This window comes from Marinomonas sp. (assembly GCF_039940335.1).
Taxonomy (GTDB): Bacteria; Pseudomonadota; Gammaproteobacteria; order Pseudomonadales; family Marinomonadaceae; genus Marinomonas.
On sequence record NZ_JBDVGW010000005.1, the window covers coordinates 172,720 to 229,172 of the forward strand.

General features: G+C 44.9%; 61 protein-coding genes and 1 tRNA gene (1 of these 62 running past the window's edge). 17 read left to right on the plus strand and 45 right to left on the minus strand.

All coding sequences use genetic code 11. The features are described from left to right. The 7 genes from ABJF92_RS02835 to ABJF92_RS02865 form a co-directional block, all read right to left on the minus strand. Positions 1–206: the 5' portion of an ABC transporter permease gene (locus tag ABJF92_RS02835; protein ID WP_446814338.1), read on the minus strand. Its footprint begins 892 nt before the window's first position; 206 of the gene's 1,098 nt are visible here — the first part of the coding sequence; it begins with the start codon at positions 204–206; the stop codon falls past the left edge of the window. After that, the gene (locus ABJF92_RS02840) at positions 203–1,756 is read right to left on the minus strand and encodes an ABC transporter ATP-binding protein (protein WP_446814339.1); all 1,554 of its coding nucleotides are present in this window, start codon (positions 1,754–1,756) and stop codon (positions 203–205) included. The genes ABJF92_RS02835 and ABJF92_RS02840 overlap by 4 nt, the downstream gene beginning before the upstream one ends. 202 nt (positions 1,757–1,958) lie before the next feature. Continuing rightward, complete coding sequence (locus ABJF92_RS02845; protein WP_446814340.1) at positions 1,959–2,954, minus strand: BMP family lipoprotein; 996 nt, start codon at positions 2,952–2,954, stop codon at positions 1,959–1,961. Between the two features lie 228 nt (positions 2,955–3,182). Beyond that, a complete protein-coding gene (mutM, locus tag ABJF92_RS02850; RefSeq protein WP_446814341.1) occupies positions 3,183–4,001 on the minus strand; it encodes a bifunctional DNA-formamidopyrimidine glycosylase/DNA-(apurinic or apyrimidinic site) lyase in 819 nt (272 codons plus the stop codon). A gap of 133 nt (positions 4,002–4,134) precedes the next feature. Then, entirely contained in the window at positions 4,135–4,305 is a 171-nt protein-coding gene (gene rpmG / locus ABJF92_RS02855; protein WP_011978459.1) for a 50S ribosomal protein L33, read from the minus strand. 11 nt (positions 4,306–4,316) lie between these two features. Beyond that, positions 4,317–4,553 (minus strand): 50S ribosomal protein L28, encoded by a 237-nt coding sequence (gene rpmB, locus ABJF92_RS02860; protein ID WP_063332439.1) that lies wholly within the window; start codon positions 4,551–4,553, stop codon positions 4,317–4,319. Positions 4,554–4,726: 173 nt separating this feature from the next. Then, the gene (locus ABJF92_RS02865) at positions 4,727–5,662 is read right to left on the minus strand and encodes a DMT family transporter (protein ID WP_446814679.1); all 936 of its coding nucleotides are present in this window, start codon (positions 5,660–5,662) and stop codon (positions 4,727–4,729) included. Between the two features lie 130 nt (positions 5,663–5,792). Between ABJF92_RS02865 and ABJF92_RS02870 the strand changes: the two genes are divergently transcribed. After that, positions 5,793–6,248 (plus strand): Lrp/AsnC family transcriptional regulator, encoded by a 456-nt coding sequence (locus tag ABJF92_RS02870; protein WP_446814342.1) that lies wholly within the window; start codon positions 5,793–5,795, stop codon positions 6,246–6,248. A gap of 76 nt (positions 6,249–6,324) precedes the next feature. Here ABJF92_RS02870 and ABJF92_RS02875 read toward each other — a convergent pair whose 3' ends face one another. Together ABJF92_RS02875 and radC are read right to left on the minus strand one after the other, a co-directional pair. Further along, positions 6,325–6,471 carry a hypothetical protein gene (locus ABJF92_RS02875; protein WP_446814343.1) on the minus strand — a complete coding sequence of 49 codons (147 nt, stop codon included), beginning with the start codon at positions 6,469–6,471 and terminating at the stop codon, positions 6,325–6,327. Positions 6,472–6,718: 247 nt separating this feature from the next. After that, positions 6,719–7,393, minus strand: a complete 675-nt coding sequence (radC, locus tag ABJF92_RS02880) for a RadC family protein (protein ID WP_446814344.1) — start codon at positions 7,391–7,393, stop codon at positions 6,719–6,721. Positions 7,394–7,502: 109 nt separating this feature from the next. On the opposite strand from radC, the gene coaBC reads away from it, so the two are divergent. The 4 genes from coaBC to slmA all read left to right on the plus strand — a co-directional run bounded on the left by coaBC (position 7,503) and on the right by slmA (position 11,062). After that, on the plus strand, positions 7,503–8,723 hold the full coding sequence (coaBC, locus tag ABJF92_RS02885) for a bifunctional phosphopantothenoylcysteine decarboxylase/phosphopantothenate--cysteine ligase CoaBC (RefSeq protein ID WP_446814345.1): 1,221 nt from the start codon (positions 7,503–7,505) through the stop codon (positions 8,721–8,723). 24 nt (positions 8,724–8,747) lie between these two features. Continuing rightward, the gene (dut, locus tag ABJF92_RS02890; protein WP_446814346.1) at positions 8,748–9,206 is read left to right on the plus strand and encodes a dUTP diphosphatase; all 459 of its coding nucleotides are present in this window, start codon (positions 8,748–8,750) and stop codon (positions 9,204–9,206) included. A 306-nt stretch (positions 9,207–9,512) separates the two neighbouring features. Further along, positions 9,513–10,418, plus strand: coding sequence for an acetylglutamate kinase (gene argB / locus ABJF92_RS02895; protein WP_446814347.1), 906 nt, complete (start codon positions 9,513–9,515; stop codon positions 10,416–10,418). Between the two features lie 50 nt (positions 10,419–10,468). Further along, complete coding sequence (slmA, locus tag ABJF92_RS02900) at positions 10,469–11,062, plus strand: nucleoid occlusion factor SlmA (RefSeq protein WP_445976658.1); 594 nt, start codon at positions 10,469–10,471, stop codon at positions 11,060–11,062. 36 nt (positions 11,063–11,098) lie between these two features. Here slmA and pyrE read toward each other — a convergent pair whose 3' ends face one another. Next, positions 11,099–11,746: an orotate phosphoribosyltransferase gene (pyrE, locus tag ABJF92_RS02905; protein WP_446814348.1), complete on the minus strand. Its 648-nt coding sequence runs from the start codon at positions 11,744–11,746 to the stop codon at positions 11,099–11,101. 118 nt (positions 11,747–11,864) lie between these two features. Here pyrE and ABJF92_RS02910 point away from each other — a divergent pair, with 118 nt between their 5' ends. After that, positions 11,865–12,641 (plus strand): exodeoxyribonuclease III, encoded by a 777-nt coding sequence (locus ABJF92_RS02910; RefSeq protein ID WP_446814349.1) that lies wholly within the window; start codon positions 11,865–11,867, stop codon positions 12,639–12,641. Between the two features lie 71 nt (positions 12,642–12,712). Here ABJF92_RS02910 and ABJF92_RS02915 read toward each other — a convergent pair whose 3' ends face one another. Then, positions 12,713–13,633, minus strand: a complete 921-nt coding sequence (locus ABJF92_RS02915) for a D-hexose-6-phosphate mutarotase (protein ID WP_446814350.1) — start codon at positions 13,631–13,633, stop codon at positions 12,713–12,715. A 225-nt stretch (positions 13,634–13,858) separates the two neighbouring features. On the opposite strand from ABJF92_RS02915, the gene ABJF92_RS02920 reads away from it, so the two are divergent. Then, complete coding sequence (locus tag ABJF92_RS02920; protein WP_446814351.1) at positions 13,859–14,326, plus strand: ATP-dependent zinc protease family protein; 468 nt, start codon at positions 13,859–13,861, stop codon at positions 14,324–14,326. A gap of 23 nt (positions 14,327–14,349) precedes the next feature. Here ABJF92_RS02920 and ABJF92_RS02925 read toward each other — a convergent pair whose 3' ends face one another. From ABJF92_RS02925 to ABJF92_RS02990, 14 genes are all read right to left on the minus strand, one after another. Then, entirely contained in the window at positions 14,350–14,814 is a 465-nt protein-coding gene (locus ABJF92_RS02925; RefSeq protein WP_446814352.1) for a hypothetical protein, read from the minus strand. Continuing rightward, positions 14,811–15,830: a response regulator gene (locus ABJF92_RS02930; protein WP_446814353.1), complete on the minus strand. Its 1,020-nt coding sequence runs from the start codon at positions 15,828–15,830 to the stop codon at positions 14,811–14,813. The genes ABJF92_RS02925 and ABJF92_RS02930 overlap by 4 nt, the downstream gene beginning before the upstream one ends. Before the next feature lie 116 nt (positions 15,831–15,946). Next, on the minus strand, positions 15,947–17,134 hold the full coding sequence (locus tag ABJF92_RS02935) for a GAK system CofD-like protein (RefSeq protein WP_446814354.1): 1,188 nt from the start codon (positions 17,132–17,134) through the stop codon (positions 15,947–15,949). Between the two features lie 48 nt (positions 17,135–17,182). Next, on the minus strand, positions 17,183–19,126 hold the full coding sequence (locus ABJF92_RS02940; protein WP_446814355.1) for a diguanylate cyclase: 1,944 nt from the start codon (positions 19,124–19,126) through the stop codon (positions 17,183–17,185). Next, positions 19,123–20,580: a bifunctional metallophosphatase/5'-nucleotidase gene (locus tag ABJF92_RS02945; protein WP_446814356.1), complete on the minus strand. Its 1,458-nt coding sequence runs from the start codon at positions 20,578–20,580 to the stop codon at positions 19,123–19,125. Before ABJF92_RS02945 ends, ABJF92_RS02940 begins: the two co-directional genes overlap by 4 nt. A 241-nt stretch (positions 20,581–20,821) precedes the next feature. Beyond that, positions 20,822–21,622, minus strand: coding sequence for an HAD-IIB family hydrolase (locus ABJF92_RS02950; RefSeq protein WP_446814357.1), 801 nt, complete (start codon positions 21,620–21,622; stop codon positions 20,822–20,824). 8 nt (positions 21,623–21,630) lie between these two features. Continuing rightward, positions 21,631–22,446: a DeoR/GlpR family DNA-binding transcription regulator gene (locus ABJF92_RS02955; protein ID WP_446814358.1), complete on the minus strand. Its 816-nt coding sequence runs from the start codon at positions 22,444–22,446 to the stop codon at positions 21,631–21,633. Further along, positions 22,415–23,143 (minus strand): glycerophosphoryl diester phosphodiesterase, encoded by a 729-nt coding sequence (locus ABJF92_RS02960; protein ID WP_446814359.1) that lies wholly within the window; start codon positions 23,141–23,143, stop codon positions 22,415–22,417. The genes ABJF92_RS02955 and ABJF92_RS02960 overlap by 32 nt, the downstream gene beginning before the upstream one ends. Positions 23,144–23,163: 20 nt before the next feature. Continuing rightward, entirely contained in the window at positions 23,164–24,174 is a 1,011-nt protein-coding gene (locus tag ABJF92_RS02965) for an ATP-binding cassette domain-containing protein (RefSeq protein ID WP_446814360.1), read from the minus strand. A gap of 2 nt (positions 24,175–24,176) precedes the next feature. After that, positions 24,177–25,025: a sn-glycerol-3-phosphate ABC transporter permease UgpE gene (gene ugpE, locus ABJF92_RS02970; RefSeq protein WP_446814361.1), complete on the minus strand. Its 849-nt coding sequence runs from the start codon at positions 25,023–25,025 to the stop codon at positions 24,177–24,179. Next, positions 25,022–25,900, minus strand: coding sequence for a sn-glycerol-3-phosphate ABC transporter permease UgpA (gene ugpA / locus ABJF92_RS02975; protein WP_446814362.1), 879 nt, complete (start codon positions 25,898–25,900; stop codon positions 25,022–25,024). Before ugpA ends, ugpE begins: the two co-directional genes overlap by 4 nt. 77 nt (positions 25,901–25,977) lie before the next feature. Beyond that, positions 25,978–27,279: a sn-glycerol-3-phosphate ABC transporter substrate-binding protein UgpB gene (gene ugpB / locus ABJF92_RS02980; protein ID WP_446814363.1), complete on the minus strand. Its 1,302-nt coding sequence runs from the start codon at positions 27,277–27,279 to the stop codon at positions 25,978–25,980. Between the two features lie 619 nt (positions 27,280–27,898). Beyond that, complete coding sequence (locus ABJF92_RS02985) at positions 27,899–28,576, minus strand: ion transporter (RefSeq protein ID WP_446814364.1); 678 nt, start codon at positions 28,574–28,576, stop codon at positions 27,899–27,901. A gap of 384 nt (positions 28,577–28,960) precedes the next feature. Further along, positions 28,961–29,036: transfer RNA gene (locus tag ABJF92_RS02990), tRNA-Phe, on the minus strand. A 121-nt stretch (positions 29,037–29,157) separates the two neighbouring features. Between ABJF92_RS02990 and trmL the strand changes: the two genes are divergently transcribed. Both trmL and ABJF92_RS03000 read left to right on the plus strand, forming a co-directional pair. Beyond that, positions 29,158–29,634: a tRNA (uridine(34)/cytosine(34)/5-carboxymethylaminomethyluridine(34)-2'-O)-methyltransferase TrmL gene (gene trmL, locus ABJF92_RS02995; protein ID WP_446814365.1), complete on the plus strand. Its 477-nt coding sequence runs from the start codon at positions 29,158–29,160 to the stop codon at positions 29,632–29,634. 11 nt (positions 29,635–29,645) lie between these two features. Beyond that, the gene (locus ABJF92_RS03000; protein ID WP_446814366.1) at positions 29,646–30,746 is read left to right on the plus strand and encodes an ion channel; all 1,101 of its coding nucleotides are present in this window, start codon (positions 29,646–29,648) and stop codon (positions 30,744–30,746) included. Between the two features lie 72 nt (positions 30,747–30,818). Here ABJF92_RS03000 and ABJF92_RS03005 read toward each other — a convergent pair whose 3' ends face one another. The 11 genes from ABJF92_RS03005 to ABJF92_RS03055 form a co-directional block, all read right to left on the minus strand. Then, on the minus strand, positions 30,819–31,070 hold the full coding sequence (locus tag ABJF92_RS03005) for a YfhL family 4Fe-4S dicluster ferredoxin (protein WP_445976638.1): 252 nt from the start codon (positions 31,068–31,070) through the stop codon (positions 30,819–30,821). Between the two features lie 49 nt (positions 31,071–31,119). Beyond that, a complete protein-coding gene (gene coaD, locus ABJF92_RS03010; protein WP_445976637.1) occupies positions 31,120–31,605 on the minus strand; it encodes a pantetheine-phosphate adenylyltransferase in 486 nt (161 codons plus the stop codon). Positions 31,606–31,773: 168 nt separating this feature from the next. Further along, complete coding sequence (locus ABJF92_RS03015; RefSeq protein WP_446814367.1) at positions 31,774–32,316, minus strand: YggT family protein; 543 nt, start codon at positions 32,314–32,316, stop codon at positions 31,774–31,776. Positions 32,317–32,328: 12 nt separating this feature from the next. Further along, entirely contained in the window at positions 32,329–33,150 is an 822-nt protein-coding gene (proC, locus tag ABJF92_RS03020) for a pyrroline-5-carboxylate reductase (RefSeq protein ID WP_446814368.1), read from the minus strand. Between the two features lie 61 nt (positions 33,151–33,211). Next, positions 33,212–33,922, minus strand: coding sequence for a YggS family pyridoxal phosphate-dependent enzyme (locus ABJF92_RS03025; protein ID WP_446814369.1), 711 nt, complete (start codon positions 33,920–33,922; stop codon positions 33,212–33,214). Between the two features lie 88 nt (positions 33,923–34,010). Next, positions 34,011–35,138, minus strand: coding sequence for a diguanylate cyclase domain-containing protein (locus tag ABJF92_RS03030; RefSeq protein ID WP_446814370.1), 1,128 nt, complete (start codon positions 35,136–35,138; stop codon positions 34,011–34,013). A 100-nt stretch (positions 35,139–35,238) separates the two neighbouring features. Further along, positions 35,239–36,513, minus strand: coding sequence for a dihydroorotase (locus ABJF92_RS03035; RefSeq protein ID WP_446814371.1), 1,275 nt, complete (start codon positions 36,511–36,513; stop codon positions 35,239–35,241). After that, positions 36,514–37,521, minus strand: coding sequence for an aspartate carbamoyltransferase catalytic subunit (locus tag ABJF92_RS03040; protein WP_446814372.1), 1,008 nt, complete (start codon positions 37,519–37,521; stop codon positions 36,514–36,516). Positions 37,522–37,638: 117 nt separating this feature from the next. Continuing rightward, complete coding sequence (gene pyrR, locus ABJF92_RS03045; RefSeq protein ID WP_446814373.1) at positions 37,639–38,148, minus strand: bifunctional pyr operon transcriptional regulator/uracil phosphoribosyltransferase PyrR; 510 nt, start codon at positions 38,146–38,148, stop codon at positions 37,639–37,641. Positions 38,149–38,233: 85 nt separating this feature from the next. Then, positions 38,234–38,692, minus strand: a complete 459-nt coding sequence (gene ruvX / locus ABJF92_RS03050; protein ID WP_446814374.1) for a Holliday junction resolvase RuvX — start codon at positions 38,690–38,692, stop codon at positions 38,234–38,236. Next, on the minus strand, positions 38,692–39,258 hold the full coding sequence (locus ABJF92_RS03055; protein WP_446814375.1) for a YqgE/AlgH family protein: 567 nt from the start codon (positions 39,256–39,258) through the stop codon (positions 38,692–38,694). Before ABJF92_RS03055 ends, ruvX begins: the two co-directional genes overlap by 1 nt. A 413-nt stretch (positions 39,259–39,671) precedes the next feature. On the opposite strand from ABJF92_RS03055, the gene ABJF92_RS03060 reads away from it, so the two are divergent. After that, the gene (locus tag ABJF92_RS03060; RefSeq protein WP_446814376.1) at positions 39,672–40,511 is read left to right on the plus strand and encodes a 2OG-Fe(II) oxygenase family protein; all 840 of its coding nucleotides are present in this window, start codon (positions 39,672–39,674) and stop codon (positions 40,509–40,511) included. Between the two features lie 65 nt (positions 40,512–40,576). Here the strand turns inward: ABJF92_RS03060 and ABJF92_RS03065 are convergent, their stop codons facing one another. After that, positions 40,577–41,788, minus strand: coding sequence for a Gfo/Idh/MocA family protein (locus ABJF92_RS03065; protein WP_446814377.1), 1,212 nt, complete (start codon positions 41,786–41,788; stop codon positions 40,577–40,579). Positions 41,789–41,897: 109 nt separating this feature from the next. On the opposite strand from ABJF92_RS03065, the gene ABJF92_RS03070 reads away from it, so the two are divergent. After that, on the plus strand, positions 41,898–42,794 hold the full coding sequence (locus ABJF92_RS03070) for a LysR family transcriptional regulator (protein WP_446814378.1): 897 nt from the start codon (positions 41,898–41,900) through the stop codon (positions 42,792–42,794). A gap of 82 nt (positions 42,795–42,876) precedes the next feature. On the opposite strand, the gene ABJF92_RS03075 is transcribed toward ABJF92_RS03070, so the two are convergent. Next, positions 42,877–43,947 (minus strand): TRAP transporter substrate-binding protein, encoded by a 1,071-nt coding sequence (locus tag ABJF92_RS03075; RefSeq protein ID WP_446814379.1) that lies wholly within the window; start codon positions 43,945–43,947, stop codon positions 42,877–42,879. Between the two features lie 210 nt (positions 43,948–44,157). Between ABJF92_RS03075 and ABJF92_RS03080 the strand changes: the two genes are divergently transcribed. Beyond that, positions 44,158–44,895, plus strand: coding sequence for a GntR family transcriptional regulator (locus ABJF92_RS03080; RefSeq protein ID WP_446814380.1), 738 nt, complete (start codon positions 44,158–44,160; stop codon positions 44,893–44,895). A 17-nt stretch (positions 44,896–44,912) separates the two neighbouring features. On the opposite strand, the gene ABJF92_RS03085 is transcribed toward ABJF92_RS03080, so the two are convergent. From ABJF92_RS03085 to araD, 5 genes are all read right to left on the minus strand, one after another. Continuing rightward, positions 44,913–45,665 (minus strand): TSUP family transporter, encoded by a 753-nt coding sequence (locus ABJF92_RS03085; protein ID WP_446814381.1) that lies wholly within the window; start codon positions 45,663–45,665, stop codon positions 44,913–44,915. Between the two features lie 61 nt (positions 45,666–45,726). Further along, on the minus strand, positions 45,727–47,013 hold the full coding sequence (locus ABJF92_RS03090; protein ID WP_446814382.1) for a TRAP transporter large permease: 1,287 nt from the start codon (positions 47,011–47,013) through the stop codon (positions 45,727–45,729). A 4-nt stretch (positions 47,014–47,017) separates the two neighbouring features. Beyond that, positions 47,018–47,566 carry a TRAP transporter small permease gene (locus ABJF92_RS03095; RefSeq protein WP_446814383.1) on the minus strand — a complete coding sequence of 183 codons (549 nt, stop codon included), beginning with the start codon at positions 47,564–47,566 and terminating at the stop codon, positions 47,018–47,020. Positions 47,567–47,577: 11 nt separating this feature from the next. Beyond that, positions 47,578–48,345, minus strand: a complete 768-nt coding sequence (locus ABJF92_RS03100; protein WP_446814384.1) for an HpcH/HpaI aldolase family protein — start codon at positions 48,343–48,345, stop codon at positions 47,578–47,580. After that, on the minus strand, positions 48,346–50,067 hold the full coding sequence (gene araD / locus ABJF92_RS03105; protein WP_446814385.1) for an L-arabinonate dehydratase: 1,722 nt from the start codon (positions 50,065–50,067) through the stop codon (positions 48,346–48,348). Positions 50,068–50,339: 272 nt separating this feature from the next. Here araD and ABJF92_RS03110 point away from each other — a divergent pair, with 272 nt between their 5' ends. The 3 genes from ABJF92_RS03110 (at position 50,340) to ABJF92_RS03120 (ending at position 53,469) form a co-directional block, all read left to right on the plus strand. Beyond that, positions 50,340–51,800 carry an NAD-dependent succinate-semialdehyde dehydrogenase gene (locus ABJF92_RS03110; RefSeq protein ID WP_446814386.1) on the plus strand — a complete coding sequence of 487 codons (1,461 nt, stop codon included), beginning with the start codon at positions 50,340–50,342 and terminating at the stop codon, positions 51,798–51,800. Between the two features lie 74 nt (positions 51,801–51,874). Then, the gene (locus tag ABJF92_RS03115) at positions 51,875–52,639 is read left to right on the plus strand and encodes an SDR family NAD(P)-dependent oxidoreductase (protein ID WP_446814387.1); all 765 of its coding nucleotides are present in this window, start codon (positions 51,875–51,877) and stop codon (positions 52,637–52,639) included. 170 nt (positions 52,640–52,809) lie between these two features. Further along, positions 52,810–53,469 carry a DsbA family oxidoreductase gene (locus ABJF92_RS03120; RefSeq protein ID WP_446814388.1) on the plus strand — a complete coding sequence of 220 codons (660 nt, stop codon included), beginning with the start codon at positions 52,810–52,812 and terminating at the stop codon, positions 53,467–53,469. A gap of 81 nt (positions 53,470–53,550) precedes the next feature. On the opposite strand, the gene ABJF92_RS03125 is transcribed toward ABJF92_RS03120, so the two are convergent. Together ABJF92_RS03125 and ABJF92_RS03130 are read right to left on the minus strand one after the other, a co-directional pair. Next, positions 53,551–54,189 (minus strand): RpiB/LacA/LacB family sugar-phosphate isomerase, encoded by a 639-nt coding sequence (locus ABJF92_RS03125; RefSeq protein WP_445976609.1) that lies wholly within the window; start codon positions 54,187–54,189, stop codon positions 53,551–53,553. A 75-nt stretch (positions 54,190–54,264) separates the two neighbouring features. Next, the gene (locus ABJF92_RS03130) at positions 54,265–54,612 is read right to left on the minus strand and encodes a cupin domain-containing protein (protein WP_445976608.1); all 348 of its coding nucleotides are present in this window, start codon (positions 54,610–54,612) and stop codon (positions 54,265–54,267) included. Between the two features lie 726 nt (positions 54,613–55,338). On the opposite strand from ABJF92_RS03130, the gene ABJF92_RS03135 reads away from it, so the two are divergent. Continuing rightward, positions 55,339–55,932: a helix-turn-helix transcriptional regulator gene (locus tag ABJF92_RS03135; RefSeq protein WP_446814389.1), complete on the plus strand. Its 594-nt coding sequence runs from the start codon at positions 55,339–55,341 to the stop codon at positions 55,930–55,932. After that, the gene (locus tag ABJF92_RS03140; protein ID WP_446814390.1) at positions 55,932–56,234 is read left to right on the plus strand and encodes a putative quinol monooxygenase; all 303 of its coding nucleotides are present in this window, start codon (positions 55,932–55,934) and stop codon (positions 56,232–56,234) included. Before ABJF92_RS03135 ends, ABJF92_RS03140 begins: the two co-directional genes overlap by 1 nt. Positions 56,235–56,453 lie beyond the last annotated feature (219 nt).

Below are 56,453 nucleotides of genomic sequence, written 5' to 3' on the forward strand. Positions count from 1 at the left end.
GTAAAAATAAAGTTAGTGGCGTAGTAAAGGGTATAACCGACGCCTTCATCGTAACCAAACGCGCCGTAAATGAGATAACCTGCCGCTTCAATTGGGTTCTCACCAATGGCCAAAATAACCAAACCAGAGACCAAAAAAGCTAACATAATGTTCAAAAATGGAATTAGGGCAACATTCACCCAAGCTGGAACCTTCGCCTGACTCATGCGGTCTCTCCTACTGTTTCTTCTTCATAGGCATTCGCCATCATCAAGCCAAGCTTACGCTCATCAGCGTCTTTCGCATCAAGCTCGCCAACAACCGCACCATCAAACATCACTAAAATGCGATCACTCAGCGCCATAATCTCGTCCAATTCTACTGACACTAGCAAAATGGCTTTGCCAGCATCTCTAAGTTTTACTATTTGCTCGTGAATGTTTTCAATCGCACCGATATCTACCCCACGAGTTGGCTGACCGATCAACAGCACATCTGGGTTTTGCTCTACTTCACGGGCGATAACAATCTTTTGCTGATTACCGCCTGAAAAATTAGCAGTCTTTAAATGCGGGTTCGGTGGTCGAACATCCCAAGCCGCCATGCGCTCGTTACATTCATCCAACATTACGGTGCGATTCATGAGGATCTTGCCATTGTATGCATCGGAATTATGGTAACCCAGCACAGCCGCTTCATAAGCTTCAAAGCCCGTAACCAAACCCATTTTATGACGATCTTCTGGCACATGAGCCATTTTCAAATCACGCATTTGAGCAGCATTTTTTGGTGTCTTTGCATTAATTACTTCACCAGAGAAACGAATCTCGCCGTCGCTCATAGATTCAATGCCAGACAATACATTGAGCAACTCGCTTTGACCGTTACCAGATACCCCAGCGATGCCAACGATTTCTCCAGCTCGAAGGTCTACATTAACGTTTTTCAAACGTTGCACACCTTGGCTGTCATATAAAGAAAGGTTTTTTGCACTCAGTGTTACTTGGCTCGGCTGTGCGTCGTCTTTATCGACCACCAAACGCACTTTTTTACCGACCATCAGCTCAGCCAGTTCATCTGTATTGGTTTGGGAAGTTTGACGATGTGCGACCATTTGGCCTTGGCGCATAACCGAAATATTGTCGGTAGAGGCCATGATTTCTCGCAGTTTATGTGTGATCAATAAAACGGTCACACCCTGCTCTTTTAAGGACTTCAATACACGAAATAGATGGTCAGCTTCTTGTGGTGTCAGCACGCCTGTTGGTTCATCAAGAATTAGGATGCGCGCACCACGATACAAAGCTTTTAGAATTTCAACGCGCTGCTGGAGGCCAACAGGTAGCTCTTCCACCACCGCATCAACATCAATATCTAGACTGTATTCCTGCGCAAGTCTTTGCAATTCAACTCGAGCTGTATCCATCCCTTCTTTTAATAAGGATCCGCCTTCTGCGCCCAATACAACATTTTCCAATACCGTGAAGTTTTCCACCAACATAAAGTGCTGGTGAACCATGCCAATTCCGGAGTGGATCGCTTCTTGAGAATTACGAATATCGACGCGCTTCCCATCTACTTCAATATAACCTGTATCCGCTTCATAGAAGCCATATATGATACTCATTAAGGTAGATTTTCCCGCACCATTTTCACCGATAATACCGTGAATAGTGCCCGCGGGGACTTGTAGGCAAATGTCTTTGTTGGCTTGTACTGCCCCAAAACGTTTGCTGATATCGCGCAATTCAATTGCGTATGGCGTTTTATTTGTCATATTTTAATAATGGTTCGTCTGCTATAAATTAAGACGGACTGAATACACTGTGAACAATACACACCCAGTTCATCTGTCACTTTTTTAGTCTAATGGCAATGAAGGCAGGCAACCAAAATTCCTTTAGGTTCATTCATTTCAAAACACTAAAACAAAAAAACAGCCACTCACCTATCATGGCGAGTAGCTGTTTTTCATACGATTAATATGCGCAGGTATTGTCTGACATGTAATCGTGAACGTTAATTTCACCGCTAATGATTTTCGCGGAAATTTCTTTCATTTTGGCTTTCATTTCAGAGGTGATCAAGTTGGCATTGTGCTCATCTTGCGCCCAATCGATACCGCCCTCAGCTAGACCAAGAACAGTAAAGCCTGCTTCCCATTCATCGGCCGCCGCTTCGCTGTAAGCATTGTAAGCCGCTTGGTCAACACGCTTAACCATAGAGCTTAGCATTGTGCCTGGCTGCAAGTGGTTTTGGTTTGAGTCGACACCAATAGCAAACTTGCCTTCATCTTTTGCCGCTTGGTAAACACCAATACCCGTACCGCCTGCAGCAGCGAAGACTACGTCTGCACCTTGAGAGAATTGGCTTTTCGCAAGTTCAGAACCCTTAGTCGGGTCATTAAACGCTGCGCCTGTTGAGCCTGTCATGTTTTGAATTACCGTTGCGTCTGCAGAGATGTATTTAGCACCTTGCTCATAGCCACAACCGAATTTACGAATAAGAGGGATATCCATTCCGCCAACAAAACCAACCGTGTTGGTTTTGGAAGCCATAACAGCCAAAGCACCTACAAGGAAAGAACCTTCGTGCTCTTTAAACACAATGGATTGTACGTTTGGAAGGTCAATCACGCCATCAATGATGCTGAAATGGATTTCAGGAAAATCTTTCGCAACTTTCTCAACCGCTGACGTCATAGAGAAGCCAACAGCGACAATAGGTGAGTAGCCACGCTTCGCCAAACGGCGCAAACCTTGCTCTACCTGTGCTTCATTCTTAGGTTCAAATTCACGAACTTGAATGCTGGTATCTGCTGTATAGCGCTGAACGCCATTGAAGACACCTTCGTTAAAAGATTTATCGAATTTACCTGCTTGGTCATAAACAACCGCAGGTTTACTATCTGCAGCTTGAACCATACCTGCCGAAATGGCTAGCGCTGTAGCGGACGCAAGAAAGACACCTTTCATTCCAATTCCTCTTCTCTTTTTTAATTATAGTTAGACAGTAAAAACTGTCTATTCGGTCAAAAATAAACCTATTCCAGAAATTTCGCAATGCGAATATACGATATTAATCGCATATTCTAGTGCATTTAGCACAAAAAGAAGATTAAAAATTCAACTCTTCTTTTGAATTTACGGAATAAGCCCCTTCATCTTCAGACAGCAATTAACGTGCCTAAACTGAACGCTTAGTCAAGTTTGACATTTTGTACAATAAACCGTGCTGCGCTGGGCTTGGCGAATTTCCGTCAAAGGCTTGCTACAAACCTTGCAAGGCTTATTTGCACGGCCATACACGGCTAATTCTTGCTTAAAGTAACCGGGCTTACCGTCACCACCAACAAAGTCTTTTAAAGTCGTACCGCCTTGCTTAATAGCGGCATCAAGCACTATTTTGATGCACTCAACTAACCTAATCATGCGCGCCTTGCTGATTTTTCCCGCCATGCGAGACGGCGATATTCCAGCCATGAACAAGGCTTCATTTGCATAAATATTGCCCGCCCCAACCACAACTTTACTATCCATGATAAAGGTTTTTATTGGCACTTTACGGCCCTTAGCTTTGGTATATAAATACTCACCAGAAAAAAAATCAGATAAAGGTTCTGGTCCTAAATGGGCAATCAATTCATGATCTTGCCAATTTTCAGTGGTCCAGAGAATCGCACCAAAGCGTCTTGGATCTGTATATCTCAACCATTTATCACCATCCGTTATTTGGAAATCCACATGATCATGGAATAAAGGCGGCGTTTGTTCTGGAACAAAATACAAGCTACCAGACATACCAAGATGAATAAGCATGCAACCTTTTGCGGTGTGTACAATGATGTATTTGCCTCGTCGAGAAAGGTGGGTAACCTTTTCCCCAACCATATCTTCGGTGAGTTGCGGGGTAATTAGCCAACGCAGCTTAGGTTGACGAATATCGATCTGGCGGAAGGTTTTGCCAACAATATGAGGCTCAATTCCCCGCAGTGTTGTTTCAACTTCTGGTAACTCTGGCACTAACAACCTCCAAAATCGCCTAGTTCAATAACGTGGGTCTATACATGGCGTGAATATTATTTCTGTTGCTTCTATTAGATACAAAAAAGCCGACTCTATATAGAGTCGGCTCCTTTGTAACAAAAAGCAAAAATTATTTAATTTTCGCTTCTTTGTACATAACGTGCTTACGTACAACAGGATCAAACTTTTTCATTTCAAGTTTGTCTGGAGTATTTCGCTTGTTCTTGTCAGTTGTGTAAAAGTGACCAGTACCAGCAGAAGATACCATGCGAATTAGATCGCGAGCGCCTTTAGAAGCCATGATTCAGATCCTTATACTTTTTCGCCGTTGGCACGAATTTCAGCAAGAACTGATTCAATACCTTTTTTATCGATAATACGCATACCTTTAGAAGATACACGTAAACGGATGTAGCGGTTTTCACCTTCGACCCAAAAACGGTGCCAGTGAAGGTTTGGAAGAAAACGACGCTTAGTACGACGCTTTGAGTGAGAAACGTTATTACCTGTAACAGGACGTTTCCCAGTAACTTGACATACGCGAGACATATTTAAATACCTTTTGCTATCCAGAAGATTATTGGAAGTGTGCTTTCACTTCCTCAGGCGGAGCATGATTCCTTATGAATCAAATAAATCCCGTACCGAGGTTATAGCGGCGCGTATTCTCCCATAACCCCTCGGATTGGGCAAACTATTTGTTAAAAAATGATCAATTTGGCCTATCCTGGTAATTCACTAGACCCGTTTTCCTTTCCAACGCCTGCTTTATATGGGAAAACCACCAAACCAAGCGCCAACACCATACCTAGAAATACACAAGTAATACCCGTCAACTCAACCCAGGTCACAATCTCATTTAAGATCATTACACCGAGACATATAGCTATGGGAGGAACGAGTGCGGCAAATACAGCGCCTTTTGCGGCCCCCAAGATGGAAACACTAGTTGAATAACTATACAACGCAAGTATTGCCACCAATACGCCTTGAAAAAGTCCATGGGCCAAGAAGGTCGCAATTGACATATTCACAAATAAAGGCTCACTAATTAACACATAAAGAGGTAAACACAGTGTTCCTGATATCACAGATACCATCGCCGTAGCCAGCCACGCATTTAGCTTCCAGTACTTTCCTAATAGCGTAAACATCGCCCAAAGTGCGCCACAACCGATAAACATTAGATCCCCCATCAATACCTGATGGCTCATCAATGCAAAACTATGCCAGCCCACTACAAAAACACCCACTACAATCATCAAAACGCCCAACAATCTCTGACAAGTAAGTCTTTCGGATAATAAGTAAATACTGCCAAGGGTTGAAAACACCAACATACTACTCGGAGCAATAATGCCAAAGTGGGCACTAGACGAAAGACTGATTCCTTTCATGGCTAACAGGACATAAGGCATACCAGCACCTACCGCTAAAGCGATACCTTTGGTGCAAAGTGTTCGCCATGAAACCGCATGGAAGAACAGCACAGGCAAAAGAATCAGGCCAGATATGCCAAAACGTAAAATTGTAATTTCAACAGAGCTAATATTTTGAGTCTGTGCAAGTTTTGAAATCACAGGCCAGCTCCCCCAAATCAAGGAAGCAACAAGCCCCATACAAATACCTACAAACATTCCAGTATTTTTAACCAACACGCTCCCCTTAAACATTTTTAAATCTTGGATTTCCTCTATTTTAGGGGCACACTAAAAACGAAACGCATCACAATAGACTCTTATGCGCCGATTAACTGCATAAAACACGATTAAATGGGGATTTTCATACATGGATTCTTTCGATCATCACATTCTAAAAATCATGCAGTTAAATTCACGCCTTACGACGGAAAAAATTGGCCAAGAAATTGGTTTATCTGCCACCGCAGTGCAGAGAAGATTGAAAGCTTTACGCCAATCAGGCGTCATAGAAAAAGAAATCGCCGTACTCAACACCTCTAGTTTAAGAGGTCATATTTTAGTTATTGTCGAGGTCACGTTAAAACAAGGAGGGGCAGCCACCGTAAACAACTTCAAAATGAAAGCCGCCAATTATCCAGAAGTGCAGCAATGTTATTACGTTGCGGGAGAGAATGATTTTATATTGGTCATAGCCGCTATCAGCATGAAACGCTACGATATTATCACTCAAGAACTGTTTCTAGACGACGAAAGTATCCTCAAATTTCATTCAAATGTAGTGATGAGAAACGTCAAGGTAGGCTTGAATGTGCCGTTCTTTTAAGTCCATTTGCACTCTAATGGACACTTCACTTTAACATTTTTTCTGCCACAACTATTTGAATACTGTCCGATACTACCTAAAAGCCACTGATAAAAGCCTTCATATTGATGCGCCACATAAAGTCATGTTCACCACGCCATTCCTGTAACGTCTCTGAGGCCAGTTCAATAAGCTCAATATCTTCTGCCAATACAGACATAAATTCAGGTTGATCGGTTAACACCGTAATTTTATTGTTGCCTTCTCCCCAACGCTGGGCGGAGCGCAAAGCAAAATAAATTTGCGTATAAAGGTCTGTTCTAGATCCAAAAGCAAGAAAAACAATTTGCGCAATTCACTCAACATCCTATTTTTTATACATTATTACGGTGATAGCCAGCATAAAATATGTTTTATGCTTCCATAATAGAAAAACTTTTTAGTACACAAGGGGAGGCATAGTAACTTGCTAAGATTGGCGCATTATTCGGTTAAATCAGCCCTCTCTCCGCCAGTGACACAGGATCACCATCTCCTACAACAAAATGATCCAACATTCGGACATCTATAAGCTTAAGAGCATCACCAATGCGGGCTGTAATTGCTATGTCTGCTTGACTAGGTTCTGCAACGCCACTTGGATGATTGTGTGCAAGAATCACGGCTGCGGCATTATATTGTAATGCTGCTTTTACCACTTCTCGCGGGTAAACCGCTGCAGCATCGATCGTGCCCATAAATAATTCTTGATAGCGGATCAGTCGATGCTGGGAATCCAAAAACAACACAGCAAACACCTCTCTTGGTACGTGACGTAATTGGGAGGAAAGGTATATGCGCACTTGCTCTGCGCTATTAAACACATCAGTCCGCATAAGCTCTTCCTGTAAATGCCGCTTCGACATTTCTAAAACGGCTTGCAGTTGACTGTATTTGGCATCTCCAAGTCCTAAACCCTGACAAAATTCGTCTTTAGTGGCAGAAAGTAGGGAACGTAAGCCTCCAAAGTGGGTCAATAAACGACGTGCAAGTTCTACCGCGCTAAGCCCCTGAGTGCCAGTGCGTAGGAAGATAGCTAACAGCTCCGCATCACTTAACGCCCCTGCGCCATGCTGTATCAGCTTTTCACGGGGTCTTTCTTGCTCGGGCCAATGCTTAATGCTCATGATCTACTCCTTGATCCATGATAATCTTGCAGATATTAATTTTTTGCGAGATTGGTCACACGCACAATGCTCCTGAGACCACAACCATCGCCATTATGAGATACTTTTTATGTCAAACCTTACCCACAAAAAAGTTCTATTAGGGATAACTGGCGGCATCGCCGCCTATAAAAGCATAGAAGTTATTCGCCTACTTACCAAAGCCGGCGCCCAAGTACAGGTAGTGATGACGGAAGGCGCCAAAGCATTCGTCACAGAAATGACCTTACAAGCCGTATCAGGCAACCCTGTCAGAACCACCATATTAGACCCCAGCGCAGAATCGGGTATGGGGCATATCGAGCTGGCAAAATGGGCGGACCTTATTCTTATTGCGCCAGCTTCTGCCGACTTTATAGCCCGCTATGCACAAGGCATGGCCAACGACCTTCTAACCACCTTGTGTTTGGCTACCGAGGCACCTGTGCTTATGGCGCCAGCCATGAACCAAGCCATGTGGCGTCACCCAGCAACACAAGACAATGCAAAAACACTCGCTAACCGAGGCGTATTGAGCGTTGGTCCCGCGGATGGTGCGCAAGCTTGTGGCGATATTGGCCCGGGACGAATGAGTGAGCCTGCAGACATATTCCAAGCTATTGAAGAGCATTTCCTAGGAACACAAATTCAGCAAGACCTTTCCGGCCAGCATTGGGTTATCACGGCAGGGCCGACCATGGAAGCGATCGATCCCGTACGCTATATTAGTAACCATAGCTCAGGGAAAATGGGTTATTCCCTCGCGAAAGCCGCCCAGAAACGTGGCGCGCGCGTGACCCTTATTAGCGGCCCAGTTCAGCTCCCCCCTCCAGCAAAAATCGATCTTGTGCTGGTAAAAAGTGCGGACGAAATGCTCGTCGCCTGTCAAACCACCATGGACACACAAGCAGATGTTTTCATTGGTGCCGCCGCCGTAGCGGACTTTAAGATGAAAGTCGAAAACACCCAAAAGATGAAGAAACAAAATGACAGTGACGAACTGCAATTAACCCTAGTGAAAAACCCAGACATCATCGCCACTCTCGCTTCCACGCAGAGCGCGAAATGCATGGTAGGATTTGCCGCAGAAACGCAAAATGTTATTGAGTATGCTCAAGGCAAATTACAACGCAAAGGGCTGGATATGATTATCGCCAACGACGTGTCGCGTCAGGATATCGGCTTTAATCAAGATCAAAATCAAGTCACCGTTATAACCAAAGATCAGACATGGGCACCAGACAAAGCTTCGAAAGCGGATTTGGCAGCACTACTGGTACAACATATTTATGAACACACCCAATCATCCTAAACCATTGGTGAACAAGAGTAGATTATGAAACAAGCAATTCAGTTAAAAATTCTTAACGACAAGATTGGCAAAGAAATCCCTTTACCCGCCTATGCAACAGAAGGCTCTGCGGGGTTAGATTTACGAGCCTGCCTTGATGCAGCCATTGAGCTTGCACCGGGTGAAACCACTCTGCTTCCTACTGGACTGGCTATCTATATTCAGGATGCCAACTTAGCGGCGACTATTTTGCCACGCTCTGGTTTGGGCCATAAGCACGGTATCGTTCTGGGCAACCTAGTGGGATTAATTGATTCCGATTACCAAGGTGAACTGATGGTTTCTTGCTGGAACCGAGGTAACACCTCTTTCACCATTGAGCCAGGCGAACGTGTTGCTCAGCTTGTTTTGGTCCCAGTGGTACAAGCCGAATTTGATATCGTTAGTGAATTTGAAAGCACTGAACGTGGCGAAGGCGGTTTTGGACATACAGGAACCAAGTAGCAAAAAACCAGAAAAGGTGATTTTATTTCACCTTTTCTGGTACTTGTAACACATTCCCTCATCTATATTAATAAGATGACATTTCATTTCCTCTCTTCCTACTAAATTTGGTAATTTTCATACAAATTTATATAGTTAATCCACTAACTTCACGTTATTATTTTCGCCATAAGTGGTTGCTTACATACGCTACTCCTCAGTCGTAGCGATACATTTACCAAGCAAGCCGACACCAGCGCTTAAAAAATTAGCCACGCTATTTTTTGTAAAAGCGTATTTACTATTAATTACAGGAGTATCCATTTCGTGACTCTTTCACGTGAACCTGCTTTAGATGTCGCTAAGGTATTAAGCGAATCTCTGCCTTATATTCAACGCTTTGCAGGCAAAACAATTGTGATCAAATATGGCGGCAACGCCATGACTGATGAAAAACTACAAGCAGGCTTTGCTCGCGACATAGTTCTTATGAAAGCCGTTGGCATTCATCCTATTGTTGTTCACGGTGGCGGCCCACAAATTGGCGACATGCTCAGCAAGCTTAATATCGAGTCGAAATTTGTTAACGGTATGCGAGTAACAGACACGGCCACTATGGACGTTGTGGAAATGATTCTCGGCGGACAAGTGAATAAAGAGATCGTTAATCTGATCTGTGAAGCGGGCGGTAAAGCCATCGGCATTACGGGTAAAGATAGCCACTTTATTAAAGCGAAGAAACTCTTTGTAAAACATCAAAGTGAAGACATGGACACCCCAGAGCAGGTCGACATTGGCCACGTGGGCGAGGTATCCCATATCGATACCAGCATATTGAAGCAACTAGAGCACAGTGATTTTATTCCTGTCATTGCTCCAATTGGTGTTGATGACCAAGGTAATGCATACAATATCAATGCAGACCTGGTCGCAGGGAAAGTGGCAGAAGCCGTGGGCGCTGAAAAACTCATGCTGTTGACCAATATTTCAGGGGTTCAAGACAAGTCAGGTAATGTCTTAACTGGCCTGAGCACTGCTCAAGTGGACGCCTTGATCGCTGACGGCACAATTTATGGCGGTATGTTACCAAAAATTAGCTGTGCTTTGTCTGCAGTAAATGCAGGGGTTACCAGTGCCATTATTATTGATGGTCGAGTACCACACGCCACTTTGCTTGAAATTTTCACTGACAAAGGTGTCGGCACTCTTATTTCTAATGCGAACAAAGCGTAATACGTGTTTTAAACAATATTCACCAACTTGGCTTAAAACTGGACATAAAAATGAGCAATAAGAAAAACGATCGTCGCACTCAAATACTGCAAGCACTGGCACAAATGCTAGAAAATAGCCTTGGAGCACGCATCACGACCGCGGCTCTTGCTAAGCAGGTAGGTGTGTCTGAAGCCGCCCTTTACCGCCATTTTCCCAGCAAAGCCAAGATGTTTGAGGGTTTAATCGAGTTTATTGAAGAAAGTCTCTTTTCGCGCATCAATCGCATTCTGCAAGAAGAAAGTGACGTAAAAGTGCGCATTGAAATGATATTGACGCTAATCCTTCATTTTGCTGAACAGAATCCTGGTATGTGTCGACTATTAACAGCGGATGCTTTAGCTGGTGAGACGGAACGTTTACGGGTTCGTATTGCTCAATTATTTGATCGCATTGAAACTCAATTAAAACAGCTAATGCGCGAAGCTGACTTAAAACAAGGCCTAAGACCTGCCATGGGCGTTGCCCCTTGTGCAGATTTTTTGGTTGCCGTTGCTGAAGGTAAGATTCGTCATTATGTGCGCAGTGAGTTCAAAGTGAAGCCGACTACTGCTTGGTCTGAACAGTGGGCTGTGTTGGCACAAAACTTGATGCTAAACCGTTAGGCTTTTTTAAAATCTAAAAAAGCCTAACGAAAACAATTAAATGCCGTATTGTTGACGGTAGCTTTTGACCGCCTCTAAGTGGCTGGCAAATTCAGGGGAAGCCTGTTCTGCCAAATAGGTCATGATATCGTTCAAGCTAACAATACTGATGACGGGCATAGAGAAGTCACGTTCTACTTCTTGGATAGCTGAAAGCTCGCCTTGGCCTTTTTCTTGACGGTCCAGAGCGATAAGCACACCGGCAGGTGCTGCTTCAGCATCTTGGATGATGGTCATGACTTCACGAATGGCGGTTCCAGCGGTAATAACATCGTCAATAATCATGACGTTGCCAGCCAATGGAGCGCCAACAAGAGAACCACCTTCGCCGTGAGCCTTTGCTTCTTTACGGTTGAATACGTATGGTGTATCTACTTGATGATGTTCAAACAAAGCAACCGCCGTTGTGGTTGCTAGGGGAATGCCTTTATAAGCAGGACCAAAAAGAACATCAAATGGAACATTTGCTTCCATTAATGCGGCCGCATAAAAGCGCCCTAATTTGGCCAATGCCTGCCCTGAATTAAACAGGCCAGCATTGAAAAAATACGGGCTAACACGGCCAGATTTAAGCGTAAATTCGCCAAAGCGCAATACGTTTTGTTCGATGGCGAATTCGATAAAGTCTCTTTGGTACGGTTTCATGCTGACTCCAGAAAGATAAGAAAATACACAACAAAGCGCCGCCTAAAACCAGCGAAGCCATGCTAACATTGGAATAGGCGCTAATATAACACACGGCTAGGAAATGTAGGGACCAGAAATGAAGGTCATCAGCCTTAATCTAAACGGTATAAGACAAGCAGCCGATCGCGGCTTTTTTGAATGGATGGTACGTCAGGACCCTGATGTCGTCTGTTTACAAGACGTGCAAGCGGATGAACGCACTTTGAACGACAGTGTTTTCTTCCCTGCAGGTTACAACACCTATTTCTTTGACTCCATGGAGGACCCAGAGCAAGCAGGTGTAGCGATTTATTGTAAAACCATGCCAAAAGCTATTATGACGGGTATGGGCTTCCCTGAGTGCGACTTTGAAGGACGTTTTATTCAAGCGGACTTTGAAAAAGTCAGCATTGGTGCCTTTTTAACGCCTCATGGCTCAAACCATGAAGAAGCATTGCAGGAACACAAATATCGATTCATGGAAGGCTTTAAGAATCATTTGATCAAAACTCGTCGTAAGCGTCGCGAGTTCATCTTTTGCGGAACCGCCAATGTGGCGCGATCACCAATTGATGTGAGTAGCTGGTTTGTCAATCAGCGTAACTCTGGCTTTTTACCAGAAGAGCGTAAATGGGTTAATGAAATCTTCAACGAGTTGGAATACATCGATGCGTTCCGTCAGGTCAACAAACAAGATAAGCAATATACTTGGTGGCCAGATTATGAGCGCGCTTGGAAACTTGATGAAGGTGGGCGACTAGATTACCAGATCACCACGCCGGGACTTAAGAACCTGATTCAAGGTGGTAGTGTGTACAAGGGCCAGCGTTTTTCCGATCACGCGCCGTTAATCATGGAGTACAACCTAGATTAACCAAACCTTATCCACCACAATCAAAAAGCCGCTTCAATTGAAGCGGCTTTTTATTATCGACTCAAATTAAATTAGGCTTGCTCTAAAGGCGCGACACTCACATTGAGTTTTAACTGGTGAATACCACCAGGCTCTATCGTATAACTGTCATCCAAAGCATTAGCGGTTTCTACGCAGACGAAGTGTTGGTAGTCATCGTCTTCCATATCCTTACGCTTTTTCGATAACTCAGGACCTGGGTTCCACAACACCGTACTGGCACTGCCTTTATCACTGATCAAAAGCTTACGCTTCAAAACAGGGTCATGAATCTCACATTCGTTCGGCGCTGAAAGGTATACGCGGTCCATGTATTCACATGGGGTCACAGGAGTTTTATGGCTTTTTGTCTTACTTTCGTCGAACTTATCGACAAAGTTAACTTTTTCTAAACCATGAACTTCCGTCATTTGGCTGCTACCTACTTTGAAATAGGTATGCAAGGCTTCGCTAATCACCATAGGCTCAGTGGATAAATTAGCCGCTGAGAAATTAACGCTGAAACCTTCACTTGAGAAACGAAACACCTGGCGCAGTTCAAAAGCTTGTGGCCACATCTCTTCGATTAGAGGGTGATCTTCCGAGGCGAGGCGCAAAACAATCTTTACATCGCCATTTTTGAATCGTCCTGTTTCGACAAACTGCCAGCGAAAATAACGCGCCAAACCATGAGCAGGAAAGTCTTCATCAGACTGATGTGCACCAAACCAAGGCCAGCAAACGGGTACACCAAAATGACGGCGACCAAAGCGCCCTTTGCCACCACTGTTGTTCGACTGAAATAACAAGTCCTCCTGACCTGCAGGAACGAAGCTTTCTAAATGACCGCCCCATAATGCTATACGAGCACTAAAACCTGGCTGATCTATGACGATCTCGTCACATTTCCTAAGGCTCGCCGGATGAATTTCACCACCCAACTCTTCCAACTCTTGTATCAGTTGGCCATTCATTCATTACTCCAAAACATTAAACTTGTAGGCACATATTAGCTTCACAAAATATGATTACAATAGTTTGTGTTTATGCTGACAATTCAGCAAGACAAATAATTACTTTTTACACCATAAAAAGCTTAACGCCAAAGGGCTTTTAAGCTATAACGCACTCCAAGATAAAGTGGCTGTTGCTTGTTGTCCATGGTATGCCACCTAACGACTGATTAAAGGTGATATGGTATGAGTTCAACCGACTCCAAAATAATTATCGGCTGTGAAGAGTGGTGCGCATTTCCCTCCTTGGCAATCCCTGCTGTGAAAGCAAGAGTAGACTCGGGCGCCAAAACGTCTTCCTTGCACGCCATCAATATTAAGAAATTTAAGCGAGATGGCGAACATTGGGTCAAGTTCGACGTGCACCCTCTGCAAAAGAATCGTAAGACAAAAGTACGCTGTGAAGAAAAGATCCTAGATCATCGTGTCATCAAGAGTTCAAGTGGAGACAAGGAGAAGCGCCCTGTCATCCAAACCTTACTTACCCTTGGGGAACACACTTGGCAGGTAGAAGTAACCCTGACAGACCGTGACAGCATGGGTTATCGCATGCTGCTAGGTCGTGAGGCAATGATTGGACGTATACTCATTAACCCTGAAGGTGAATGTTTGTTTGGTGACAAAACAGCCGATGAGCTAAACGAGCTTTACTAACCCGCTCACCTCTTTAACAACCCTTAAGATGAAAGCTTATCATTCAGGGTTGTTAAAGCTATTTTATTCGTCGCCACGTCCGTCACATCATATACCACCATACAAAGGTGCTTGGTTTGACCGTCAGGGCTGGAGATAGGGCGGATGGCGACGTTTTGATACATTTTATCGGCAATGCTCGTAATTGGTCGGTAACTCTTGAACGGAAATAAATGAGGGCGCTGTTCCCAAGCAATAAATATCGGCGTGCTTAGACCAAATACGTTATCTAATTTTTGATGCAACCAGCCAGTGTTCAAATCTGGGAACAATGACAATAAAGACTGCTGCTTAGCAATAGAAGAGCTCACACCACTGTGATTTTCCATAAAGCTGTTCCACAACTGTACTTTATAGTCTTTATCCAGCACGACTAAGCCCACATCAATATGATGCAGCATATCGAACATCCAATGCAGGTCAATTAGACCTTCCGCGTCATCGCTCATTCATCTTCCTCCACTAAAAAAGACAGCAGGTTTTCTAAGGTGGGTACGGAGTCTTCTGTAAACAACAGCATCAAATCACAGCTGATTTGATAATTTTCTACCTCATAAACGATCTCTACAGCCAGAGTACGTTTCCAAGTGGCTTTTTTCACATTAATAATATCGGGGATTTTGACATGTTGACCTAACAACACAGGATGACTATGACTGAAATCAATATTCAATTGCTTACCAATGGCAGCCATAAAGGGCCCCACTAGCACAGACGTTACATCCATTAATAATTCAGTTTCTATTTCTCGGGTAATTTCTTCGGTAACGCCCAACAGCTTAGCCATATCTGGAAAACTTGAATCACTGAAAATTAGTAACGTTTCAAAGGCAATACCAGAACCCACGAAACCTTGCGATATCGCGGAACAGCTGTCCCCTTTGACACCATAATCCAGCGCCATTTGCAGCTCACCAACTTCGAGAATATTGACATTAGGGACCGGCAGTTTAATGAACACATTAAGCATGTTAGCTAACACACTGGCAGCGCGTCCCATTGCGATATTAGAGACTTCTTGCAAACTATCGGAAAGACTAAAATCATCCACCACAGAATGCGTTACTGCCGAAGGCGCTTGCTGGGTTGTTTTAGCTTTAGAATAGAGCTCTAACGATAGGAGCGTGTCTTGTAATGATTCAGCAAGGGCAGGCTTTTTCATAAAAGCGACCGCCCCCATCTCTTTTACACGTTGCACAGCTTTTGGCTGAACATCGCCAGAGACAACAATCACTTTGGGCATAGACGGGAAGCTTTGTAACGCTTCAAGGGTTTGGTAGCCATCTTTCACTGGCATATTCAGGTCTAGAAAAAGAATATCGACCGGGTTGGATACAATAAAATCTAAGGCCTCCTGTCCATCATGGGCATATTCAAGCTCAATATCCCAATCCGTAGGCAGAATTTTAGTCAGCTGTTTTCTTGCTATTTTTGAATCGTCACAAATTAGTACTTTTGTACTCATGCAGCCTTCCCATTCGTCTTATCAAAACTCGGCGAATTCAAGTAACAAAATACAATTTCACTAACAACCTTGTTATTTATCGAGTCCTTTTGGTGATTTTATTTACACTGAATTTATTATGTAAGAGACAATAGAGCTTCAACCAATAGTGTCTCATCGTATTCTTCAGGTTGGTCTTTGATTAATGGGGTTTTAATAATTTTCACCCCTGATTCACTTAAATAAGCTTGATCAATATAACCATAATCATAGCGGTCATCTATTAGTAAATAATCTAAAGCGCCAAAACCTTCCTCAAATTGAAAAGCATCTTCCAAGACGATGTCTATTAAGGTTTTTACCTGTGTCATTAAAGTATAACCTAATTGTTCAGGGTCCGTACCTAAATTGGGGACATAGACCTTCGGATTGGCATTTTGACAAATGGCTGTCCCTACACCTTGCGGTAATAAATTAGCGATTAAGCTACTAAAGAAACTACCAGGTGGATAACAAATCAATTCCGCACTATTAATCAATTCAATTCTGTCTTCAGCGATAGCCTGGTTAATTGGCTGCAATTTCTTTAGCCCTTTGTTCAACCAAATACGTTGAATCGGCGCAATAAGTTCACTGGTTTCTTTGGCGGTAATATTATGTTGCCCCAGTACAATGTCGCCATTATCTAATGCCACCCCTAAATGAAAAGGCGCATCTACTGTGGTTTTTACTTCCCCAAGGGTTTGAGTCAATCGAGAAAATAGAAATACGATAGGATCGAGCTGCTGTAAGTTATTTAAGTAGCCACCAGCGATTATTAGATTACCGATACTCGCCCCTTTCAGATCAAAGTTATCATCAATTTTATCTTGCATAACAGCAAGTTGCGTTTGAATTAGAGCTTTCATTGGGTTGGAAATACAAGCGATTAGCGGATGCTCTCCTGCCACTAATTGCTGTAGTTCTGCTTGCAGGCTTTGTTGATCTGCTTGCTTAGCAAAGCGGTGAGTAAACAGATCATACACTTCAGGTTGTCCCATCACGGTTTCATCCGCTAAGGCCATGAGACGACTGCGTAAATCCCCTACCGCAGGCATATCAAATTGTGCTCTTAGCTTGGCAGAGCTGCCGCCGGAGTCAAAAGGCGTAACAAGATGAATTGATTGGTGACTATACTGCTTGAGTACTCGACTAATATTGTTAAGAGCAGAACCACCACTAAAAAATAGGATTTTAGGGCCTTGCTCTGGCATGACTTGATAGCGATGAAGACGGGCAGCATCAGGCATCATCAAGCGACGCCAAATACGAGCAGAACTCGGCATATTTACCTCTAAGCATTTAATAGACGATTTGGGTAGATAGTAACCTCATTACATGGCAAGACAGTTACGTCCAGAAGCTTTTGCTTCATATAAACGGTTATCGGCCAATTTGAAACACTCTAAAGGTGTACCATTCGCTATTTCATTGCTAAGCACTATACCACCACTAACGGTGACATAGGAATGTTCCGAAATGGGATGAGGTTCGTGAAGCTCGCGGACATTTTCTAATATCTCAGTCGCTTTGCTTAAGGCGATATCTTTATCTGAGCTATCAAGAATGACAACAAACTCCTCACCACCATAACGTATCGCGGTGTCTGATTTTCTCACGGTGGAAGAAATTACATTCGCGACTGCTTTTAGCGCCACATCCCCCTGCAAATGTCCCAAGGTGTCGTTGTAGCCCTTAAAATGGTCAATATCGAAGAGTAAAATCGCAAACTCTTTGCCCTCCATATCTATCATTTCCTGATCAAACTTATTGCGATTATATAAGCCAGTCAACGCATCTTTCTTAACCTTAGTCTCCACTTCGGACAATATCTCTAAATATTCCTGAGCGGCCTGTTCTCGGTCAGTAACATCAATAAAAGTTACTAACAATGCGTCATTATCTCCCCAAAAAATATTCACACCAATCACATCAAACCAACGTTCACTCGGCACATCATAATACGCTTTTACTAAGGTCATAGAGCCGTCTTTTGTGTCCACTTCAATAGCCACAGGCTTTGCTAACACTTGAAGAACTACTGGTAAATCCGCAACATTTTTTAAGCCAACATTGAGGAAAATATCTTCCAAGGCATCATTGCAAAAAAGAATATTATCGCCCTTAAAAACAGCGATACCTGATTTAGAGTGACTCACAACGGCTTGCATTTGCTGACTCACTTGAGTCAGTTGCGTCTGCTGACGGCTAATTGTGATGAGATAGTCGCGTAATTGATAAACCAAACTACCTATTTCGTTACGTTGATCGAACGATTTTAACTTATCTTCAATAACATGCTCGGAAGTCGAAACCAAATCGGTCAACATCGTTAAGCGGGCAAATAAATGCCGACGGCAGAATACATAAATAGCTACAAAGAATAGCGTTTCGAGCACCAAGATCACATATAACTGCTGTTTAGTCTGACTTGTGGTCACGACAAGGTCTTCTGCTTGAGCAGAAACATGGTCTTGAATTTCTTGGTAAATTCTCTGGCTATAATCAACGATATTACCCACAAGAATTTTGTTTTGAGTATCAATGCCCGTCACCTCAGCACGCAATGCCGCAAGACTTTTAGACAAAGGCATAATGCCATCCTGTGCATGAAGAAGCTTACCAAACACCAATGCCGCCCCACGGTTTGCGCTTAAAGGCGACTCCTCGAGAATTTCGACAAGTTGCTGTATCTGACTTAAGACTCGACGCATTTCATATTGGCGCCCACTATTCGACAAGCTAACAAATGACAGCACCAATTGGCGCCATTCTTCCACCTTCATCATGTCTTTCTGTGACGAAAAGATCGACGCACTATAATGAATAGCTTTTTCTACCTTACTCTTAAAGTGTCGTTCTAGATTATGATAAGCAATTTGTTTTTCACTGAGGCGTTTAATATTCGGGGAAAGCCGCTGCAACACCCTTTGTAACTGTAAGACTTGAGGGGTTTGTTCCAGCATTTTTAGGTTAAAGGTTAAATCTTCAATCAGCACTTGGGCGCCATCCATTACGACCCGGGTTTCGGCATTAGTTTCACTTTTCCTCATATTACTGGAGAGCTCAGATAGGCGTGTAATAGTGAGCTCAATATGCGTAAACGTTTTAAGCGTTGGTATATAGTTGGCGGCTTGAAGCTGAGCACTTTTTTCAAAGCTTTTAATTTGGTTGTATGAAATAACACTAACCAAGACGACACCCATGGTTAATAACAGCAAGCCCAAATTCATTTGCCAACGTAAGCTGTGATAAAAGCGCTTAGGCCGCTTCATCATTGTGGCGTCACATTTTTTACAGTTTGGTCTCGCAAGCGCCCTTCCACCTTGGGTGTTAGCACTTCTAAAGACACAAGATAATCTGCCACGATGTTCCAAACAAAACGATCTTGATTGCTCATTTCTCGCGCGACCTTATTGGCATCAATAACATAATCATCGCCGCCATTCTTAATATAGTCCGGGATTGCCAGCCAATACTCCCTATTCATTAAGGGGCGTCCACCTGAGGTCAAAGTAAGTACTCGCTGACCAACAGGTCGAGATAAATCGTAACCCACTTCGAAACCAGACACTTGTAAAAAACGTCCTGCCTTATTATCAACGTCGCTTAAAGAGTGCTCCATTATTTCTTTAAGTTCCATCGGCAAGACTTTTACCTTGTACACCACACCACCAAACGGTAATTCGTTTTGAATATCTCTCCGGCTTATTTTATCACCTTGACGGTACTGTCGATTGCCTCGAATCGCACCGCCATTAAGCACCGCAAAATCCGTTCTGGTTGCACTGCGCAATGCATCGGAAAATAAATTCCCCATGGCACTCTCTTGTGTTCTGATGCTATTGCGCATGGAATCCATAGGGGTCACTAAAACCCCCAGCGGTTGCTCCAAAACGACACCTAAATGACTCACATAACGTTGAATCATTTGTTCTGTCTCAGGCATTATTTCAGCGCCTGAATAAGATTCAAAGTGCGCTCTAATGTCGTCTTTTTGCCAATCTACAACCGCCACATTACCCGACGAACCACCACCCCAAACTTCAATTAAATCAGGATGATAACGAACCCCCTCCCGAACTTCTGCGGCAACAAAAAGCACATCAGCAAAAGAAAATCGCTCAGCGGGATATAACTTTAGTAAATCAGGCTCGGTGACCACCACAAAATGGCTGATACCTTGACTGCGCATTTCGTGAATAAAGGCTTCCGCTCTTTCGATAGGATCAAGAATGACTACATCTTCTGTCAGATAGGTACTGTTTACTGTCTCGCTCATTAACATTAAAAATCCGACGTCGCCGATTGGTGTTGCCAACGAATAATAGGGCAAAACACCATCAATATTGGTAGACGTTCTTTGGTCAAATACATTGGATAACACCAGAGGAAACTCTGCTTCATGAGTCCGCATAGTGAGTTGATCCAAACCTTTTGCCATCTCTCTTTGATTAACGAGAAAAACATCCGTCTGAATAGTATTTAGCACATCCACCATATGTGCGCCTGAGTCATAAACAGACAGCGCATTTGGAAACAAACTATCGCCACCATGAATAAAAAAGCTCGAGGTCTGGGAGCGTTTATTCTGAATAAATCCCGCTAAATTCGCTAACGAGCGAGTTTCATTCACTTCAGTTAATCTAGGGATATTGGAAGCAAAAATTAAATTAAATGCATTGGCAGACGATGTATAGCTTAATAAAAGTGCTACAAAAAACTTTAACATTATTGGCATCATGGCCTCTTTAGGATACAGATTAGTTAGCCACTTACAGCATAGTAGAGTTTGATCTCTTGGAGGCAATAACTTAACGGATGAAATATTAGTAGAAAAAATGAATTTTACCTGAAGTAAAAAATGCTCACAGACGCCTTATAGCTTAACTATCATAACCATGACTTAAAACAAAAAAAGCAAACATAAACTGTTTGCTTTTGTTAAACATTGTTAGGACTTTAGGAGGAATTTAACGTTTTGCTAACAAAAGAAAATCCGCTACTTCCGCAAACCCCAAACCACCAAAAGATTGAGTAATGAAAGTCGGTGGACACTTGAGTTTTGGCAGATGATCAATAATATTTGCCACCCCTACACTTAATGGAAAACGGGCAAACATACTCTCATCATTTGGCGCATCACCCACATACAGAACTTGTTCGCGCATTTGTTCCGCGCTCAACCCATATTGATTCATGAGTACTCGCTCGGCCATCGTAAACTTGTCATAACCTGGCTGGCACAAATTAATGTGAATCGAGCTAGCCTTGGCATTGAGCTGCATGTTCTGAAGATGCACAAGTAATTGGTCTTTAGCTTGGATAGCTGGCGGCGCGACATCTTGAGCAAAATCAATTGCGACATCCGTAATACGAAAATCTTGATCTCGCGCTAATTTAAGCGGTGGGTAATCCGCTAATATAGGGATTACTTTTTCCAGTAACGTACTTTTTTCTGCACGCATTTGTACTTCATCATGCCAAAACTGGTAATCTAAATGCCCTTGCTCATCCTTATGAATGTAACAAGCGCCTCCTTCTGTAATAACACCACTTACCGGCAAGGTTCTGGCCATCATATCCGACCAACCAGCACAACCGCCGGTAACCGGTATAACTTTTATTTCGGCCTGCTCCAAAGCACTCAGCGCAGACAAAGCCGCCACAGGTAAGCGCCCTTCCCAAGTTAGCGTATCGTCGACATCGGTCAATATAAAACGTATTTTTTGGCGAGCTTCTAGAGAGAGCGATGTTAAAGGGTGAATAGCCATAAATAAACCTACTGACAAAGTTGAAACTGCACGCCTTGAGAGGCAAGTAAACGTGACTGCTGGTCACTTAAATAATCGCTGTACAAGCAATCGATTTTACGAAAAGGATGAACCCGAGCCATGGCCTTACGCCCCCACTTATGCTGATCCGCCACCAACAAACTATGTCGACTTTGCTCGACGATCACTCGGCTCACGGCGGCCTCTTCTGGGTCGAAATCCAATAGTCCTTGTGTCTCATCCATTCCCCCACAGCCCAGTACACCATAATCAAAATAATATTGGCGTAAGCTGGCAAGGGTATCTTCCCCGACCAAATCATGATGTCGAGGACGCAACTTGCCCGCCGTTACACGAACACGAGAGGTAGAGGTCACACTAAAAATTTTGGCGACGGTAAGATTATTCGTAAATATTTGCAGCTCTTTGTGGTCTAACAAAGCCTTCGCTACATATTCCACCGTAGTACCAACGCCTAAAAACACCGATGCCCCATCGGGAATATCTCGGGCGACCCGAGCCGCGATCGCCGCTTTAGCATCGCCGTTAAGAAACTGGCGATGGTCAAAAGGCAGATTTTCAATACTGGAAACGGGGGCAATACCACCATGCGTGCGACGCACCAAATGACGTTCCGCAAGCTGGTTAATATCTTTACGAATGGTCTGTGAGGAGACCCCAAATTTGGCCACCATATCTTCCACCAGCAAGGTATCTTCTTGCTGAACCCAGTTTAAGATTTGATGCTGTCTGTCGCTCAGTGCCAAGGAGTCACCTACTGTAGAGTTATAGTTAGAAGTAATCTGAAAACTGACCAGGATCATCCGTAATGACAGCGTCCATACCCCACTGCCAATGCCCTGTTACCAAGTCGGCTTGATTGGCGGTATAACATAGTAGCTTGTAGCCTTCGGCCTTGACGGCTAATGCCTGCTCTTGTGTTAGTACGCTATGGTCACAATTCAAACTATAAGCATTGATCGCTTGTAAATCAGCTAACCAATGCTCAGGAATCCCTTCATACAACTGTGCTAAGTGACGAGAACTATCTATCTCTTTGCAGAGCACCAACGCTTGGTGGTTAAAGCTTGAGATCATCAACATATCATTGTCTTGCCAATGTTCATCAAGCGCCGCTAATACGGCCGGTACGATGTTTTCAACATCCGCATCTGCGTGTTTGATCTCAAGATTCAAGCCCAATCCTAACGCTTGAATGCAAGCCAGTGCTTCTAGCAATGTCGGAACTTTTTCATTACTAAATTCAGGCGCAAACCAGCTACCGGCATCCAATTGAGCAAGCGCTTCTGGTAATGCCTGACGAGTAATGCCTTGGCCGTTAGTACAACGCTCTAAAGTGTCGTCATGAAAAATCACTAAGCCACCCTCAGCGATCAAGCAAACATCAATTTCCACCCATTTCGCACCGGCTGCAGCCGCCGCTTTGATCGATGCTAAGGTATTTTCAGGAGCTAATATAGCGGCGCCTCGGTGGCCCATTACTCGTGTGTTTAACTGCATTTTCTATGTCACCTATTGGGTTACAAACGTCGTTGTGTCATGGCATCAAAAACATGCCAATTCGCTGTTGGAGCAGATAACCACAAAGTGCTATTCAAAGCGGGGTTATGTGGGCCAGACATACGGACAACCATAGTTTTCCCCATTTCTGAACCGTCTTTAAGCACACCATGAACCAGTGTTTCTGCGCCTAACGATTCTACCGCGAGAACTTCTAAAGCGAAATCAGCGTTTGCCTCTTCTACCACTAATAAATGCTCTGGGCGTATGCCCCAAATCACCGAGCCGCGATAGTCGTGTGGCAATGGCAAGCTTAGTGTTGGTGAGAGAGTAATGCCCTTCTCGGTTAAATTCGCTTCCAATAAGTTCATCGAAGGGGAGCCAATTTGCTCTGCAACCCCTTTATTCAATACCACTAAGCGATCCGCCAAGGTCATGGCTTCTACTTGGTCATGGGTGACATATAGAGTGGTTGTGCCAAGCTTGCGCTGTAGTTGGCGAATTTCCATGCGCATTTGCACGCGTAATTTGGCATCTAGGTTCGACAAAGGCTCATCAAACAAAAATACCTTCGGGTCACGCACCATGGCACGCCCCATAGCCACACGTTGGCGCTGACCACCAGAAAGCTGCCTAGGTTTACGTTGCAACAGCTCTTCCAACCCCAACATTTGCGCGACATTATTAACCTTATCGGCGATCATTTCTTTACTTTCGCCGCGATTTTTCAGGCCGTAGGCCATGTTGTCATACACGGACATATGTGGGTACAAAGCATAGTTCTGAAACACCATCGCAATGTCGCGATCAGCCGGTTCTTTGTCATTCACCTTTTGGCCTTTGATCAACAACTCGCCTTGAGTGATGCTTTCTAGCCCTGCCACCATGCGTAATAAAGTAGACTTACCACAGCCGGAAGGCCCGACTAAAACAATAAATTCACCTTCTTCAATGGACAAGTTGACATCAGGGATCGCCTTGTAACCGTTAGGGTAAGTTTTACCCACATTTTTCAATACCACATCTGTCATGACTACTTCTCCGAGTCCACTAAACCTTTAACAAACAATTTCTGCATACCAAGGACCACAGCAACAGGCGGTAACATCGCCAACAAGGTTGTCGCCATGATTTGGTTCCATTCAATATCGCCATCCGTTACAGACAGCATTCTTTTAATACTCATTACCAAGGTGTAATAGGCATCGTCCGTGGTGATCAACAAAGGCCATAGGTATTGATTCCACCCATAGATAAACAAGATCACAAACAAGGCCGCGATATTGGTGCGCGATAAGGGCAGCAAAATATCAAAGAAGAAACGAATTGGACCAGCACCATCAATACGTGCGGCTTCTACTAGCTCCCCAGGGATACTCAAAAAGCACTGACGGAACAAAAAAGTCGCCGTCGCACTGGCGATCAATGGCAAGGTCAATCCGGTGTAGCTATTCAACAAGTCCAGATTCGCGACTACCTCGTAGGTCGGTACGATACGCACCTCTACGGGAAGCATTAGCGTCATGAAAATGGTCCAAAAACACAATGTGCGCAAAGGAAAACGAAAGAACACAATCGCATACGCGGATAACAAAGAGATCGCGATCTTGCCAAAAGTAATGCCCAACGCCATCACCAAAGAGTTCAGCATCATCATCCAAACTGGCTGAGAAATACCATTGCCTGCTTCTTCGAATAACACCGCGCCCCAAGTTTCTTCAGCAGCATCACCGAACCATAAAGGAATATGGCCAACCCCAAAGGCAGAGGCTTCATGAGTAGAAGCAACAATCGCTACCCAAACAGGCAAGGCCACCAAGCCAATACCCAATAATAAAGTGGCGTGGCTTATAAACGTTAGCCAAGGTCGATTTTCTATCATGAGTACTGCACCTTACGCTCCACAAAGCGGAACTGTATTACTGTCATTACACCGACGATGGCCATTAGCACTACAGATTGTGCCGCCGAGCTACCAAGGTCTAGGCCAACAAAACCGTCTTCAAAAACCTTATAAACCAACAAGGTGGTACTTTGCCCTGGACCACCTTTCGTGGTGGCATCGATTACCCCGAAGGTTTCGAAGAAGGCGTATACCAGGTTAATCACCAATAAAAAGAAAGTCGTAGGCGAAAGCATAGGGAAAACAATGGTCCAAAAACGCTTCGCAGGACCTGCACCATCAATAGAAGCGGCTTCGATTAACGAGCGAGGCACGGCCTGCAAACCCGCTAAAAAAAATAAAAAGTTATAACTGATTTGTTTCCACGTGGCGGCGATCACCACCAAAATCATTGCTTGGTTACCATTCAGATAATGGTCCCAGTCGATACCAATTTTCTGCAACCACAGGGCAATCGGCCCCATACTCGGATCAAATAGAATCCACCACAACACCCCAGCTAAGGCGGGTGCTACAGCATACGGCCAAATCAACATAGTTTGATAGGCCAATTTTCCACGGATCACTCGGTCTGCCATCACCGCCAGAAACAGCGCAATGGCCATACCGGCAAAGGCAACGGAAAAACTAAAAATCAACGTGGTTAAAATTGACTGGTAATAAAGAGGGTCAGTAAAGATTTCATGAAAATTATCTAAACCAACAAATTCACGGCTAATCCCAAATGCATCTTCTTGGTAAAAAGCTTGCTCTAATGCTTGTTCAGCAGGCCAAAGAAAGAAAATAAAAGTGATCACAAGTTGTGGCAAGACTAACAACCAAGGTAAGCCTTTATTAGGAAAAGTTACTGTCATAGAGATAGGTATCCGGAAAACAAAAACGGGTATCTCCCTATGGCTGAAAACCATAGGGAGATGGCTTGACTAAACGCTTAGTCGTTCGCTTTTTCGAACTTGCGTAATAGAGCATTACTACGCTCTACCGCTTTATCTAAAGCTGCTTGAGCAGTCACTTTACCGCTCCATACAGACTCAAGTTCTTCATCGATCACACCACGAATTTGTACAAAATTACCTAGACGCAAACCTTTCGTATTGCCAGTTGGCGTACCAGTGGTCATTTGAGTAACCGCTGTTTCCGTACCTAAGTTCGCTTCATAGAAACCTTGACCTTTAGTTAGGTCGTAAGCGGCTTTAGTGATTGGCAGGTAACCAGAGAACTGGTGCCAGTCGGCTTGCACTGCTGCGCCAGACAAGAAACCTAGGAAAGACGCGACGCCTTTGTATTCTTCAGAAGAATGACCTTGAAGCACCCACAAAGAAGCACCACCGATAATAGTGTTAGATGGTTTTTCTACCTTGCCTTCCCAGTAAGGAAGTTCCGCTACGCCAAAGTCAAAAGTAGCATTACGTTTGATGCCCGCGTAACCCGCAGAAGACTCAGTGAACATGGCACATTCTTGGCTGTAGAATTTAGCCGCGCCGTCGTTCGTACGGCCAGAGTAGCTAAAGATACCGTTTTGCTGCCACTCGCCCATCTTCTCGATGTGAGCAACTTGCAAAGGACCATTGAACGCCATTTCAGTTTTCAGACCGCCAAAACCGTTATCCAGCGTTGCAAAAGGCGTATTGTGGCGCGCACTAAAGTTCTCTAAATGAACCCAAGACTGCCAAGCGGTCGTGAAGCCACAAGACACACCAGAAGCTTGCAGTTTTTTCGCAGTTGCTTCCACTTCTTGCCAAGTTTTTGGTGCTTGAGTGATGCCTGCTTTGGCAAACAAATCTTTGTTGTAATACAGCACAGGTGTAGAGCTGTTGAAAGGAAGTGAAAGCATCTTGCCTTCATTATTCGTGTAATAACCGGTTACTGCACTCAAATAAGAGCTTTCGTTGAAAGACTGACCCGATTCACGCATCAATTGGTGAACAGGATAAATAGCGCCTTTGGCCGCCATCATGCTTGCTGTACCTACCTCAAAAACTTGTACGATTGCAGGCTGTTGCTTAGCTCGGAAGGCCGCAATAGCAGACGTCATTGTTTCAGAGTAGTTACCTTTATAAACAGGCTTAACCTCGTACGCATCTTGTGAATCGTTAAACGCTTGCGCGATCTCATTCACTTTCTCACCGTTTGCACCACCCATTGCATGCCACCACTCAATTTCAGTAGCCGCAAAACCAGAAGTCGCAACAGACAAACCAACCAACGCAGACGCCATCTTAAACTTATGCATTACCATGTCCCTCAGACGAGTTATTATTAAATTCGAGAAAACACTATAGACACCAAATATGTCACTTTTATGATAAACCTATTTCAAATGAAACAACAATAGCTCAAATGAAACTAAAAAATGACATTAAACCCATCAAAACGAAACAGACATTCTCAATAATTCCTGAAAAAATAACAACTTATAAAAATCCGAGCATCAGCATCAGCGCACAAAAAAACTTCACATAAAGCCTAAAAAAACATACCTGCCACCCCACCATAAGTAGGTCTCCCTTCAGGGGGAAGCGGAAACCATGCAACCAGCACACCTCATACCTGCCCATCATCCAATCGAAGACTTTGCCTCGATAGTTAGGCTAAGCAAGCATTTTCGAACAAGGAATTGCCACGGATCGGCTGGTGAACGTTATGGGGGAATCTATCAGAGTAGACAGCGATTATTTTTTCGTTAGATAAGAAAGGAGCTTATGCGAACAGTTAAGCTACTCAGGGCTGGTAGTGGCTGCTGGAGGCGCTGAGTGCTTAACGACATCATTTGTTGCATTGATACTTACCCCCTCTGATTTCTCTTATGTTCACTCGACACAAGAGCCAATTACTCCTTACAGTAACAACAGCTAATCCTCTTTAGACCTAATAGATGTTAATGCCGATGAGATTATTCCTGTTGGTATTGCAATTAATCCAAGACCTATAATCAGCAAAACGAATGTAAAAATACGTCCTCCAACGGTTATAGGATATATATCTCCATAACCTACTGTGGTCAATGTCACTACAGCCCACCACAAGCAGTCAAAAAGCGAGCGAAACGCTTCTGGCTGTGCTGTATGTTCAAAGTAATAAATTCCTAAACCCGCTAAATATATAAGCATCATGCTGGTTAATAAGAATATAACGAGCTCTTCTTTTACCGAATATAAGGCTTTAATAAACCTAAGAGAGGCTTGATTATATCGTAGCAACTTTAGTATTCGAGCTAAGCGTAAAAGCCTAATTATCCTTAAAGTTCTCAAATCAACAGCAAAAGTGAGATAAAAAGGGAGGATTGCGATCAAATCAATCAATCCATAAAAGCTAAAGATAAATTTAATGCGTCTCTCAGCCAATATCACTCGCACTACATACTCGATTGTGAATATGATGGTAACCACCACTTCAGAGTATCGTAGGAATTTCTTTTCACCAGGCGTTAGATTAGGAAGAGTGCCAAAAGAAAAACAAAATAGTGAATAAACAATAAGAAGTGAGATGCACCAAGTAAACGCCGGCCTATCTAAAACATTTCTATCCATGCTGCTAATAATTCCCTATAAGTTAGTCTGTGATTTTTATTATGTTTGATTAACCTTTGTTTTAATACATTATCATGGCAAATTTTACGACTATTCTGTTGTTTGAAAGGGTCGTTACAAACCATCACAACCTGACCTCTAAAAGGCTCATATCGCTGTATGCTGTATTCTTGCAGAGCAGAATAGCTCTTACATTATTTCCGCCGAAAGTGGCCACGAGAGAAATCCACTTAAGCGGGATGACTGTGTGCTCTAAGCAGGTCACTCATGTTGCATGTTGTAAAAAAAAGAAATTTATTGAGAGAAGCAGAACGCTCGAAGAGTACCAAATCACAAATCGCAGGCAAAAAAAAACCTGCTATAAAAGCAGGTTTTCTTTAATCATGGTGCCCAGAGACGGAATCGAACCGCCGACACGAGGATTTTCAATCCTCTGCTCTACCGACTGAGCTATCTGGGCAAGTGCGGCGTATTATATACGAGCCTCTTATCGCGTCAATACTTTTTTTAAATTATTTTAAACAATCACTTAGAAGCCCTTTGCATCTGCTATCATGCTGCTTAAATAAAGGAGACACTGCATGCTACATATCGTTCTTTTCCAGCCTGAGATCCCGCCTAACACGGGGAATGTGATTCGCCTATGTGCTAATACAGGCTACCAGCTACATTTGATCGAACCATTAGGTTTTGATTTAGAGGACAAAAAACTGCGTCGCGCAGGCCTAGACTATCATGAGTTCGCCAACCTAAAACGCTACCCTAATTTTGACGCCTTCGTTGAGCAGAACGAGACAGGTACTATTTACGCACTGACCACGAAAGGCAGTCATACTCACAGTGAAGCCGAGTTCCAAGCCAACGATGTGTTGGTATTTGGTCCAGAGACTCGTGGTTTGCCCGCAGAGTTTATTGAAGCCTTGCCGCCTGCGCAAAGGTTAAGATTGCCTATGCAAGCAAGTTCCCGCAGCCTAAATTTGTCTAACACTGTGGCGGTCATGGTGTATGAATCCTGGCGTCAGCTTGACTATGCCATGCCAGCGAACCTGAATGAATGAAGTGAGCCTACATGAACGCTTTTCCATTGTTACTAAAACGTAGAAACCGCCGTAGAGAATTTCGTAAAAAAATCCATCGTCACGATGTGAAAGATCTGCAAAAGCGATTTCTGCTGTTTGCTGGAGTAATCGCCGCTCATAGCATTGCGATGGTGAGTTTCGAGGATTTAAATTGGTGGCAAGCCTTCTGGTTGACCATGACGTCTGCCAGTACCACAGGTTATGGTGATATCTCGGCAGCGACCTTTTGGGGGCAGTTTTCCACCATAGTGCTCATTTATGGCATGGGTATCACACTGCTAGCGCAAATTGCCAGTGACTATGTCGAGCTCAGAATCACCCGAAAAGAATTGCACATTAAAGGCCGCTTGGAGTGGACTAAAATGAACGACCATATCTTAATTATCAATACCCCAAAATATAATGCCGAGAGCTACTTAGAGCTGCTCATTTCACAGGTCTGCTCTACACCTGAACTAGAAGACACACCAATTCAAATTCTGACACCAGATTTCCCTGAAGGGCTTCCACCTAAACTGCGTAATTTAGGTGTCGTGCATTTAACAGGCGATGCGACAGAAGAAGACATGCTGCTAAGCGCAGGGGTTAAAACGGCTAAGTACATTATTGTGCTAGCACCAGATGTACAAGACGGTCATTGCGACAGCTTAACCTTTGATATATTGCATCGCATTAAGTCCTACAACACACCGGCTTTCATCATGTCTGAGGCGATTAATGACAATAACCGCGCCCGTTTTCGCAGCGCTGGGGCAAATGCCGTCATACGCCCTGTTCGAGCGTACCCTGAAATGCTGGTGCGTTCCCTTATTGCGCCGGGCACAGAGCAGGTACTGGAAAACCTATTTCGCCATCAAGGGGACCACACTATCCGCCTTGATATACACCTAGAGCAGGTGACTTGGTCAAAAGTCGTGATCACCTTAATACAAAACGACATAGGCACAGCCCTTGGCTACGAAGACCGTGATGGTAAGATCATTACCCACCCACAGACTGGCAGCAGCATTACCACGAACTCATTGATCATTTTAGTCAATGACGATCAGCCCCTACCACCCGCTGATGATATTCGCAGGCTCTTTCTATAAGACATAAAAAAACCCGTAACATTGACCCTAATAAGGTCTGTGTTACGGGTTCTCTACGGGGCTAAGCGGCTCTTACAGCTGGCCGGTCAACACCAAGTACTTTTCCATTAACTGCTCCTCTGTTTCCTTATGATTCGGATCTAAAGGAATACAGTCTACTGGGCAGACTTGCTGACACTGAGGTTCGTCAAAATGACCCACACACTCAGTACATTTAGCAGGCTCAATGACGTAAATTTCATCACCTTGAGAAATCGCTTCATTTGGACACTCAGGTTCACATACATCACAGTTAATGCATTCATCAGTGATGATCAGAGACATTACTCACTCCTAAAAACGCTTAATTATCAGCAATAAGCGAAATTATTAATTAAAGGTTGCCATAGTGTTCTTTTAAAACACGTGCGACTTCTGGGTTCACGAATTGACCGAAGTCGCCATTCAATGAGGCAATTTCGCGTACCAATGTCGAAGAGATATACGAATGCTTCTCCGACGGCGTTAAAAATAAGCTTTCAACATCTGGTGCAATAGCACGGTTCATATTGGCTAACTGGAACTCGTATTCAAAGTCTGACACGGCGCGTAAGCCACGCACCACAACGTTGCCATTTACTGAGCGAGTAAACTCCGTTAGCAAATTATCAAAGCCAACAACCTCTACGTTAGACAAATGGCCTAACACTTTCTTTGCTAGCTCAATACGCAATTCATGAGAAAGCACAGGACGTTTCTTAGGGCTCGCAGCAACCGCTACGATAACCTTTTCAAACAGTTTCGACGCACGTTCTACCAAATCCATATGGCCGTTCGTGATAGGGTCAAATGTACCCGGATAAACTGCAATCGTACTCATAGCTTTCATCCAAAATGATTAAGGGATCAGCGGCTGGGATTAGCCTAGGCATCACGCCTGTTTATTATATTTCCCATTGTGGGGTCGCATAATATAGGAATACGACTCTGTACTCAATTCGCCCTTATTATCGCAGTCATTGACGCACTGTATATAAGGGCGATGGAGTTAGACAACAAATGGCGCCAAGAACTGCTTCAAGAAGGTAATCGCCAAGAAGATAAAGATAGGCGACAAGTCCAAACCACCAAGTGGCGGAATGAAACGCTGGCATGTTTGATATAAAGGCGATGTGATTTGCCCCACCAACATGGCTCCCGGATGGCTTGCCCCAGGCGCAACCCAGCTAAGAATGACAGAAATCAACATTGCCCAGAAATACAGATCCAGCAAATGGTACAAGGTGCCACCCAAGGTATAAATCGCATAGCTTAGAGGTGCGATGGATACCCCTTTAATGGTGACGATCAGTATTAATGTCACCAGCTGTACTAACAAAGCCAATACCAAAGAGGCCGTATCAAGGCGGCCAATCGAAGGTACGATTTTGCGCAGCGGTAAAACTAGCGGGCTTGTGGCTTTCACCACCCCTTGGCTAATAGGGTTATAAAAATCAGCTCGAGTTAATTGCAATACCATGCGCAATAACACGACAAATAAATATAAGTTGCCCAGTGTTTTAATTAACAGAATAAAAGGATCTGAATTCATGATCGGTTTTCCTTATTTCGCCGCGAAGTCACGGGCCATTTCTTTCGAACGTTTCACACAAGCCGACATTGCATCATCGACGATTGTATCAATGCCTGCGGCTTCAAAAGATAACACCGCTTGCTCTGTCGTGCCGTTAGGAGAAGTAATATTGCGACGCAACTGAGCAATAGGCGCCTCCAGCTCGGTAGCCATTTTTGCAGCCCCCAGCATAGATTGAGTCGCCAACTTACGGCTCGTCGCTTCATCCAGCCCTTGTGCCACACCACTTTTGATCATGGCTTCTAGGAAGCGGAAGAAATACGCAGGAGAACTCCCTGACAAGCTGGTCACACCGTGCATGTGGTCTTCGTCTGTTACCCAAGCAGAATCACCAACGCGGCTAAACAATTCACTTACCCAGCTTTTTTGCTCGTCTGTTGTCTGTTGGTTGGCAATTAACCCACTCATACCAGCACCCAGTTGGGATGGGGTGTTTGGCATACAACGTACCACAGCAACGTCTTTGTTCAACCATTGTTCAATGGCGCTGCGTTCAACACCTGCGGCCACGGAAATGTACATTTGGCCTTCACGCACTTGTTCAGCAAAGTCTTCTATTACTCCCTGCATTTGCGCAGGTTTCACACACAATACCACCACATCTGCTTGAGTGACGGCTTGGTTGTTATCCGCCAACATGCGAATACCATACTCTTGCTGGAAAGCTTCACGCTTTTCTGCTGTGCGAGAGGTACCGATAATGTTTTGCGCTGCATAACCACTTGCGATCATGCCACTAATAATGGCTCTAGCCATGTTGCCTACACCAATAAAGGCGACGTTTGCTGTCATTCTATTTCCTATTACTACAATGGATTAAGGTATGAATTTCGACGTTTTGACCAAGCTATTCTTAACGAGACGCATAGTCTCGTGCACCAAAAATCGCGGTGCCAATTCGAATCATGGTGCTGCCAGAAGCAATTGCCGCGGGCATATCTCCTGTCATTCCGATCGATAATGTATCTATCATATTGTCGCCTTCTTTTAATTCAAGGAAGGCTTGCTGTAAGGGCGCATAAACTTTTTGTTGCGCTTGCTGATCCGAGCATGGCGCAGGAATCGCCATTAGCCCTCTTAGGGTCAAACCCGGTAGACTGTTTATTAATTCGACCATATCATCTAGTTCGGAAAACGCAATGCCCGCTTTACTTTCTTCGCCACTGATATTGATCTGTATACAGACGTTCAAACTGTCTAAATGACTGGGGCGTTGCTCGCTTAAACGACGGGCAACTTTTTCTCTATCTATGGTATGTACCCAATCTGCATGTTCAGCGATTTGACGAGTTTTGTTCGATTGAATAGGGCCAATAAAATGCCATTCAATGTCGCTCAATTGCTCAAGAATTTGGCGCTTTTCCACCATTTCCTGCACGTAGTTCTCACCGAATAAACGCTGGCCTGCGTCGTATGCGGCTTGCAGAGCGCTAACAGGTTTCGTTTTACTAACCGCCAATAATTTTACCGCGCCCTGCGGACGGGCGAATGCTTGCTCGTACTCACTTATCTTGGCGACGACATCCACTAAATTATCGGCAACTTGCTGGCTCTCGGTGATCATTAAACGTTTTCTCCTAACAAAAAAATGGCTTAACGAATTAAGCCATTTAACTATATGTTATCCACAAAGCGATATTTGAACGGATCGATTAAGATTGGTTCGGGTAAAGCTCTGACGTAGTTGCGTACAATTCACCGTGGAACTCGATGCGGAAGCCATTAGATGATTTCAAAGAGTTCGCTGCGTACAACGCCGATTTGTATAGCTCTTCTACAGAGGAACACTCAGGATAGAAGGCAACACCAAGCGCAATACCGTCTTGTACCAAACGATTGGTTTTGTATTCAGGCTTTTGCAACGTCTTGAGTAACTTAGTACCCACGACTTCGGCATCTTCCATATTTTGAATACGGATACCAATCACCAACTCACGCTCTTCAAAATGCGCCACAAGATCATTATCGCGTACGGTCTCTGTTACCACTTCAGCAAAGGCACGTAACTCATCTGGGTCCAGCTTAGAAGTAGACAGTATTTTCACAGACAATAGTGCGACACGCTGAAAATGACGGCGACAGTCTTTCAGCATCAATTCAAAGCTGTTTTCGAAGCTATAGCGATTCAAAAAGCCAGTGACAGCATTTCTGTGACTGTCTTCCAGCAATAGGCGGTCTGCTTTATCACGAGTAAGCGCGGCTTGGATCCAGCCTGCATAGGTTTGCAAAGCCAATTCCATCAATGATGTATTAATCGCATTCTGAGCATTCTGAAAAACAAGCGTCAACTGAATTTTTCCGTCGCTGCTTGGCGTACTTACCATAGACAATGACGTGAAACCGTTCTCTTCATAAAACTCACGCCATATTTGCCAATGCTTCGCATCACGCAGACTGTCTTCATGTCTGATAGGGCAAGAAGGACTGGCAGCAAACGTCAGCAAAGACTGAGGGATGCTCGTTAGATCACCTTGATGATTCGCTAGTTTCTTAGACACATCATCCATGGATTTAACTTGCCATTCTAGACAGTCTTTATCGCACTCCAAAAACAAGCAGTAAGCAAACTTCATGGATGCACGAATTTTCGCATGGATATCCACCATCATACCCGTCAGCGCCACGCCTTTTGCGATGGGCTCTAACATTTGCGATGAGTAATCAAAAAGGCTTCGTATAAAGTCTCTTTCTTTCTCAGCTAAGGTTGCTCTTGTTCGTAATACTTCTGTCGCATCCGACGAAGTATTCGGTACATTTATATCCATAAAAAGAACCGTCATTAATTGATCATTTAGACAAGCTTAACTCGCCTATAAAAAAAGTAAAGTAAGACCAAGATACAACCCGACCCTTGCTCTTCCTTATCCAAGAGGAAAAATGTTAACGGTTAGCAAAAACACACTGACCAGAAACATAAGTGGCTAATACTTTACCAGTAAAAGACTCGCCTATGTACGGCGAATTGTGCCCTTTTGTTTTTCGGTTTTCGGGCGTCCATTGCCACTGTTCGTCCTCTTTATATAGCACGAAATCAGCAAAGCTACCCACGGCAAGAGAACCTGCCTCTAGACCAAAGCACGACGCAGGTCCTGCTGTAATACGACTCAGGATCGTCGCATGATCTAAACCTTGTTCCACCAGCTGTAAAGCCAAGGGTAATAACACTTCCACGTTGGCCATACCGGGAGCGGTCGCGGCAAATGGCGCAACTTTAGCCATTTTTTCATGAGGCTGATGGTCCGAACAAATTGCTGAGATCACGCCATTCTTGATCCCTTCGATCAGCGCTAGGCGATCCGCCTCGCTACGTAGCGGAGGGATAACATGGTAATGACCATCAAATTGATTCAAGACACTGTCGGTTAACAATACGTTATGGATGGCCACATCGGCGGTAACATCTAGACCCGCCGCACGCGCATTGGCGATCATTTCAACGGATTTTGCGCAAGAGATACGTGCGAAGTGAGCCCGTACACCTGTTTTCTCGATTAACAATAAATCGCGCATCAGGGCGATGGTTTCCGCCGTTTCAGGAATACCCGCCAAACCGTGAGCCGTCGACATCAAACCTTCATGGGCACAACCGCCTTCAGATAAACTCACTTCATCTGAGTGGAAAACCACCAATAAATCATTGGAAGCGGCGTACTCTAACGCACGAGTCAGAATTTTGCTGCTGGCCATCGGATGACGATGGTTCGATAACGCAATACAACCAGCATCCGTCAAAGACACCATGTTGCTTAAGTGTGCACCGTCTAGACCTTGAGTTAAAGCACCTAACGGAAACACATTGGCCATGCCTGCTTCATCGGCTTTATCTTGGATGAGAGCCGCCACAGAAGGCGTGTCAACAATCGGTTTTGTATCTGGTGGGCAGATCAAGGTGGTCACACCACCCGATACCGCGGCACGACCTTCACTGGCGATGCTGCCTTTTTGGGAAAAACCAGGTTCACGTAGCGACACCGCTAAATCGACTAATCCAGGTAGTACCCAAAGGCCGCTGGCATCCACTTCTTGTGCATCGTCAAAATCCGCTGGGGCTTCGCCAATCGCAACAATTTTTTGGTTGTCAATAAACAGATCTGCCTGTGTATCTAAACCTTGGCTAGGGTCCATCAGTCGACCATTACGAATTCGTAATTTCATTTAGACATTCTCCCCCGCTGAATTACTGTCTTCTATTGTTTGCAACTGGCCGCTCATCGCCATGGATAAGACAGCCATGCGCACGGCGATGCCGTTGGTTACTTGGTTCAAAATTACTGAATGCTCGCCGTCTGCCACTTCCGAAGAGATTTCCACGCCGCGATTGATTGGCCCTGGGTGCATCACAATGGCATCTGACTTAGCCCAAGATAAGGCTTCTTCTGTGAGGCCGTATAATCGGTAAAATTCACTTTCACTTGGCAATAAGCCGCCCGCCATACGCTCTTTCTGTAAGCGCAGCATCACGACGACGTCGACATCACGTAGGCCCGCTTCTAGATCATGACAAATGGTCGCACCCATTTCTGAGAAGTAACTTGGCACTAGGGTTTTTGGCCCTACTAAGCGAACTTCATCGACCCCTAGGGTGGTGAGCGCATGCAATTGAGAACGCGCCACGCGTGAATGAAGAATGTCACCAACAATCGCCACTTTCAGCCCGTCAAATTGGCCTTTATGTCGACGGATAGTCAGCATATCTAACATTGCCTGTGTCGGGTGTGCGTGTCGTCCGTCCCCCGCGTTAATGATGGCAACATTAGGCGTGCAATGCTCAGCAATGAAATGCGCTGCGCCACTGTCTGAGTGACGTACCACAAACATATCACTTTGCATGGCTTCAAGATTTTTCAGAGTATCAAGTAAAGATTCGCCTTTCGAGGTGGCCGAGGTCTCTATGTTTAGGTTGATGACATCGGCAGAAAGGCGTTTCGCGGCAAGTTCGAAGGTGGTACGTGTACGAGTAGAGTTTTCAAAAAATAAATTTACGACCGTCTTACCGCGTAAAAGGGGAACTTTTTTAACCGATTGCTCCCCCATGGATAGGAAAGAATCCGCTCTATCGAGGATTTCTGTCAAGATGGTTTTATCTAATCCATCCAAGGTTAGGAAGTGCTTTAGTTGACCGCGCTCATTTAGCTGTAGTGCCCGAGGGTCGGATCGCATCATGGTTTGCTTTCCTCAAACTGTGAAGGCTGTGTCGCCTTGCTCTGTTTCTAAATAGGGTATCCAAAGTCTAGTTCATGCCAAAGGAGTGCATCATATCGAGCAAGCCTTTGTGTGCTTTTAGCTGACCATTTTTGCTGTTTCCATCAGTGCGACAGATAGAGGATCAGGTCCAGATAACTTGATACGCTGGTGCGCTTGTAGCGACAGTGTTTCACCAACGATATCTGCACTAATAGGTAATTCGTGACGCCCCAGATCATAAAGAATCGCTAAGCTGATGCTGGCAGGACGGCCAAAGTCGAAAATTTCATTCATGGCTGCACGGATAGTACGCCCAGACATCAACACATCGTCTACCAAAATTACATGGCGACCTTCAATGGAAGGCAGCAGAGTTTGATTCACTTTAGGGTTTAAGCCTGCGCGAGTGAAGTCATCACGATAAAAGGTGATATCCAGTGTTGCTAACGGCTCTTGGGTTGGTACGGCGTCTAAGAGTTGCTTGGCAACCCATACTCCGCCAGTGTGAATACCAACGACAATAGGGTTGTAAATATTCTTTTGCAGACAGTATTCTGCAATTTTCGTCTTCATCGACGATATCGACTGTTCTACATCTAATTTCATTGCCACCTAGTACCTTCGTTGAATTCTCGACAAATGCCTAACATGTGCAGGTATTTTATCCTATTAGGCGAGGATATTCGCTACTTTATTGCGATTCCATAAACCAAGTTTCAACGATCATTTGGGCGGCTAAACCATCCACTGAATTTTCTTTAAAATTACGATGACCACCTTGAGCAATTACCTGTCCTTTCGCTTCATAAGAGGACAAACGCTCATCCATCATGAAATAAGGGCGGTTAAAACGACCATGCAGACGTTTGGCAAATTTACGAGCACGCTGACACATTTCATTTTCTGTGCCATCCATATCCAAAGGCAAACCCACCACAAATGCATCGGGCTGCCACTCGTCCACTAACTTGGCGATTTCGTCCCAGTTCGGAATACCATCTTTTGCTTTAAGCGGGGCCAGCGGTCTTGCTGTGCCCGTAATGCTTTGGCCGATCGCTGCGCCCATTCGGGAGGTACCAAAATCAAAGCCCAATACTGAGTTAACAATATTGGGCTTTTGCTGATCACTTGATGAAGGTGTTGCTGTCATTAACCATGTCCTATGTCCGGTGAAAGTCGCGTGATATCAATTCCCAGCACATTCGTTGCCGCTGAAAACTGCAGTTCGCTTGGTGTATGGAATAATACGTCTAAATCCGCTTCACATACTAGCCAATCATTATTCGCAATTTCTTCTTCTAACTGACCTCCATCCCACCCTGCACAACCTAACGTGACTCGAAAGTCTCTTGGCCCCTTACCTTCCGCTATATTCTCAAGGGTTTCTAAGGAAGCTGACAAAGATACTTCATCGGTAATTTTTAAGGTATTTCCCCAAGATTTCTCAGCCGAGTGCAAAATAAAGCCACGTTCAGCTTCTACTGGTCCACCTGTATATATCAACTCGGACGCCAGTCTAGGGTTCGCCACCTGAATACCAAGGTGATCCGCCAATTCCGAAAAGTCGATACTAGAAGGTCGGTTAATGATGATGCCCATAGCGCCATCGTGGTTGTGTTCGCAAAGATAAATTACGGTATGTTCAAAGTGCGGGTCATCAAGGTGAGGCATAGAAATAAGGAAGTGATTTTTAAACGAATCAAAAAATGCAGTCATATTGTTGAGCCCTCTTTTATATAAAGCGCAGGGTTCGCGCCAAGGATAGGTCTAGGTGTTAGACCAAAAAAAACAGCTAAAAATCTCAGCTGATTCAATGCAGTATAGGCGAAGGTTGGGATTTACCCAGCCAAAACATGTTTTTTTATGTTGTACGGCTTCAAAATTAACCAATCGGGCAGTAAAATAGAAAATTCATACAGCTTGAGCTGTCGGTCATCTTGTTTAATACGGAAAATAAGTATGTTCATAGCAATGCCTCATCCGCAAACTCAATTGATGCGCAGCCATTATTGCGCTGAATCAATTGATCTGCGCTTATTTTTCCACAGTGGTTGGTCTTCCTAGCCTGCTGGTTTTGTCCCTTTATTTTCGATGAAACTCGTAACACGCTAATTTTTAGGAGCACTACCATGAAACTTGAAGCCGTTGACTACACCAGCGCCACTGCACAACAAGACTTTGTTAAATCCTTGCACGAAACAGGCTTTGGGGTCTTAAAAAACCACCCTATCCAAAAAGCCTTAGTCAGTGCAATTTATGCGGAGTGGCAGACTTTTTTCGATGCTGATAGCAAATATGACTATCGCTACAACGTTGGCACTCAAGACGGTTATTTCCCGCCCGATGTTTCTGAAACGGCCAAAGGCCACACTAAGAAAGACATTAAGGAATACTTCCATTACTACCCTTGGGGCCAATGCCCTGCAGACAAGAAAGCCAAACTGGCTCAATACTACAGCGAAGCCAACGACTTGGCGGCTGAGCTGTTGACTTGGGTAGAAACGTTCACGCCTGCCGATATTGCGAAGCACTATTCGCAAACCCTTTCGAGCATGGTGGATGGCAGCGACCAGACCCTACTTCGAGTATTGCATTACCCGCCACTTAAAGGTGATGAAGAGCTAGGCGCTATCCGTGCGGGTGCTCATGAAGACATTAACCTGCTCACTATCTTACCTTCAGCGAATGAGCATGGCCTGCAAGTGAAAGCCAAAGACGGTAGCTGGATGGATGTGCCTTGTGACTTCGGCACCTTGATCGTCAACATTGGTGACATGCTTCAAGAAGCCTCTGGTGGCTACTTCCCATCAACGTCCCACCGTGTCATCAATCCAGAGGGGGCTGACAAAACTAAGTCGCGTATTTCTTTACCTTTGTTCTTACACCCTAAACCCGAAGTGGTGTTATCGGAACGCCATACTGCAGGCAGCTACCTGCATGAAAGACTGGTCGAGCTTGGTGTTATCTAAATAATAAAACGCCCAACAGCAAGCACTGTTGGGCGTTTTATTTTATGGCCTATTGGTCTACTTAGTTATAGATCAATACCTTTTGCTTTCAGCAAGTCCGCAACGTCAACGATTTTACCCGTTTTTACGGATTCCTCTGCTGCACAACCTACCACAACAGACCAGAAACCTTCTTCTACCGTTGCACTGTCTGATTCTTTGCCAGCCATTTGGTCCGCGAAAGCCACGTGTTCAAACCACGTTGCCCCATTGTGACCAGACGCTTCGATCAGTTTCGGATAGCTTGGCTGAGAAGTTTTAGAGGGACGATTTTGACCACAGAAAACTTCCATTTCCGTGCGCAAACGCGCATTTTCACTAAAGTCTTCAATCTCGGCGGCTTTCACTCGACCCTCATCGCCACACACCAGTAATTCTTCGTGGAACATAGGGGCGAACATGCACAGGTTGAAGCCAGCACGGACACCGTTTTCATATTCTACAGTTACAAAAGCGCTGTCTAGAATGTCGGACTTCTCACCTTTAAACTCAAAATCACGGAAGTTAGTCGACTGAGAGCCATTGGCGTAAACGCGTACAGGGCGAGACTGGGCGAATAAGTTCATTAGGTCAAAGTAGTGGCAGCATTTCTCTACCAAGGTACCACCTGAGTATTTAGAGAACTTGTTCCACTGATTAACCTTGTCTAGGAAAGGAATGCGGTGCTCCATGATGTTGATCATTTTCACATCGCCCACAGCTTTGCGCTCTAGCACTTCATGAATGGCTTCACTGTAAATAGACTTATAACGGTATTGCAGACCAATTTGCAGTACAGAACCGTACTCTTTGGCCATTTTGGTGATTTCGTAAGCATCTTCTAATTTGGTTGCCATCGGCTTTTCCATGAAGATGTGCTTGCCAGATTTGATCGCAACTTTTAGTACGTCTAGGTGAGTGTAGTTTGGCGTACAGATCAGAATGCCGTCTACTTCTGGATCATTACAAGCAGCCTCTAGGCTTTCGTAAACCTTGAAGTCTTCATCGGTAATTTTAGCGAACTCTTCTTTCGCTACTTTAATACTGCGTTCATTAAGATCGAATACACCATGAATCGCTGAGCGCCCAACACGGGTGGCAACACGCATGTGCTCCATTCCTATCATGCCACAGCCGATTAAGCTGACTTTAAATTGAGCGGGCTCTTTTGCGAAAAAGTGGCGCTCTTCTTCATTGATGTAATGGAAAGCTGGGCCTGTGTAGCTGAATAATTGACCGTCTATTTTTTCTCTGCTCATGATGCCTGTCCTAACAAATTATTAGTTTTATTTTGTGGGCTTAAGATAGAAAAACAGCATCATAATGTCTAATATATCTTTCTATCATCTTTAATATAAAAAACGTCTTATGCGCTTTAGAAAATTACATTACTTTGTTACCGTCGCTGAGGAGTTGCATTTTGGCCGTGCGGCCGCGCGCTTACACATAGCGCAGCCCCCTCTCTCCCAGCAAATCAAAGCCATCGAAGATGAAATGGGCGCAAAGCTGTTTGAACGCAGCAGTCAAAAAGTCACCCTAACGCCCGCTGGGGCAGCGTTTTTACCCCAAGCCAGAGCCATGATAGAAAATTGGGAAAAGGTCCAAGAATCGGTTCGAGGCGTGGCAACAGGCAAAGTGGGTAATTTGTCACTGGGCTTTGTTTGGGCAGCAGGGACACCGCATTTTTCTGCGGGTATTGCCTCCTTTAAACAAAACAACCCAGACATCACTCTTAACCTAGAGGAAATGACCACCAGCCAAGCTCTGGACGCTTTGCATGCAGAAAAGCTCGATATAGCTATGGTGCTTTATAATCCGCTTATGGACACCGCTGATTTAGAACACCAGCACTATGAGAGCCAGCAACATATTTTGGCGCTGCCGGAACATCACCCTTTGGCTGAGTTAACGGTTGTCCCACTCATTAAACTGCACCAGTTACCCTTTATTTCTTTTGCTCGCCAAGCCCACCCATCACTCTATGATCAAATCATGCATCACCTACACAGCGCCGGTGTAGAGCCCGACATAGTGCAGGTCGCACGCCTTACACAAACCACTAGAACATTAGTGGCAGCGGGCGTTGGCATTGCCTTAGTGCCTGACTCTACCCAGTTTGATCAGCGCGAAGGTCTTACCTTTCGCCCTATTGAAGGTAAATTACCTGAACTGGCCATTCACTTTATGTGGCGTAAAAATAGCCAGAGCCCTTTAATGAGCCGCTTAATTGAACATTTACAAGAGCATGGTGTTCGGGGGCAATAAAGCTTGAGTCAAAAAAAACCAGTGGCCATAGGCCACTGGTTAAACGGAACATCAAACTCATATTGCGATTGGTTTTAGCGAATTATTGTTGCGCCATGTAAGCTTTGTCGATCGACGCTTCACAAGCATTGACAGCGTTTTGTGTGATATCCACCCACTTAGCACCGTACTCTGTAATAAACCAATCACGAACCGGCTTAGCCGCCGTTTGGAATTGTGCTTTTTCATCCGCTGTTGGTGCGTAAATCGTACCGCCAGCGGCTTTGAAAGCATTGTAAGCTTCGATTTGGCGGCGCTTAGGCATAACCGTCGTCACCATGCGTAGCGCATCAAAACCATCTATCATGATGTGCTGAAGATCTTCTGGCATATCTTTTAGGGAATCGTTATTCATCCACCACATAGACGCCATGTAAGCGTGACCATCCAGCGTCATGTATTTAATGTGCTCGTTAAATTTCATCCCCATGATATCGGTAATACCGTTTTTAGAGCCTTCCACTAAGCCAGTTGCCAAAGATGTGTAAACCTCAGGCCATGGCACTGCGGTTGGGCTGCCACCCATGGACTTTACCAATTCCATTTGGATTGGTGAGTTAATGGTACGGATTTTTAGGCCCTTCACATCAGCAGGTGTTTTGATCTGTGTGTCAGTTGTCGCAAAGTTACGCCAGCCGCCAGTGTTACCGATCGTCATTAGACGCAAGCTGCCCGTTCTGTCCAAAAGCTCTTTACGGATAGGACCCGCCAATAGTTCGCTGTTTAGCGCACACTCAGCAATACGATCGCTTGGGAACATATAAGGAATGTCTAGCGCTTGGATTTCAGGGAAGACGTTGGCTAACCCCCCTGTTGTGGTATTGAACACCTGAATTAGGTTGGCCTGTAGGGCCTCAATACACTCCGTTGGGTTACCACACAGCTGGCCACCAGAATAAATATTCACTTGGATACGGCCATTCGACTGAGCTTCCACGTAGTCTTTCAGTACCACGGCACCGTCGTAATCTTCATCACTAGTGTTTGAAAGATGAACAATGTTGAACTCATAGTCGGCTGCTAGCGCAGGCAGAGCGGCAACCGCCATAGAGGCCGCAACAAGTGTTGGGGCGAATTTGCTGGCAGTCGATTTTAAGAAGGTAGTTTTTTTCATTACGAAAGCTCCGTTGTTATTTTTTTAAAGCACTCATGTTATGGAAACATTAAAAGCAGGCTTACCAAATGACACGTTTTTTCATGGTGACATTTAGTGTTTTCTTGCTATGATGGTTTTATATCTTATATAAGACATGTAGTGCAAGAAAAGAACAGTTTTTTTTCTTACCTTTAGGTATTCTTAGATAAAAAAGTGATAGGAAACAAAATGGCCAGCAGTAATAAACCCGCACCGACTTTCAAACCCCTCTACCAGCAAGTACAAGAGCTGATCACCGTTCGTATTATTGAGGGTGTTTGGAAACCTGGCGAAATGCTGCCGAGTGAATTCCAACTGGCAGACTTATTAGGCGTTAGCCAAGGTACGGTTCGTAAGGCGCTTAACGCTCTGACGGAAGACAATGTCTTGTTCCGTCGTCAAGGGGTAGGCACCTTTGTTTCTGAACACACCTTACAAAAGATGCTGTTCCACTTTTTCCATTTTAAAAGCGACAATGGCGATGTGGCGGCTGAGTTGCCTAACGCCAAGCTGATCGCCACTCGTCTTATTCACCCAAGCGACGCCATACGCCAAATTCTTGAGCTTGAAAACGATGATCAAGTGATCGAAATTCACCGAGTTCGATTTGTCCAAGATGCCAGCAGTATTCGTGAGTTAATCTATCTTCCAGCGCGCTATTTCGCGGATTTAGAACAGGTCGAGAAATTGCCCCATTCTTTGTATAACTACTATCAACAGCAGTTCAACATTACCATCCACAAAGCCACCGACAGCATCAAGGCGGTGCTGAGCACTGAGCAAGATAAGGACGTATTGAATGTCGAGCTGGGTCAGCCCTTATTAGAAGTAGCTCGTACGGCAAAATCGTTGGATGGTCGTATTGTGGAGTATCGTCTCAGTCGTGCCAACACCGAGAATCTTCATTATCTTGTCGAACTAAATTAGCGCCAATTTGGCAGGCCCTATAGACCTTGCCAAATTAAACTCGCACCAGACAATAACAGCAAGCTAAACGCTAGAAAACGCATGGTTCGACTGGATATCGGCAGAGGAAATTTCTTCGCAATAAGTGTCATTGCAACCACCACCGGAAAGCCCACCACGCACAACCACCAAGTGGCCATATCCACTTCTTGGGTTAAGCTCACGGATGTTACTCGCAGAGTAGCAGTACAGAAGAAAATGCCCAGCAAAGTCGCCCGTATTCTGCTTTGAGCATCGGGCTGGCGATACATCATGAAGGTGATTGGCGGGCCAAACGTAGCGAACATACCGCCCATTACACCGCCTATGACACCACTTAGTGCAAACGCACCCGTCGAAGACTCTTGTCGCTCATGATGCGCCTGTATCATCATAATCAAGCTGCTCACCACAATACACACACCTAGGCTGAACTTTAACCAACCTATGGCATTGTCCCCAAGATACTCCAACAGCCAAACCCCAACCACAATAGCCGGAAGGCAAGGTACAAGGAATCCGACAAACGCACGGCGGTTTATCTCTCGCCAATCACCGCCCCGTAAACCTAAGCCTGCATTAATGAGACTTAGTACACTTACCGCAAACGCTGTCACCTCAATAGGCGCTAAACCAAGGGCGGACACACTGCTCACAACGATTAGTCCGAAAGCAAACCCTGTGGTGGCTTGTATGTAGCTGCCAAGCGCGAAAAACAGCAGCAATAATAAACTAGAACCATCGATATCCATGCTGCCTCCTGTCAGGTAAAGGGCACAACTGTGCCCTGCATAACTTTGTGAGTGGCCTCATTTATGAGGCAAACCCAAACAGACGAGGCAGCGTCATGGTTAACGCTGGAATATAAGTAATCAACAAGATCACGAAGATATGTACCGCCAAGTAAGGCAGCATTTCGCGGCTAATGGTTTCTACTTTTTCACCACTGACACTGGAAGCAACAAAGAGCACCAAGCCCATGGGAGGCGTGGTTAAACCAATGGTAAGGTTGACACACATCACGATGGCGAAATGCAATGGATCAATACCGAACTGAGTCACGATAGGTCCTAGGATAGGCCCTAGAATCAAGATTGCTGGTCCCGCATCCAAGAACATACCCACCAGCAACAATAGGATGTTGATGATTAACAACAAAAGCAATGGATTCTCTGTCAATGTCACCATGAAAGAGGCAATCTTTTGCGGTGCCCCAGACAAGCTAATCACAGATGAGAACGCCACTGCACTGCCCACAAGAAATAGGATTACCGCAGAAGATTTAGCGGTAGCATAGAGCAAATCTGGTAACGAACTTACTGTCATGGTTTTAGAAAGCAAGCTGACTGCCAAAGCATACGCGGCGGCGACGGCGGCTGCTTCAGTCGGTGTAAACACTCCTGAGATAATACCGCCAAGTAAGATTACTGGCGTCAATAAAGGCCAAAATGCTTGCTTAACCGCTGTGCCACGTTCGCCCCATGTGGCTTTTTCCGAAGCAACTTTATAACCACGACGACGCGCCAAAAACCACGTCATCAGCATCAGACTACCACCGATCAGCACACCCGGAATTAACCCCGCTGCGAACAAGCCACCCACTGACACATTCATCACAAATGCGTACAAGATCATAATGCCGCTTGGCGGAATGATTGGCCCAATGACAGACGATGCCGCCGTGACGGCTGCGGCAAAACGCCGTGAATAGCCGTTTTTCTCCATTGCTGGAATCAGCATTTTACCCAGAGCCGAACAGTCAGCAACGGCCGAGCCACTTAAGCCCGCAAACAACATAGAAGATAAGATATTAATTTGTGCCAAGCCGCCACGTAAGTGACCAATAAAGGCCTGACTTACTTGCACCAAAGACAGGGTAATACCACTTCGGTTCATGACCTCACCGGCCAACATAAAGAAGGGTATTGCCATTAGTGGAAAGCTATCGATACCGTTATACAGTCGCTGCGTTAGCAGCAGGTAAAACATTTCTTTGCCTTCCAAAAACAAGCTCACCCCAGGGGCAAACAACAAGGCAAATGCCACTGGCATGCCCAAAAACATGACAGATAATAATATCCAGAAAAATGCGATGCCCATGCTCTTATCCCTCGCTCTGTATGGTGGAAGCTAACGGTGTACTTTTCGGAGCGCCGGTAACAAAATCAACCACAGCTTTTAAGAACAGCTCCACATACACCATCATCATGACGCCAAAACCCACTGGCATTGCCATATAAGACCAAGCCTTGGTAATCGGCAACGCCGTGGCCAACACTCGGTCACCCTTAATGGCAAAACCTAGGCTGCGATCAAAGGCGTAGTACAGCACTGCGCCCATCAAGACATACAAGATAAGTTCAAGGATAAGCGCGGGACGACGAGGCAGAGCACCAAGAATGATGTCCAACGCCGCATGTTGCTTCATACGAGACACCACTGGCAGGGTAAGAAAAGTCATCCACACCATCAAATAGCGCGCTAACTCTTCCGACCAAGGCAAGGAGTTATCCAGTACATAACGGCAAAACACCTGCACTAGGATCGACAGGGTCATCACGGCCACAGCCGTTATCGCAAGATACTTGAAGATAAATATTATCGAGGCGTTTAAGCGCCCCAGCCAAGTTATTATTGTTGTCAATAAAAGCATGGGGATACCTATTAATCCTTGTTCATTTGCGCCAAATGCGCCTTGCATTGATTCAGCATATTCGCCAAATCGTTCGCCATTGAAACAAAGCTAAAGCCAATTTCTAGCGCCCACTTTGCATCTTCCGGAGACGGCATTACCGTACCCACGGGAATACCCGCCGCATTACAAGCCGCTACGCACTTTTCGATTTTGGCGCGTACTTCGGGGTGATTCACCTGACCCGGCATACCCATGGTCATGGATAGATCACCAGGGCCAATAAAGACGGCACTAATACCTTCTAATTGACCAATTTCTACCGCCAACTCAAGTGCTTCAGGTGTTTCCAACTGAGGAATCAAACACATTTGCTCATTGGCCGCTTGCGGGTAATCTTCACGAGTGGTGTAACGCGCCGCACGATGCATTTTAGCGAAACCGCGCTTACCTAACGGTGGGTACATGCTGGCTTGAACCAGTGCTTTGGCTTCTTCTACGGATTCTACAAATGGAAAATAAAGCGTCATGCCGCCTTGATCCAACACCTGCTTAATAGCAATGGCATCATGACTCGGCATACGAATAACCGGCATCGTTGGTGTTTGCTCAATGGCGCGTAATATCGGCGTTGTGTCATGAATACTGGCAGGACTGTGCTCTAGATCCACAACGAGGTAATCATAATTTAAAAAAGCCATGACTTCGGCCACTGTCGCACTACCTGATAGCGTCCAGCCACCGACCATTTTTTGGCCATCGATCAAACGCTGTTTAAAAGGATTTATTGTTGTACTCATTTAAAAAATCTCCGGTTCATCGATGACAGCGTCACCTTGTAAAAAGTCAAAATCACAACCTGCGTTGGCTTGGGTTACATGGCTTGAGAACATGGCGCCATAACCACGGGCAAACTTAGGCGGTGGTGGCGTCCAAGCCGCTTTACGAGCGGCCATTTCTTCATCACTAATATCAAGATTAAGGATGCGTTGTTCGACATCTAGCTCAATCCAGTCACCGGTTTTAACGAAAGCCAAAGGCCCGCCAACATAGGATTCTGGCGCCACATGTAGGATACAAGTGCCATAGTGAGTGCCACTCATACGAGCATCGGAAATGCGCACCATGTCACGGACACCTTTTTGCAAAAGCTTTTTCGGGATAGGTAAACCGCCCCATTCAGGCATGCCCGGCCCACCAATTGGCCCCGCTTGTTTGAGAACCAAAACGGTGTTCTCATCCACGTCTAACGCTGGGTCATCAATTTGAGCATTCATTTCATGATGGTTTTCAAACACCAAGGCTTTGCCGCGATGCTTTAATAAATGAGGAGACGCTGCCGACGGTTTACACACCGCGCCATCAGGGCAAAGATTACCGGTGATCACACCAATCGTGCCTCGATCATTCACTGGGTTATCCAATGGACGAACCACGTCTTCATTGTAAATTTCCACACCCTCTAGATTTTCCCCTAGAGTGCGACCATTCACATTAAGTTGATCCAGATGCAGATGTTCTTTAAGACGAGTTAACAGTGCGGGTAGACCACCTGCGTAGAATAAATCTTCCATCAGGTATTCACCGGCCGGCATTAGGTTAGCAATGACTGGAACCTTGCGCGCCCAGCGATCGAAATCGGCCATTGGCAAATCAATGCCAGCGCGTCCTGCCATGGCAATTAGATGGATAATACCGTTGGTAGAACCACCCAGCGCCACATAGGTAACAATGGCGTTTTCAAAGGCTTCGCGAGTGGCGAGCTGCTTTGGCGTAAGATCTTCAAAGACCATTTTGGTAATACGCTCGCCTGCTAAAGAGCAGAGCCTTTGGTGAGCAGAATCTGCGGCTGGAATAGTGGCTGAGCCCGGTAAACAAAACCCAAGCACTTCCGCCATCGAGGTTAACGACGATGCGGTACCCATGGTGTTACAGGTGCCCACAGAACGGGTCATCTTAGCTTCGAGTTCCAGCCAATCTTCGTCGCTTAAATTACCGGCACGTTTTTCGTCCCAGAATTTTCGAGTATGTGTGCCCGTACCAATTTTTTGGCCTTTAAAGTTACCGTTTAAGCTGGCACCGGCGGGGATATAAATAGCGGGGATGTTCATACTGATCGCCCCCATTAGGAGGCCGGGGGTGGTTTTGTCACAGCCGCCCATCAAGATAGCGCCGTCAATTGGATGACTGCGCAGTAGCTCTTCGGTTTCCATGGCGAGAAAGTTGCGGTACATCATGGTGGTCGGCTTTACCATCACTTCCCCAAGCGACATGGCGGGCAGCTCTAATGGATAGCCCCCAGCGCGAATAATGCCTTCTTTGACAAATTGCGCTCGCTCTCTTAAATGCGTGTGACAAGTGCTGATGTCACTCCAAGTATTGATAATGCCAATAACCGGACGCCCCATAAAATCGCTACGTTTATAGCCGGTTTGCTGGGTTCGCTGACGGTGGGCAAAAGCTCGCATGTTATCAGGAGCAAACCATCGCTGACTGCGAAGATCTTCAATCTGTTTCGCCATGTAACTATCCTGTAATTTTAACCATTGTTATTGTTGTTTCATCAAGTTAACAAACGCTTCTTATTTACGGCTTCTTGAAACTTGTGTTATAAATCTTATATAAGACATAAGACAAGTCAAGAACTATCCTATAATTGCTTTTAAATTGCGCGATTAAAAAGCCTCTTTGAAACGTTAAAAAGGTAAGATTTCTTTTATAAATTAGAGACTTGATCATTGTTTTTACGATCGAAAGCCAATAAAAACACACTGGATCATTACTGAGGTACACCATGCTCGAACTATCAAATAGTGCACTGCTACAAACCAAATGCTTAATTAACGACGAATGGGTCAACGCTAAAAATGGAAAAACACTGGATGTCTTTAATCCTGCATCGGGTGAGCTCATTACCACTATTGCCAGTGTCGGGCCGGAAGAAACTCAAGATGCCATTGTTGCCGCTGAAGCCGCACAAAAGACTTGGAAGAAAAAAACCGCTAAAGAGCGTGCCGCACTATTACGTCGCTGGCACGATCTACTACTGGCCAACCAAGACGATTTAGCTAAGTTAATGACCGCTGAACAAGGCAAGCCTTTAGCTGAATCCCGCGGCGAAATCGGTTACGCGGCGTCCTTTATTGAATGGTTCGCAGAAGAAGGCAAGCGTATTTACGGCGATATGATTCCGACCTATGCTCCTGACCGCCGCATCATGGTATTGAAAGAGCCTGTAGGGGTTTGTGCTGCCATCACCCCGTGGAACTTCCCTGCGGCCATGATCACTCGTAAAGTCGGCCCTGCTTTGGCCTCTGGTTGTACCATTGTTATCAAGCCAGCGTCCGAAACGCCTTTAAGTGCATTGGCGATGGGCGTCTTGGCGCAAGAAGCAGGCATTCCGGCTGGTGTTATCAATATCGTCGTCGGCTCGGCTCGTGAAATTGCCAAGACCCTTACCGATTCACCAGTTGTCCGTAAGCTGACCTTCACAGGCTCAACACCGATTGGCAAGTTGCTAATGAAAGACTGTGCCGACACCATGAAAAAAGTCTCCCTTGAGCTTGGCGGCAACGCGCCTTTCGTGGTGTTTGATGATGCCAATGTTGATGATGCCGTAGAAGGTGCAATGATCTCGAAATACCGTAATGCTGGGCAAACGTGTGTCTGTGCTAACCGCATCTATGTGCAAGCAGGCGTGTACGATGCCTTTGTTGAAAAGTTCGCTGCAAAAGTCGCGGCCATGAAGATTGGCCACGGTACAGAGTCTGGCGTTGAGCAAGGCCCGCTGATTAATAGTTCGGCGGTCGATAAAGTTGACGAACATGTGCAAGACGCCATCCAAAAAGGCGGCACCTTGGTCACGGGCGGTAAACGTCACGAATTGGGGACGAACTTCTATCACCCAACTGTTATCGCTAACGCTAGCCAAGACATGCTGTTTGCCAAAGAAGAAACCTTTGGCCCGCTGGCACCAGTGTTCAAATTTGAAACAGAAGAAGATGTGATTGCGTTGGCAAACGACACAGAATATGGCCTAGCGTCTTACTTCTACTCTCGTGATATTGGCCGCATCTTCCGTGTTGCCGAAGCACTAGAGTCCGGACTAGTAGGCGTAAACGCCGGCGTGATCGCCACAGAAGTCGCACCTTTTGGTGGTTACAAAGAATCTGGATTGGGTCGTGAAGGTTCTAAATACGGTATCGACGACTATGTGAATACCAAATATGTTTGTTTGGCAGGCTTAGATAAGTAAGTCCCTTTCATCCCATTTTAGGTGCTTACGCGTTCCGTAAGCACCTTGTTTTCATTTGTCGACAGGAGAATCTAATGCCGGCATTAAGCAATGTTTACCCTTCATTAAAAGACAAAGTCATTTTCATCACAGGTGGCGGTTCTGGCATCGGTGAGTGCCTTGTTGAGAACTTTATCAAGCAAGGCGCGAAAGTCGCTTACATTGATATCGATGAAAGCGTCTCTTTGACCCTAAATAAAAGACTGGAAGACACTTATCAAGCTACGCCTTGGTTTAAACAAGTAGATGTGCGAGATATCGCTGAGTTACAAACCGCCATAGACGAAGCCGCAGAGCAACTGGGTGGCCTTGATGTGTTGGTTAATAACGCAGGTAAAGACGATCGCCATAATATGGAAGATGTTACCCCTGAATACTGGGATAACTGTTTGAACATCAACTTACGCCCTCACTTTTTTGGTATGCAAGCGGCAGTAAAGTGGATGAAAGAAGGCGCGAGTGTCATTAACATGGGCTCTATTGGTTGGATGCGTGGTCGCCATGAAATGGTCGGCTACACCACCTCAAAAGGCGCGATCCACACCTTAACCAAAACCATGGCTCGTGATCTTGGCCCTCGTGGCATTCGTGTGAATTCCGTCGTGCCCGGTGCTATCGTGACCGAACGTCAGAAAGCCCTTTGGTTGACCCCAGAGATTGATCAGCAATTCATTGATCTGCAATCATTAAAGTTTCGCATTCAACCCGAAGAAGTGGCGGCTATGACGCTATTCCTTGCGTCGAATGACAGCCGCGCTTGTGCAGGCCAGAACTTTATTGTTGATGGCGGTATCGTCTAGCATCACCAGCTTTAGCCTTTACACTCTAGGGATAAAGGCTAAAGCACTCTTAATATCCTGTCTATATTGTGCAAATCATGCGCAACCTCAAAAGCTTTTACGAATATGGGCTTTTATTTTCCCTTTACGCCCTAAACAATGCTGTAACGACAAACTAATGAGAGAATGTTATGAAAGCAGCAATAGAGATCAAATTCGTATCCGATATCATGTGCCCTTGGTGTGTGGTTGGGCTGCGCAACCTTGAGATCGCTCTCGCTAATCTGGATGAGAAGGTTAACAGCGAGATGACTTTCCAGCCTTTTGAATTGAACCCGCAAATGCCAGCAGAAGGACAAAACTTCGCTGAGCACATTGTTGAGAAATATGGCATCACGCCTGAGCAGTCCAGTGAAAACCGTAAGATGATTCAAGCCCGAGGCGCAGAAGTCGATTTTGAATTTAGCTTCAGCCCTGAAAGCCGTATGCGCAACTCCTTCGATGCTCATCGTTTATTGCACTGGGCAAACCTAGAAGGTAAGCAAGCGCCACTTAAAAACGCTTTGTTTAAAGCCCATTTCACCCATAATCAAGATGTGAGCGATCACCAAATCTTGGCCGACATTGCTGCAGATGTTGGGCTTAATCGCCAAACTGCCAAAGGGGTGCTAGAGAATGGTTATTACAGTGACGAAGTGCGCCAATTAGAAAAGTTTTGGCATGAAAACGGTATTAGCTCTGTACCAACGGTGATCATCAATAACAAGTATGCAATTTCTGGTGGCCAACCAGCGGAGCAGTTTCAACAAGCCCTAGAAGAGATTTTAGAGAAGGAAAAAGCTCAGGCTTAAGCTTTTCTTGTTCGATAAAAGGTAACACAAAAAAAGCAGTACCACTTTCATGGTACTGCTTTTTTTGTTGCTGGCTAATGTTTAGCCCAATAATGAGGTGACATAGTCTGCTATGTCTGGGTTCTGACAGTTTGCAAAGAAACACTCTTGGAAACGCTTACCTGTCACGGCAGTGCGCACCAATTCTTGGTCGATGGCTTTTAGCGTGTCTAGGTAGTTGTCTTTCATGGTCGCCGCTTTAATGTCATTCAAAAGATTGGCATTTTCCACCTGAGGCGCTTTACGCTCAACTGGGTAACCCTCACCACGTGGACCGGTAAAGGCTTTTTCAAACATGTAACGGGCATTAAGTTCTGCCGCCCAACCAAAGCCTTTGGCGAAAGCTAGAGCAATGGCATTACCATTGTTGATTTGGTTGAACAAAAAAGCATCCGAAGGCTCTAAACAATAGCCACACACGACTCCAGGATGGGCGTTTAGAGACATCATCGCCCCTTGACCAGTACCACAACCCGCAACCACAAAATCTACGGCTTTGGCATTTAGCAGTAAGCTGGCCATAATGCCCAGATGTATATAGGTTAAGTGATGGTCTTTTTCATCACTCATGCCAACGTTATATACTTGGTGGTCTAATGGCTTAGCCACGTCGGTGAGTTGTTCTAAAATGATGGCATTTTTCGCCGCTTGGCTATTCTCCATCATCAATGCAATTTTCATGTTTTTCTCCAAGGGCTAATCAAGATCAGCCACCTCATTATTGTTATTTTTACGGGTCTTATCGCCTGTTAAGGCTTAGTAACCGTCTTTACCTGGAGCTTGGTTTACAAAATCTTCGCGCATTGGCGCGAATGTATCTAGCAAAACACCTTTTTTCAGGCAAACACAGCCGTGCATTACGTTAGGTACTTTATACAAGGCATCGCCAGCTTTCACGATTTTTGTTTCTTCGCCTATGGTAAATTCGAACTCACCAGACAATACATAAGTAATTTGTTCATGAGGGTGGTTATGCATCGCACCAATCGCACCTTCTTCGAAGTAAACTTCGACACTCATCACATTGTCACTGTATGCCATGATCTTACGAGAAACGCCTGCACCCAAATCTTCTAATTTTACATCGCTGTTATATACAAACATGCTGCCCTCTTTATTTGTATGATGATTAACAAAGCGTCATATTGCCGCAAATAAATATCAGTTTCAATTGTTTCCGACATATTGAGGCTTACAGAAGAAGCTTCATAAGCGCTTTTTTCGCCTCTCACAAAAAGCCATGCAGGGTAGATTGTGAGATATAAACAAATAACCCTGTAGATAAGCCTTGAGATTATCCACATAAATTACCTTTGGCGAAAAAAGCGCTGCCTAACTTGTGCTGTGGATAATTCAAACTTGCGGGTTTGGGGCCGAAAAGTGCGAGTAAATACCAACCCTTACATAGGCGTTAAGAGCAAGGTGATGGGACGAATTGATGGGCGTATATTGAGCAAGCACTAGAAAAATCATTTCCAAGAGATCAGCGCGATGATTAGAGTGTGAGCTAGCTTGTGGAGAATGGAGCCACACCAGAAGCCTAGCTCTTCGGTTGGAATCTAACCCTGCTTAACAAGGTTATTTAGCCAATCAGCTGGAAAAACATCTCTAAAAGAGCGTTTCCTGTAGGGCATAGTACAAGTTGAACGTGACAGATTTTGGACAATGCCATGACGTTTTTGTGTCAATCGTAAGGCAAAATAATGCTTGAGCGTCACTCAACTGTCATCTTCACTCAATATATTGTTACCTATGAACACTCATAATTGTAATTGTTTGTTTTGTGTGCAATATTTTTAACACCGTCACAATGACAGGAAAATCCCTATTATGAAAATGAAAGATTTACTGGATAGTATTGAGCCGGAAAAAAAGGTGAAGAAAAAGAAAAAGCTCAAGAAAGAAGCCGCCAAGAAAAAGAAACCAGCCAAAGAAAGCCCAAAGAAAAAAGCCCCTGTGGAAGTTAAAAAGCTTAAAGAAACGAAGCCTTCCGCCCCTAAGCAACGGCCAGAAAGTGTTGAAGTAGAAGCTCGTTCGCCAGAAGCGACAAAGGCGCCGCCCCCTGAAACTGTAAGCGCACAAACTAGTACCGCGGACATTAGCCGTAATCGCGTTTCCAAAAATCTACAGATACCATCAGCAACAGAGCAACGACTCGCCATTAATACCATTGTTAAGCAATTGATATTAGGAGAAATGACTCAAGGCTTTGCGCTTCGAGAACTACGCGTGAAAGTATTGGGCATTCGCCAAGAAAGTTTTGCGAATCAAGTAGGCGTGTCTCGAAAAACCTTGTCTGAAATTGAAAATAATAAGGGTAACTACACCTCAGAAATTATTAACAAGGTGTTTCAACCCTTTGAATTGCAAGTTGGCCTGGTTCCAACGTCTAGCATGGCGTTAGTGGCCATGTTTAAAAGCTAATGCGCGTTAGCTTACAAGGCTACCTACTTGTTTCCCCTGAAGACTTAGCAGCCGTTCGTCAGGCTCTGCCACTGCACATATCTCTTACCCGCCAAGAGGTGGTTTGTGTTCTGTTTCAGGTGACTGAAAGCCACCAACAAACAGGTCGCTTTGATGTCCATGAAGAATTTGTCGATCGCCCTTCTTTTGAAGCCCACCAAGCTCGTGTGAAGAACTCCGACTGGGGAGCAATCAGTCGTCATGCTGAGCGTTTCTATCAAATAACAGAAGATTGTCTTTCGCGCTCGTCAGCCATCCGTTAGAGAGTAAATTCCCCTTCACGATAAAAGATTCACCGACAAATAGGAGGACATTCAATCTGTGCCTGCCAAGATGAAAACTCTCCGCTTCCTCTAACTTGTTAGCACTCTGGCCCTTACGTATAGTCGACCCTCTTCATGAGAGTAATACATTTATCGTCATAGAATAGATGATAACTACACTCAAATGTTATACTATAACAAAATATAATTTACCGGCTA

Coding starts and splice junctions, on each gene's coding strand:
- ABJF92_RS02840 (WP_446814339.1), bottom strand. CDS start 1,756: ATGACAAATAAAACGCCATACGCAATTGAATTGCGCGATATCAGCAAA.
- ABJF92_RS02845 (WP_446814340.1), bottom strand. CDS start 2,954: ATGAAAGGTGTCTTTCTTGCGTCCGCTACAGCGCTAGCCATTTCGGCA.
- rpmG (WP_011978459.1), bottom strand. CDS start 4,305: ATGGCTTCTAAAGGCGCTCGCGATCTAATTCGCATGGTATCTTCTGCT.
- rpmB (WP_063332439.1), bottom strand. CDS start 4,553: ATGTCTCGCGTATGTCAAGTTACTGGGAAACGTCCTGTTACAGGTAAT.
- ABJF92_RS02870 (WP_446814342.1), top strand. CDS start 5,793: ATGGATTCTTTCGATCATCACATTCTAAAAATCATGCAGTTAAATTCA.
- radC (WP_446814344.1), bottom strand. CDS start 7,393: ATGAGCATTAAGCATTGGCCCGAGCAAGAAAGACCCCGTGAAAAGCTG.
- coaBC (WP_446814345.1), top strand. CDS start 7,503: ATGTCAAACCTTACCCACAAAAAAGTTCTATTAGGGATAACTGGCGGC.
- dut (WP_446814346.1), top strand. CDS start 8,748: ATGAAACAAGCAATTCAGTTAAAAATTCTTAACGACAAGATTGGCAAA.
- slmA (WP_445976658.1), top strand. CDS start 10,469: ATGAGCAATAAGAAAAACGATCGTCGCACTCAAATACTGCAAGCACTG.
- pyrE (WP_446814348.1), bottom strand. CDS start 11,746: ATGAAACCGTACCAAAGAGACTTTATCGAATTCGCCATCGAACAAAAC.
- ABJF92_RS02910 (WP_446814349.1), top strand. CDS start 11,865: ATGAAGGTCATCAGCCTTAATCTAAACGGTATAAGACAAGCAGCCGAT.
- ABJF92_RS02915 (WP_446814350.1), bottom strand. CDS start 13,633: ATGAATGGCCAACTGATACAAGAGTTGGAAGAGTTGGGTGGTGAAATT.
- ABJF92_RS02920 (WP_446814351.1), top strand. CDS start 13,859: ATGAGTTCAACCGACTCCAAAATAATTATCGGCTGTGAAGAGTGGTGC.
- ABJF92_RS02925 (WP_446814352.1), bottom strand. CDS start 14,814: ATGAGCGATGACGCGGAAGGTCTAATTGACCTGCATTGGATGTTCGAT.
- ABJF92_RS02930 (WP_446814353.1), bottom strand. CDS start 15,830: ATGAGTACAAAAGTACTAATTTGTGACGATTCAAAAATAGCAAGAAAA.
- ABJF92_RS02935 (WP_446814354.1), bottom strand. CDS start 17,134: ATGCCGAGTTCTGCTCGTATTTGGCGTCGCTTGATGATGCCTGATGCT.
- ABJF92_RS02940 (WP_446814355.1), bottom strand. CDS start 19,126: ATGATGAAGCGGCCTAAGCGCTTTTATCACAGCTTACGTTGGCAAATG.
- ABJF92_RS02945 (WP_446814356.1), bottom strand. CDS start 20,580: ATGTTAAAGTTTTTTGTAGCACTTTTATTAAGCTATACATCGTCTGCC.
- ABJF92_RS02950 (WP_446814357.1), bottom strand. CDS start 21,622: ATGGCTATTCACCCTTTAACATCGCTCTCTCTAGAAGCTCGCCAAAAA.
- ABJF92_RS02955 (WP_446814358.1), bottom strand. CDS start 22,446: ATGATCCTGGTCAGTTTTCAGATTACTTCTAACTATAACTCTACAGTA.
- ABJF92_RS02960 (WP_446814359.1), bottom strand. CDS start 23,143: ATGCAGTTAAACACACGAGTAATGGGCCACCGAGGCGCCGCTATATTA.
- ABJF92_RS02965 (WP_446814360.1), bottom strand. CDS start 24,174: ATGACAGATGTGGTATTGAAAAATGTGGGTAAAACTTACCCTAACGGT.
- ugpE (WP_446814361.1), bottom strand. CDS start 25,025: ATGATAGAAAATCGACCTTGGCTAACGTTTATAAGCCACGCCACTTTA.
- ugpA (WP_446814362.1), bottom strand. CDS start 25,900: ATGACAGTAACTTTTCCTAATAAAGGCTTACCTTGGTTGTTAGTCTTG.
- ugpB (WP_446814363.1), bottom strand. CDS start 27,279: ATGCATAAGTTTAAGATGGCGTCTGCGTTGGTTGGTTTGTCTGTTGCG.
- ABJF92_RS02985 (WP_446814364.1), bottom strand. CDS start 28,576: ATGGATAGAAATGTTTTAGATAGGCCGGCGTTTACTTGGTGCATCTCA.
- trmL (WP_446814365.1), top strand. CDS start 29,158: ATGCTACATATCGTTCTTTTCCAGCCTGAGATCCCGCCTAACACGGGG.
- ABJF92_RS03000 (WP_446814366.1), top strand. CDS start 29,646: ATGAACGCTTTTCCATTGTTACTAAAACGTAGAAACCGCCGTAGAGAA.
- ABJF92_RS03005 (WP_445976638.1), bottom strand. CDS start 31,070: ATGTCTCTGATCATCACTGATGAATGCATTAACTGTGATGTATGTGAA.
- coaD (WP_445976637.1), bottom strand. CDS start 31,605: ATGAGTACGATTGCAGTTTATCCGGGTACATTTGACCCTATCACGAAC.
- ABJF92_RS03015 (WP_446814367.1), bottom strand. CDS start 32,316: ATGAATTCAGATCCTTTTATTCTGTTAATTAAAACACTGGGCAACTTA.
- proC (WP_446814368.1), bottom strand. CDS start 33,150: ATGACAGCAAACGTCGCCTTTATTGGTGTAGGCAACATGGCTAGAGCC.
- ABJF92_RS03025 (WP_446814369.1), bottom strand. CDS start 33,922: ATGATCACCGAGAGCCAGCAAGTTGCCGATAATTTAGTGGATGTCGTC.
- ABJF92_RS03030 (WP_446814370.1), bottom strand. CDS start 35,138: ATGACGGTTCTTTTTATGGATATAAATGTACCGAATACTTCGTCGGAT.
- ABJF92_RS03035 (WP_446814371.1), bottom strand. CDS start 36,513: ATGAAATTACGAATTCGTAATGGTCGACTGATGGACCCTAGCCAAGGT.
- ABJF92_RS03040 (WP_446814372.1), bottom strand. CDS start 37,521: ATGATGCGATCCGACCCTCGGGCACTACAGCTAAATGAGCGCGGTCAA.
- pyrR (WP_446814373.1), bottom strand. CDS start 38,148: ATGAAATTAGATGTAGAACAGTCGATATCGTCGATGAAGACGAAAATT.
- ruvX (WP_446814374.1), bottom strand. CDS start 38,692: ATGACAGCAACACCTTCATCAAGTGATCAGCAAAAGCCCAATATTGTT.
- ABJF92_RS03055 (WP_446814375.1), bottom strand. CDS start 39,258: ATGACTGCATTTTTTGATTCGTTTAAAAATCACTTCCTTATTTCTATG.
- ABJF92_RS03060 (WP_446814376.1), top strand. CDS start 39,672: ATGAAACTTGAAGCCGTTGACTACACCAGCGCCACTGCACAACAAGAC.
- ABJF92_RS03065 (WP_446814377.1), bottom strand. CDS start 41,788: ATGAGCAGAGAAAAAATAGACGGTCAATTATTCAGCTACACAGGCCCA.
- ABJF92_RS03070 (WP_446814378.1), top strand. CDS start 41,898: ATGCGCTTTAGAAAATTACATTACTTTGTTACCGTCGCTGAGGAGTTG.
- ABJF92_RS03075 (WP_446814379.1), bottom strand. CDS start 43,947: ATGAAAAAAACTACCTTCTTAAAATCGACTGCCAGCAAATTCGCCCCA.
- ABJF92_RS03080 (WP_446814380.1), top strand. CDS start 44,158: ATGGCCAGCAGTAATAAACCCGCACCGACTTTCAAACCCCTCTACCAG.
- ABJF92_RS03085 (WP_446814381.1), bottom strand. CDS start 45,665: ATGGATATCGATGGTTCTAGTTTATTATTGCTGCTGTTTTTCGCGCTT.
- ABJF92_RS03090 (WP_446814382.1), bottom strand. CDS start 47,013: ATGGGCATCGCATTTTTCTGGATATTATTATCTGTCATGTTTTTGGGC.
- ABJF92_RS03095 (WP_446814383.1), bottom strand. CDS start 47,566: ATGCTTTTATTGACAACAATAATAACTTGGCTGGGGCGCTTAAACGCC.
- ABJF92_RS03100 (WP_446814384.1), bottom strand. CDS start 48,345: ATGAGTACAACAATAAATCCTTTTAAACAGCGTTTGATCGATGGCCAA.
- araD (WP_446814385.1), bottom strand. CDS start 50,067: ATGGCGAAACAGATTGAAGATCTTCGCAGTCAGCGATGGTTTGCTCCT.
- ABJF92_RS03110 (WP_446814386.1), top strand. CDS start 50,340: ATGCTCGAACTATCAAATAGTGCACTGCTACAAACCAAATGCTTAATT.
- ABJF92_RS03115 (WP_446814387.1), top strand. CDS start 51,875: ATGCCGGCATTAAGCAATGTTTACCCTTCATTAAAAGACAAAGTCATT.
- ABJF92_RS03120 (WP_446814388.1), top strand. CDS start 52,810: ATGAAAGCAGCAATAGAGATCAAATTCGTATCCGATATCATGTGCCCT.
- ABJF92_RS03125 (WP_445976609.1), bottom strand. CDS start 54,189: ATGAAAATTGCATTGATGATGGAGAATAGCCAAGCGGCGAAAAATGCC.
- ABJF92_RS03130 (WP_445976608.1), bottom strand. CDS start 54,612: ATGTTTGTATATAACAGCGATGTAAAATTAGAAGATTTGGGTGCAGGC.
- ABJF92_RS03135 (WP_446814389.1), top strand. CDS start 55,339: ATGAAAATGAAAGATTTACTGGATAGTATTGAGCCGGAAAAAAAGGTG.
- ABJF92_RS03140 (WP_446814390.1), top strand. CDS start 55,932: ATGCGCGTTAGCTTACAAGGCTACCTACTTGTTTCCCCTGAAGACTTA.